General features: G+C 53.1%; 51 protein-coding genes and 4 pseudogenes (1 of these 55 running past the window's edge). 25 read left to right on the top strand and 30 right to left on the bottom strand.

The genetic code is table 11. The features are described from left to right. From EDC52_RS16660 to EDC52_RS16650, 3 genes are all read left to right on the top strand, one after another. On the top strand, nucleotides 1-1,059 hold the 3' portion of the coding sequence (locus EDC52_RS16660) for a hypothetical protein (protein ID WP_165911743.1). Its footprint begins 522 nt before the window's first position; only the last 1,059 of its 1,581 coding nucleotides appear in the window; its start codon lies beyond the left edge, outside the window; it ends in the stop codon at nucleotides 1,057-1,059. 741 nt (nucleotides 1,060-1,800) lie between these two features. Next, nucleotides 1,801-2,577, top strand: a complete 777-nt coding sequence (gene kduD / locus EDC52_RS16655; protein ID WP_131866917.1) for a 2-dehydro-3-deoxy-D-gluconate 5-dehydrogenase KduD — start codon at nucleotides 1,801-1,803, stop codon at nucleotides 2,575-2,577. Between the two features lie 56 nt (nucleotides 2,578-2,633). After that, a complete protein-coding gene (locus EDC52_RS16650; RefSeq protein WP_131866915.1) occupies nucleotides 2,634-3,272 on the top strand; it encodes an RpiB/LacA/LacB family sugar-phosphate isomerase in 639 nt (212 codons plus the stop codon). Nucleotides 3,273-3,418: 146 nt separating this feature from the next. Here the strand turns inward: EDC52_RS16650 and EDC52_RS16645 are convergent. After that, nucleotides 3,419-3,754: pseudogene (locus EDC52_RS16645) on the bottom strand (SDR family NAD(P)-dependent oxidoreductase); the annotation flags it as partial. Between the two features lie 276 nt (nucleotides 3,755-4,030). On the opposite strand from EDC52_RS16645, the gene EDC52_RS16640 reads away from it, so the two are divergent. Beyond that, nucleotides 4,031-4,216, top strand: coding sequence for a hypothetical protein (locus EDC52_RS16640; protein WP_131866913.1), 186 nt, complete (start codon nucleotides 4,031-4,033; stop codon nucleotides 4,214-4,216). A gap of 84 nt (nucleotides 4,217-4,300) precedes the next feature. Here EDC52_RS16640 and fucO read toward each other — a convergent pair whose 3' ends face one another. Beyond that, nucleotides 4,301-5,452 carry a lactaldehyde reductase gene (fucO, locus tag EDC52_RS16635; protein ID WP_131866911.1) on the bottom strand — a complete coding sequence of 384 codons (1,152 nt, stop codon included), beginning with the start codon at nucleotides 5,450-5,452 and terminating at the stop codon, nucleotides 4,301-4,303. A 418-nt stretch (nucleotides 5,453-5,870) separates the two neighbouring features. On the opposite strand from fucO, the gene treA reads away from it, so the two are divergent. Beyond that, nucleotides 5,871-7,535 carry an alpha,alpha-trehalase TreA gene (gene treA / locus EDC52_RS16630; RefSeq protein ID WP_131866909.1) on the top strand — a complete coding sequence of 555 codons (1,665 nt, stop codon included), beginning with the start codon at nucleotides 5,871-5,873 and terminating at the stop codon, nucleotides 7,533-7,535. Nucleotides 7,536-7,598: 63 nt separating this feature from the next. Here the strand turns inward: treA and EDC52_RS16625 are convergent, their stop codons facing one another. From EDC52_RS16625 to EDC52_RS16615, 3 genes are read right to left on the bottom strand one after another with little or no spacing between them, the layout of a single operon-like run. Continuing rightward, nucleotides 7,599-9,002, bottom strand: a complete 1,404-nt coding sequence (locus tag EDC52_RS16625; RefSeq protein ID WP_196237775.1) for an efflux transporter outer membrane subunit — start codon at nucleotides 9,000-9,002, stop codon at nucleotides 7,599-7,601. Nucleotides 9,003-9,007: 5 nt separating this feature from the next. Further along, nucleotides 9,008-10,114, bottom strand: a complete 1,107-nt coding sequence (locus tag EDC52_RS16620) for an HlyD family secretion protein (RefSeq protein WP_131866907.1) — start codon at nucleotides 10,112-10,114, stop codon at nucleotides 9,008-9,010. Then, on the bottom strand, nucleotides 10,111-11,802 hold the full coding sequence (locus EDC52_RS16615; RefSeq protein WP_131866905.1) for an MFS transporter: 1,692 nt from the start codon (nucleotides 11,800-11,802) through the stop codon (nucleotides 10,111-10,113). The genes EDC52_RS16620 and EDC52_RS16615 overlap by 4 nt, the downstream gene beginning before the upstream one ends. A 356-nt stretch (nucleotides 11,803-12,158) precedes the next feature. Here EDC52_RS16615 and EDC52_RS16610 point away from each other — a divergent pair, with 356 nt between their 5' ends. Genes EDC52_RS16610 through EDC52_RS16600 form a run of 3 tightly spaced genes read left to right on the top strand, consistent with a single transcriptional unit; the run spans nucleotide 12,159 to nucleotide 15,935 of the window. Then, a complete protein-coding gene (locus EDC52_RS16610) occupies nucleotides 12,159-14,309 on the top strand; it encodes a putative bifunctional diguanylate cyclase/phosphodiesterase (RefSeq protein WP_131866903.1) in 2,151 nt (716 codons plus the stop codon). 44 nt (nucleotides 14,310-14,353) lie between these two features. Continuing rightward, complete coding sequence (locus EDC52_RS16605; protein ID WP_131866901.1) at nucleotides 14,354-15,142, top strand: ABC transporter ATP-binding protein; 789 nt, start codon at nucleotides 14,354-14,356, stop codon at nucleotides 15,140-15,142. Then, the gene (locus tag EDC52_RS16600; protein WP_131866899.1) at nucleotides 15,126-15,935 is read left to right on the top strand and encodes an ABC transporter permease; all 810 of its coding nucleotides are present in this window, start codon (nucleotides 15,126-15,128) and stop codon (nucleotides 15,933-15,935) included. The genes EDC52_RS16605 and EDC52_RS16600 overlap by 17 nt, the downstream gene beginning before the upstream one ends. 188 nt (nucleotides 15,936-16,123) lie before the next feature. On the opposite strand, the gene EDC52_RS16595 is transcribed toward EDC52_RS16600, so the two are convergent. Then, nucleotides 16,124-18,544, bottom strand: coding sequence for a phosphoketolase family protein (locus EDC52_RS16595; protein WP_131866898.1), 2,421 nt, complete (start codon nucleotides 18,542-18,544; stop codon nucleotides 16,124-16,126). 83 nt (nucleotides 18,545-18,627) lie between these two features. Here EDC52_RS16595 and EDC52_RS16590 point away from each other — a divergent pair, with 83 nt between their 5' ends. The 4 genes from EDC52_RS16590 to EDC52_RS16575 all read left to right on the top strand — a co-directional run bounded on the left by EDC52_RS16590 (nucleotide 18,628) and on the right by EDC52_RS16575 (nucleotide 21,281). Next, nucleotides 18,628-18,855 (top strand): hypothetical protein, encoded by a 228-nt coding sequence (locus EDC52_RS16590; protein WP_131866896.1) that lies wholly within the window; start codon nucleotides 18,628-18,630, stop codon nucleotides 18,853-18,855. Between the two features lie 64 nt (nucleotides 18,856-18,919). After that, a complete protein-coding gene (locus tag EDC52_RS16585; protein ID WP_131866894.1) occupies nucleotides 18,920-19,954 on the top strand; it encodes an Rpn family recombination-promoting nuclease/putative transposase in 1,035 nt (344 codons plus the stop codon). 226 nt (nucleotides 19,955-20,180) lie between these two features. Beyond that, nucleotides 20,181-20,363, top strand: coding sequence for a hypothetical protein (locus tag EDC52_RS16580; protein WP_131866892.1), 183 nt, complete (start codon nucleotides 20,181-20,183; stop codon nucleotides 20,361-20,363). A 138-nt stretch (nucleotides 20,364-20,501) separates the two neighbouring features. Next, complete coding sequence (locus EDC52_RS16575; protein WP_131866890.1) at nucleotides 20,502-21,281, top strand: acetoin reductase; 780 nt, start codon at nucleotides 20,502-20,504, stop codon at nucleotides 21,279-21,281. Between the two features lie 54 nt (nucleotides 21,282-21,335). Here the strand turns inward: EDC52_RS16575 and hppD are convergent, their stop codons facing one another. The 7 genes from hppD to EDC52_RS16540 all read right to left on the bottom strand — a co-directional run bounded on the left by hppD (nucleotide 21,336) and on the right by EDC52_RS16540 (nucleotide 28,796). Beyond that, entirely contained in the window at nucleotides 21,336-22,496 is a 1,161-nt protein-coding gene (gene hppD, locus EDC52_RS16570; RefSeq protein WP_131866888.1) for a 4-hydroxyphenylpyruvate dioxygenase, read from the bottom strand. A gap of 84 nt (nucleotides 22,497-22,580) precedes the next feature. Next, on the bottom strand, nucleotides 22,581-23,351 hold the full coding sequence (locus tag EDC52_RS16565; RefSeq protein ID WP_131866886.1) for a DUF3750 domain-containing protein: 771 nt from the start codon (nucleotides 23,349-23,351) through the stop codon (nucleotides 22,581-22,583). 66 nt (nucleotides 23,352-23,417) lie between these two features. Then, nucleotides 23,418-23,924 carry a YgjP-like metallopeptidase domain-containing protein gene (locus EDC52_RS16560; RefSeq protein ID WP_131866884.1) on the bottom strand — a complete coding sequence of 169 codons (507 nt, stop codon included), beginning with the start codon at nucleotides 23,922-23,924 and terminating at the stop codon, nucleotides 23,418-23,420. Nucleotides 23,925-24,081: 157 nt separating this feature from the next. Beyond that, nucleotides 24,082-25,680 (bottom strand): rhodanese-like domain-containing protein, encoded by a 1,599-nt coding sequence (locus EDC52_RS16555; RefSeq protein WP_131866882.1) that lies wholly within the window; start codon nucleotides 25,678-25,680, stop codon nucleotides 24,082-24,084. A 79-nt stretch (nucleotides 25,681-25,759) separates the two neighbouring features. Continuing rightward, nucleotides 25,760-27,259, bottom strand: coding sequence for a tripartite tricarboxylate transporter permease (locus tag EDC52_RS16550; protein WP_131866880.1), 1,500 nt, complete (start codon nucleotides 27,257-27,259; stop codon nucleotides 25,760-25,762). Nucleotides 27,260-27,268: 9 nt separating this feature from the next. Then, complete coding sequence (locus EDC52_RS16545; RefSeq protein ID WP_131866878.1) at nucleotides 27,269-27,778, bottom strand: tripartite tricarboxylate transporter TctB family protein; 510 nt, start codon at nucleotides 27,776-27,778, stop codon at nucleotides 27,269-27,271. A gap of 37 nt (nucleotides 27,779-27,815) precedes the next feature. Beyond that, entirely contained in the window at nucleotides 27,816-28,796 is a 981-nt protein-coding gene (locus EDC52_RS16540) for a Bug family tripartite tricarboxylate transporter substrate binding protein (protein ID WP_131866876.1), read from the bottom strand. Nucleotides 28,797-29,032: 236 nt separating this feature from the next. Here EDC52_RS16540 and EDC52_RS16535 point away from each other — a divergent pair, with 236 nt between their 5' ends. The 3 genes from EDC52_RS16535 to EDC52_RS16525 are packed head-to-tail and all read left to right on the top strand — an operon-like array spanning nucleotide 29,033 to nucleotide 31,608. Continuing rightward, nucleotides 29,033-30,046: a taurine ABC transporter substrate-binding protein gene (locus EDC52_RS16535; RefSeq protein WP_131866874.1), complete on the top strand. Its 1,014-nt coding sequence runs from the start codon at nucleotides 29,033-29,035 to the stop codon at nucleotides 30,044-30,046. 6 nt (nucleotides 30,047-30,052) lie between these two features. Further along, a complete protein-coding gene (locus EDC52_RS16530) occupies nucleotides 30,053-30,826 on the top strand; it encodes an ABC transporter permease (protein ID WP_131866872.1) in 774 nt (257 codons plus the stop codon). After that, a complete protein-coding gene (locus EDC52_RS16525) occupies nucleotides 30,823-31,608 on the top strand; it encodes an ABC transporter ATP-binding protein (RefSeq protein ID WP_131866870.1) in 786 nt (261 codons plus the stop codon). The genes EDC52_RS16530 and EDC52_RS16525 overlap by 4 nt, the downstream gene beginning before the upstream one ends. 129 nt (nucleotides 31,609-31,737) lie before the next feature. On the opposite strand, the gene EDC52_RS16520 is transcribed toward EDC52_RS16525, so the two are convergent. The 8 genes from EDC52_RS16520 to EDC52_RS16485 form a co-directional block, all read right to left on the bottom strand. After that, on the bottom strand, nucleotides 31,738-32,397 hold the full coding sequence (locus EDC52_RS16520; protein WP_165911746.1) for a methionine ABC transporter permease: 660 nt from the start codon (nucleotides 32,395-32,397) through the stop codon (nucleotides 31,738-31,740). Then, complete coding sequence (locus tag EDC52_RS16515; protein WP_131866866.1) at nucleotides 32,394-33,185, bottom strand: methionine ABC transporter ATP-binding protein; 792 nt, start codon at nucleotides 33,183-33,185, stop codon at nucleotides 32,394-32,396. The genes EDC52_RS16520 and EDC52_RS16515 overlap by 4 nt, the downstream gene beginning before the upstream one ends. Beyond that, nucleotides 33,185-33,994 carry a MetQ/NlpA family ABC transporter substrate-binding protein gene (locus tag EDC52_RS16510; RefSeq protein WP_131866864.1) on the bottom strand — a complete coding sequence of 270 codons (810 nt, stop codon included), beginning with the start codon at nucleotides 33,992-33,994 and terminating at the stop codon, nucleotides 33,185-33,187. The genes EDC52_RS16515 and EDC52_RS16510 overlap by 1 nt, the downstream gene beginning before the upstream one ends. A 14-nt stretch (nucleotides 33,995-34,008) precedes the next feature. Next, entirely contained in the window at nucleotides 34,009-35,052 is a 1,044-nt protein-coding gene (locus EDC52_RS16505) for an isopenicillin N synthase family dioxygenase (protein ID WP_131866862.1), read from the bottom strand. 254 nt (nucleotides 35,053-35,306) lie between these two features. Next, complete coding sequence (locus EDC52_RS16500; RefSeq protein WP_131866860.1) at nucleotides 35,307-35,624, bottom strand: SNARE-associated domain-containing protein; 318 nt, start codon at nucleotides 35,622-35,624, stop codon at nucleotides 35,307-35,309. Between the two features lie 45 nt (nucleotides 35,625-35,669). Beyond that, entirely contained in the window at nucleotides 35,670-36,623 is a 954-nt protein-coding gene (locus EDC52_RS16495) for a 2-hydroxyacid dehydrogenase (protein ID WP_131866858.1), read from the bottom strand. A gap of 18 nt (nucleotides 36,624-36,641) precedes the next feature. Further along, nucleotides 36,642-36,821 (bottom strand): hypothetical protein, encoded by a 180-nt coding sequence (locus EDC52_RS16490; protein ID WP_131866856.1) that lies wholly within the window; start codon nucleotides 36,819-36,821, stop codon nucleotides 36,642-36,644. Between the two features lie 32 nt (nucleotides 36,822-36,853). Then, entirely contained in the window at nucleotides 36,854-38,191 is a 1,338-nt protein-coding gene (locus EDC52_RS16485; protein WP_407924228.1) for an MFS transporter, read from the bottom strand. A 526-nt stretch (nucleotides 38,192-38,717) separates the two neighbouring features. Between EDC52_RS16485 and EDC52_RS16480 the strand changes: the two genes are divergently transcribed. From EDC52_RS16480 to EDC52_RS16460, 5 genes are all read left to right on the top strand, one after another. Next, complete coding sequence (locus tag EDC52_RS16480; RefSeq protein ID WP_131867027.1) at nucleotides 38,718-40,199, top strand: sugar ABC transporter ATP-binding protein; 1,482 nt, start codon at nucleotides 38,718-38,720, stop codon at nucleotides 40,197-40,199. Nucleotides 40,200-40,273: 74 nt separating this feature from the next. Further along, nucleotides 40,274-41,194 carry an ABC transporter permease gene (locus EDC52_RS16475; RefSeq protein WP_131867025.1) on the top strand — a complete coding sequence of 307 codons (921 nt, stop codon included), beginning with the start codon at nucleotides 40,274-40,276 and terminating at the stop codon, nucleotides 41,192-41,194. A gap of 161 nt (nucleotides 41,195-41,355) precedes the next feature. After that, nucleotides 41,356-42,426: a sugar ABC transporter substrate-binding protein gene (locus EDC52_RS16470; protein ID WP_131866854.1), complete on the top strand. Its 1,071-nt coding sequence runs from the start codon at nucleotides 41,356-41,358 to the stop codon at nucleotides 42,424-42,426. Between the two features lie 10 nt (nucleotides 42,427-42,436). Then, the gene (locus tag EDC52_RS16465; protein ID WP_131866852.1) at nucleotides 42,437-43,687 is read left to right on the top strand and encodes an LVIVD repeat-containing protein; all 1,251 of its coding nucleotides are present in this window, start codon (nucleotides 42,437-42,439) and stop codon (nucleotides 43,685-43,687) included. A 258-nt stretch (nucleotides 43,688-43,945) separates the two neighbouring features. Then, a complete protein-coding gene (locus EDC52_RS16460; RefSeq protein ID WP_131866851.1) occupies nucleotides 43,946-44,350 on the top strand; it encodes a helix-turn-helix domain-containing protein in 405 nt (134 codons plus the stop codon). A gap of 423 nt (nucleotides 44,351-44,773) precedes the next feature. On the opposite strand, the gene EDC52_RS16455 is transcribed toward EDC52_RS16460, so the two are convergent. Both EDC52_RS16455 and EDC52_RS20465 read right to left on the bottom strand, forming a co-directional pair. Next, nucleotides 44,774-45,262 (bottom strand): RrF2 family transcriptional regulator, encoded by a 489-nt coding sequence (locus EDC52_RS16455; RefSeq protein WP_131866849.1) that lies wholly within the window; start codon nucleotides 45,260-45,262, stop codon nucleotides 44,774-44,776. A gap of 305 nt (nucleotides 45,263-45,567) precedes the next feature. Further along, nucleotides 45,568-45,693: pseudogene (locus tag EDC52_RS20465) on the bottom strand (LysR family transcriptional regulator); the annotation flags it as partial. 203 nt (nucleotides 45,694-45,896) lie between these two features. Here EDC52_RS20465 and EDC52_RS16440 point away from each other — a divergent pair. From EDC52_RS16440 to gntU, 3 genes and pseudogenes are all read left to right on the top strand, one after another. After that, nucleotides 45,897-46,226: pseudogene (locus EDC52_RS16440) on the top strand (MFS transporter); the annotation flags it as partial. Nucleotides 46,227-46,542: 316 nt separating this feature from the next. Continuing rightward, nucleotides 46,543-46,665 carry a hypothetical protein gene (locus EDC52_RS20290; RefSeq protein ID WP_268990392.1) on the top strand — a complete coding sequence of 41 codons (123 nt, stop codon included), beginning with the start codon at nucleotides 46,543-46,545 and terminating at the stop codon, nucleotides 46,663-46,665. Next, nucleotides 46,662-47,999, top strand: a complete 1,338-nt coding sequence (gntU, locus tag EDC52_RS16435) for a gluconate transporter (RefSeq protein ID WP_131866845.1) — start codon at nucleotides 46,662-46,664, stop codon at nucleotides 47,997-47,999. The genes EDC52_RS20290 and gntU overlap by 4 nt, the downstream gene beginning before the upstream one ends. A 15-nt stretch (nucleotides 48,000-48,014) precedes the next feature. Here the strand turns inward: gntU and EDC52_RS16430 are convergent, their stop codons facing one another. From EDC52_RS16430 to EDC52_RS16405, 6 genes are all read right to left on the bottom strand, one after another. Beyond that, a complete protein-coding gene (locus EDC52_RS16430) occupies nucleotides 48,015-48,701 on the bottom strand; it encodes a GntR family transcriptional regulator (RefSeq protein ID WP_131866843.1) in 687 nt (228 codons plus the stop codon). Nucleotides 48,702-48,828: 127 nt separating this feature from the next. Next, a complete protein-coding gene (locus EDC52_RS16425) occupies nucleotides 48,829-50,295 on the bottom strand; it encodes a mannitol dehydrogenase family protein (RefSeq protein WP_131866841.1) in 1,467 nt (488 codons plus the stop codon). An 86-nt stretch (nucleotides 50,296-50,381) separates the two neighbouring features. After that, on the bottom strand, nucleotides 50,382-51,668 hold the full coding sequence (locus EDC52_RS16420) for an MFS transporter (protein WP_131866839.1): 1,287 nt from the start codon (nucleotides 51,666-51,668) through the stop codon (nucleotides 50,382-50,384). A gap of 70 nt (nucleotides 51,669-51,738) precedes the next feature. Then, nucleotides 51,739-52,749: a Zn-dependent oxidoreductase gene (locus EDC52_RS16415; RefSeq protein WP_131866838.1), complete on the bottom strand. Its 1,011-nt coding sequence runs from the start codon at nucleotides 52,747-52,749 to the stop codon at nucleotides 51,739-51,741. A 467-nt stretch (nucleotides 52,750-53,216) separates the two neighbouring features. Beyond that, nucleotides 53,217-53,852, bottom strand: a complete 636-nt coding sequence (locus EDC52_RS16410) for an SDR family oxidoreductase (RefSeq protein WP_131866836.1) — start codon at nucleotides 53,850-53,852, stop codon at nucleotides 53,217-53,219. 165 nt (nucleotides 53,853-54,017) lie between these two features. Then, a complete protein-coding gene (locus EDC52_RS16405; RefSeq protein WP_131866834.1) occupies nucleotides 54,018-54,260 on the bottom strand; it encodes a DinI-like family protein in 243 nt (80 codons plus the stop codon). Nucleotides 54,261-55,279: 1,019 nt separating this feature from the next. Between EDC52_RS16405 and EDC52_RS16400 the strand changes: the two genes are divergently transcribed. Next, nucleotides 55,280-56,344: a mechanosensitive ion channel family protein gene (locus tag EDC52_RS16400; RefSeq protein WP_131866832.1), complete on the top strand. Its 1,065-nt coding sequence runs from the start codon at nucleotides 55,280-55,282 to the stop codon at nucleotides 56,342-56,344. A gap of 163 nt (nucleotides 56,345-56,507) precedes the next feature. Here EDC52_RS16400 and EDC52_RS20120 read toward each other — a convergent pair whose 3' ends face one another. Continuing rightward, on the bottom strand, nucleotides 56,508-56,639 hold the full coding sequence (locus tag EDC52_RS20120) for a hypothetical protein (RefSeq protein ID WP_230468080.1): 132 nt from the start codon (nucleotides 56,637-56,639) through the stop codon (nucleotides 56,508-56,510). 314 nt (nucleotides 56,640-56,953) lie between these two features. Here EDC52_RS20120 and EDC52_RS16390 point away from each other — a divergent pair. Next, nucleotides 56,954-57,671: pseudogene (locus tag EDC52_RS16390) on the top strand (transposase); the annotation flags it as partial.

The raw sequence follows: 57,671 nt of genomic DNA, 5'->3' as shown, positions 1-57,671 counted from the left end.
GACTATACCGATGACAGCTGGCCTCGGCGGCAATTGCCGACCACACTTGCCGAGCTGCCGCCGGACGTGCGGGCTTCGGTCAAAGCCACTGCAACCGATTATCGGCCGGGATTTGCCAACAATCCGGTTATCGGCGCTTTTGAGCAGCGCAAGGTCTGGATAGATATCGACTTATGGGGCATCGACTATGGCTGGACCCTGCTGCCCTGCCTGTTAATTGATGAAATCCAGGGCCGCCTCAGTTGGGTTCAGTCGGTTATAGGTGATGACCTTGAGGCGGTTACCGTGCGTATCAGCTGGGAATGGATAAACAATTGTCCACTTTCCGATTCGGTTAATGACATCAATCTGTTTGGCCTGGCGCTGATGCTCAGCAGTGAACGGCCCGTTAGCGCAGTCAGCCTGCTGGATGACTGGTTGTATGCTAAAGACATCAGGCCTTCAGGTTCACCGCAGCGCCAGGCAATACATCAGCTTTATTTCAGTAGCCATGACTGGATGTGCCGCACGCCGTATCTGCTGGGGCGAATGATGCATCAGCACAGCCAACTGCCCTCTGATATAAACAGTGCCCAGCGATTGCTCCATGCTGATAATCGCAGCGCCAACTGGACTCAGTCTTACCAACCGCTATTTCCGGCCTCTTCGCCCTCCAAGGGCCTGGAGCAGCGAGAACTGATCAGCATCGAGCAGCAACAGTCCGAATTTCTAGCCCGCCATCTGCAAAAACAGGCCAGGGATTTGCAGCAAAGCGGGATTCTGCCGCCTGAATTAGGCGCTACGCTGGTTGCCGCCTGGGAACGCGCTAACTGGTATACGCAGGTGTTCAGCCAGGTGAGGCAACTTATCAGCAATCACCTGTATAGTGGTCAATACGGCGATGAAGCTGGCCGCTTGCTCCTGTTGCAGGCTCAGCAGATCTCCAGCGCTTGCCGATGTGCCGAAAAGCTGGACAACTGGCTGATTCAGGCCCCCGATGCCCATCCGGATGCCTTGCGGATCATGATGGACCCGCAACGGCTTGAATCTCTGGCGTCTGACTGTCGATCAACAAAATAAGCACGTACCCCTCAGGCAGTTATACTAGACACTTGCTTCCAACTTTGAAAATGCATTTCAAATATGAAACCAGATATTATGAGAATAACCGGTGAAATCGAGAGCGTTGTCGCAGCTATGAAGTAGATATTGTGATGGAAGTCATGTGAATTGATTAGGCATTAGAGACATTCATCACATTTTGGACAGAATAGTTTGATCATGCTCACATTATTATGAGAATAAAATTTCAATGGCGGCACCGGGTTTTATCAAGCCGAGACGCAGCACTGCCGCTGGTTTTTGGTCACAAAATGTCAGCGGTTTTACTGGCGTAATCCCTTTTTAAACTACACTGATAGTGGCCGTTGTTATTTTAATGTTATTCACCGACAGGCGGTTTGATATTCTAAATCCTAAAACTATTTAATTTCAAATGATGTGCGCTCTCAGAAAGTGAATATGAGCTGGCATTGCGCCCAGCTGACGCGGCGCGTTTTAGCTGTCGGCGCTTATTCAGTTTCAGCCACGAACTTTCCAACGGCCTTGCATTTACCCCAGCCTCTCTGTCTTCCTGCCTCTTAGGTCTGCTTATCGTCATGAAATGCAGCTAAGCGTTTTTTATTCAGACGTGATCCGGGTAGGTTTTTTTAACGTCGGGATGGATTAGAATAATATTTAAAACGATATTTCATTATTATTGAATTATCAAACTGATTTAACTATAATGTAACAATTGTCTTTTGGACTGATGTTGGATCTATGGGATTGAAAAATAACGTGCTGGATTCGTTCGCCTTGACGGGCAAGGTTGCACTGATTACCGGCTGCAACACCGGGCTGGGGCAGGCTATCGCTGTCGGACTGGCAGAAGCAGGCTGCGATATCATTGGGGTCAACCGCAGTGAGCCCGAGCAGACTGCCCAGCAGGTTTCGGCCTTGGGACGAAAATTTGTCAGTATCCGCGCCGAGCTTGGTTCGGTAGCGGTCATCCCGGGCATCATCAGTCAGGCTGTCGCCGCCTGTGGCAAAATCGATATTTTAGTCAACAATGCCGGCATCATCCGGCGGACTGATGCCTTGGATTTTACCGAGCAGGACTGGGACGATGTGATGAACGTCAATATCAAGACGCTGTTTTTCATGTCCCAGGCAGTCGCCCGTGAGTTCATCCGTCAGGGTGAGGGCGGTAAAATCATTAATATCGCTTCCCTGCTGTCTTATCAGGGAGGGATAAGGGTGCCTTCTTATACCGCATCCAAAAGCGGCGTGCTGGGCGTGACACGGTTGCTGGCCAATGAATGGGCCGCTAAGGGTATCAATGTCAACGCCATTGCCCCAGGTTATATGGCCACCAATAATACAGACCAACTTCGCTCTGATGAACAACGCCATCAAGAGATCCTGGGGCGTATTCCAGCCGGCCGCTGGGGCGAACCCGATGATATGAAGGGACCGGCGGTATTTCTGGCAAGTCGGGCTTCTGACTATATCAATGGCTACACCATTGCGGTCGATGGCGGCTGGCTTGCCCGTTAGGCAATAGCCGAGCATCCTTCGCGTATACTGAACATCTATCATTACGGAGTAAAAACATGAAAATCGCGCTGATCAATGAAAACAGCCAAGCAGCAAAGAACGAGCTTATTGCCGCATCTCTGACCAAAATCGTTGAACCGATGGGCCACCAGGTGTTCAACTATGGCATGTATTCCGCTGACGACAGTCATTCACTGACCTATGTCCAGAACGGCATCCTGGCCGCTATTCTGCTTAACAGTGGCGCTGTCGACTACGTAGTGACCGGCTGCGGTACCGGTGCCGGTGCCATGCTTGCCTGCAACTCTTTCCCTGGCGTCATCTGCGGTTTGGTTATAGACCCTTCAGACGGCTACATGTTTGCACAGATCAATGATGGGAATGCCATTTCCTTACCTTTTGCCAAAGGCTTTGGCTGGGGCGCAGAGCTGAACCTGCAGTATATCTTTGAAAAACTTTTTGAAGCCGAAAGCGGCCAGGGCTACCCGAAAGACCGCGTAGTCCCTGAGCAGCGTAACAAGAAAATCCTCGATGCGGTTAAGGCTGTTTCTTATCGGGATTTGATTTCGATTCTGAAAGATTTGGATCAGGACTTGCTGAAAGGTGCGATCAGCGGCCCCAAATTCAAAGAATATTTCTCTGCTAACTGCCAGGACCAAGCCCTGGGCAGCTATATTGAAAGTCTGCAGGCCTGAAAACGGCATTGCTGACAGCATTAATACTAACATGGCGCCCTTGGGCGCCTTTTTTTGCCGATAAAGCGCGAATATGATCGTACCACTCCCTGGTGAATACTGCGCCGCCATACCGGTCTGCGGTCGCACCGCAGTTGATACAGATATCAGGCTTGGGGAGGCTGACCATTTGAAGCAGACAAACCGCCATCTACCGGAAGATTGACCCCGGTGATAAAACGGGCATCTTCGCTTGCCAGAAAGGCGATGACATCTGCAATATCTTCTGGTTCCCCGCCGCGACCCAGGGGGATCCGCTCCATAAATTTCCCCATCAGCTGGGTGTCCTCTTTCATATCGCCGGTCATTTCCGTGAAGGTCAGGGTAGGGCAGACCGCATTGACGCGCACCCCATCCCGTCCGTGATCCATGGCCAGGGAACGGGTAAAATTGGTGATAGTGCCCTTGGCGGCGTTATAGAAACTCATGCCCCAATCGCCTCCCCAAGGATGAAAAATCGCACCAAGCAAGCGGGAGGAATGAGGCTATAGGGTTGATCTGGGGAGTGTTTGTTCGCAGCTGAATATGTTAATAAACGTAAACAAAACAAAAAAATCTATGCTTAGAAAGAAAACATACTTCTCGTATTGGGGGTTTACGTTTATAACGATATTCTCAGTGTCACATAAGGGCGCTAAGGTCATTTACCAGGCAGGCCATCAATGCTGCTCTACTGAGGGCAGCTACACCCATATCGCTCGAACATTCAGGAGCTACAGATGATTATTGACAGTATCATGCGTCTGTTGTTTGTCCTTACCGACAGGCCAGCCGAAGGGCAAATTTCTGGCAGCGATGTTGAATCGTTGTACAGTACGGTGGAATGCGAGAATACCCCGGTTTACATCCCGTCCGAAGTCTGGCAGCGGGTCAGTGAACTCAGCCAGCGCTACGACTTGCGTTAACTCTTTCTGTCGGCCTGGCGAGCAACCGAGAATATAGCCAATATCCTCCGTTGCTCGCTGTCTTACTATTGCGCCTGCGGCGGCTTAAAAGATGGCGCTATACAGTGCTTCAATATCCTTCACTGACGCTTGACGCGGATTGCCGCCGGTACAGACATCGGCAAATGCGGCCTCAGCCAAGGCGGGAATATCCTGCTCTTTCACCCCGATCTGATGTAAAGTGGCCGGAATTCCCACTTCGCGGCAGAGCAGTTTGACAGCGTCGATTGCCGCCTGACGCGCTTCATTCAGTTCCATGGCGTGAGCGTCCTTCACCCCCATTGCCAGCGCAATATCCCTGAATTTTTCACCGGTGCACGATGCATTGAAGGCCATGATGAGCGGCAGTAACACTGCGTTGGCCACGCCATGGGGCGTATCATAAAATGCGCCCAGCGGGTGGGCCATGCCATGAACCAGTCCCAGCCCGACATTCGAGAACCCCATGCCCGCGATGTACTGACCCAGCGCCATGTCCTCGACGCCCTGGGGGTCGCCGTTGACCGATGCCCTGAGAGAGCGGGAAATGATTTCAATAGCCTTGAGATGAAACATATCGGTCAATTCCCAGGCGGCCCGAGTGGTGTAACCTTCAATAGCGTGGGTCAGGGCATCGATACCGGTTGCCGCTTTAAGCGATGAAGGCATGCTGCTCATCATATCGGGATCAATGATGGCGACCAGCGGGATATCGTGCGGATCGACGCAGACAAATTTGCGGCGATGCTCTTCATCAGTTATCACATAATTGATGGTTACTTCGGCTGCGGTACCGGCGGTGGTAGGGATTGCCAGGATCGGCAGGCATGGGTTGCGGGTGGGAGCAATGCCTTCCAGGCTTCTCACATCGGCATATTCAGGATTGGAGCTGATGATGCCGATGGCTTTGCTGGTATCCTGCGGCGAACCGCCGCCGATGGCGATCAGATAATCGGCAGCCGATGCTTTGCAGGCTTCCACACCGGCCTTGACCACAGAAATAGTCGGGTTTGGAACGACCTGGTCAAACAGCGTGAAATCAAGACCTGCCTGGCGGAGTAAATCAGTCACTTTCGTTGCCACCTCAAAGCGGATCAGGTCTTTGTCAGTGACGACCAGCGCTTTACGATATCCACGCGCCTTGACCTCGTCGATAATATGGGCAATAGCCCCCCTGCCAAAGTAGGAAGTCTGATTAAGAATCATTCTGTTCGCCATGATGTTAGCCTTATTCAATGTGGGATGATCATAATATTTTCACTGCTTGAAAAAGGTCACAACATTAAATATCTGCGTGATATCACAGTTATGTCTTATGCTTTGGCGATGAATAAAAGCCACTGTAAAAGCCGACACTAAATGTATTTTCGCTGTTATTTCTGATAATATATCCACCGTAATGTAATAAGGCAGTTAATGATATTTTACGATTAATTTACATGATTAAATCGAGCGTAATGCAACTGGCTGTGAAATATTTCCGATTTCTCTTAAACCCTCTCAAACGGGCATGCACTGGGATCCCTTTCGAAATATCGTCACCAAATATGACAAAGGTGCTCAAGGCAGGCTATCTATGGCTATAGTTATCAGTCGGGCGCATTTTTAACAGCGTATAGCAAAAGGAGAACAGCCTATGATTACACGCCCTTTCCGGTGGACCTGGAAAAGTTTTCTATCCCTCGGGATGGCGCTCACTGCCGCTTCTGGCCTGTCATATCCGCTGAAAAAAACGAAAAATAAAGCACAGAGCCATGGTTTTCAGGCACCGGATGAGCTTTTGGGACAACTGTATATTGATGTGCAAACCGCCAAACTTTTTGCTGATCAGAAAACCTTCGCCGATGCGGTTCCACGCCGGGAACCTGCACTTATCATCGCGGATTATCAGTTCAAGAAGCGGCGGAAGAACTTCAAATTGCGTCGTTTCGTCGACAAAAATTTTATTTTTCCAACAGACCGGGTGAAATACGTGCCCCCTGCCGGGCAGAGCCTGCGTGAGCACATTCATACTCTATGGCCGGTGCTGATGCGCAACACTTCTACGGTAAGGCCCTATGACTCGTTGCTGGCGCTGCCCCATGATTATGTGGTGCCGGGCGGCCGTTTTCGCGAAGCTTATTATTGGGATAGTTACTTCACCATGCTTGGACTGGCGGAAAGCGACAAGTGGGACGTCGTCCAGCAAATGACTGATAACTTTGCACACGAAATCGATCTCTATGGACTTATCCCCAACGGCAATCGCAGCTATTATCTGACGCGTTCCCAACCCCCATTTTTTGCGTTAATGGTGGACTTGCTAGCCTCAAGAGAGGGTGAGCAGGTATTTTTGAAATACCTGCCGCAAATCAAAAGGGAGTACGGCTACTGGATGAAGAACTCAGCCGGCCTTAAGCCGGGCGAGGCCAGTGACCGGGTGGTTTGTATGTCTGACGGCGCATTGCTTAATCGCTATTGGGATGATTACGATACGCCGCGCACTGAATCTTATCTGGACGACATCATCACCGCCGGTGAAGCCAGCCATCGCCCCGCTGCAAAAGTGTATCGCGACTTGCGCGCAGGAGCTGCGTCCGGCTGGGATTACAGCTCGCGCTGGTTTGACGATCCGATGGAACTGTCCTCCATACGCACCACCGAAATTCTGCCGGTTGACCTTAATGCGCTGATGTATCAGGTAGAACATATCCTGGCCAAAGTCAGCGTGCTGGCAGGCGATCAGCCGGCCGCCAGCGAGTACAGCCAGCTTGCCGAGCGGCGACGTAAAGCCGTGAACGACCACCTCTGGGATGAAGCGGCCGGCTATTACTCTGACTATGACTGGCAGCATGGCAAGCTGCGTGATCATCTGACGGCGGCAATGGTTTTCCCTCTCTATACCCAGATTGCCACCCCAGAACGCGCTGCGCGTATCAGCGAGGTGGTCCGGACGCACTTGCTCAAAGAGGGAGGCCTGATGACCACTCTCAATGTGTCCGGCCAGCAATGGGATGCGCCCAACGGTTGGGCTCCCCTGCAGTGGGTAGCGGTTGAGGGGTTTCGCAATTACGGCGACGAGACCCTTGCTCGGGATATCGCCCTGAGCTTCCTGGGCAATGTTCAGCGCCTGTTTGATAATCAGCATAAGCTGGTGGAAAAATACGTGGTGGATGGCAATGGGCTGGGCGGCGGCGGCGGCGGTGAATATCCTTTGCAGGATGGCTTCGGCTGGACCAACGGCGTCACGCTTAAGCTACTGGAGCGTTACAGCGATTTCCTGCCCAATCCGGTTGATCCTTCTCAGCCGCTGAAAAAGTAGCCTGTCTATACACCAGCGTCAGCCATGTCCCACCCTGTGAGTAGACGTCCAACAAGCGGCTTCTCAATTGCCGCTGGTGGTCGGTGGCGCCTGCCAGCCTCCGCCAAGCGATCGATAAAGGTCAATCTGGGCCAGCAGCAGGTTGTTTTTTAACTGGATGACATTCTGCTGAATGCTATAGAGCGATCGCTGTGCATCCAGTTCCTCCAGGTAAGAGGCATAACCATTAACATAACGATTATGGGCTATCCGCAGGGCGTCCTGCACCACCTCCTGCTGTTTCTCCAGTTCGGTAAGCTGCTCCTGCAGGCGCTGAATGGCATCGATACTGTTATTGACTTCGCCAAAGGCGGTGCGCACCACTTTTTCATAGTTATACAGCGCTTGATTTCGCCCGGCGGTAGAGATATCCACCTGTGCATTAAGACCCTGACGATTGAGGATCGGCGCCAGGATGCTGCCGCCGATGCTCCAGAGTCTGAGAGGATTGTCAATCAGGTTTTCCAGCGCCGAGTCCTGCAGGGTACCGGAAGCAGTCAGATTTAACGATGGCAGCAGACTGGCTCGGGATGCGCTGAGCGTAGCGTCCGCCGCGACCAGTTGACGTTCAGCCTGGACGATATCAGGGCGTCTACGCAATAGCTCTGAAGGCAACACCGATGGCAGTGGCAACGGCCTAAGCCGGTCTGCTGTCTTGCCGCGATAGAGGGCCTGTGGGTTAGTGCCCAACAGGATACTGAGCGCGTTTTCCTGTTCAGTTATCTGATGTTGCAACACCGGTATCTGCCCGCGTGCGGATTGATATTCCGCTTCGGACTGTACCCACTCCAGACGGGATGAATAACCGGTTTCAAACTGTCGCCGTGCCAACTTCAATGAATTGGCGCGCGATTCGAGCGTCGCGCGCGTCAGTTCTAACTGCTGAAACAGGGAATGAAGAGTCAGGTAACCCGACGCCACCGAGGAAGCAACGCTCAGTACCGCAGCGGCGGCGGCGGCTTGCTGAGCTTCAAGTGTGGCCCGGGCAGCAACGGCGCCATAACGCTGCCTGCCCCAGATATCGACGTCATAGCTGGACTGCAGGGTGCCTTGATACACTGTAGTATGAATTGGCTGGCCGGTCGCGGACGAAACCACCCGTGCGCGAGTGCCGTTGATCCCCGTCTCCAGGGTGGGCAGTCGGTCACCCTCAATGGCGCGCAAGCGGGCCTGATATTCGTACACCCGTGAGCGGGCGGTCAGGATATCGTCATTATTGCGTAGCGCTTGCTGAACCAGTGCGCTCAAGACCGGGTCATTGAAGCCCCGCCACCAGCCAGATTCGATTGCTGAGGCCGGGCCGACTTGCTGACGCCAGGCTGCCGGGATCATCAGGCGATCGGGTGCAATCGGTTCATCGGACTGATGACAGGCGGCCAGCAGCATAACCAAGACCAGGCCGCCGGCAGGTAAATATTGGGGAGGCATAGGCTTCACGGCTTTGATCCCACATCGCGACCATCACTGGCGGTATCGATACCGACCTCTACCGACATACCTGGGCGTAGGCGCTGATATTGCTGGCGATCGTCTTTTTCAATAGCGATACGAACCGGAATACGTTGGGAAATTTTGACAAAATTGCCGGTTGCATTATCCGCCGATATGGCACTGAATTCTGAGCCGGTCGCCGGTGATATACTCTCCACCACACCGTTGAAATGAGCATTATCCAGGGCATCGACGGTAAAGTTCGCTTGCTGGCCCAGACGAATTGCCGCCATTTGCGTTTCCTTCATATTGGCTATTACCCACATCTGGTCCGGCACCAGGGAGGTCAAATGGGTGCCGGCATTGACATAAGCTCCTTCCCTGACGGAAATCTGTCCCAGCTGGCCATCGCGAGGTGCAATGATTCTGGTGTTGGCCAAATCGATTTGTGCCAGCTCAAGCGCGGCCTGGGCATTGGCGACATCAGCCTGAAGCGAGGCCCGGTTGACCACGACCGTTTGGATATCCTGACGCGCCATTTGCAGCGAGGCCGTGGCTTGGGCAACATCAGCCTGTGCCTGGCTATAGCTCGCCCTGGCTGCATCACGCTCGCGCAGGGATAATGATCCGTCAGACACCAGATCTTCCACTCGTCTCAAATCAAGTCGGGCTTTTTCAGCCTGCGCCTTGGCATTGGTCACCGCTGCCTGGTTGCGCGCCAGCGCTGCCTCACTACTGAGTCGCTGCTGGATATTGTTGGCCAGGGCAGCTTTTTTCATCGCCAGTTGGGCTTCGGCTTGATGGACGCGCTGGCTGTAGATACGTTGGTCAATGGTCATCAGTACATCTCCCTGATGCACCGTAGCGAAATCCTGTACATTGACCTGGACGACATAGCCGTTCAGCTGAGGGCTGATGACCGTTACCTGGCCACGCACATAAGCATTATCGGTCGATTGAACCTGACGGGTGAAAGGAGGTAACTGCCAGGCATAAAGGATCACCAGAACGCCAACCACTGCAATGGCGACCGAAACCAAAATCGTCAGGATACGAATATTGCTGCTTTTTTCCTTCTCCGGCACCTGAGTGTTCCCTTGTTGACTCATTCACCCTCCGTCACGGTTGTCGCCTTTGTACTGCCTTCATTTTGTCGGACCTCTTTAGACACCTGCCGTTGCTGTTGTCTGGCCTGCATTCGCAAACGGAACAGCCGCCATAGAATCCATACCAGCGTCATCAAGGCGATAGCCGCAGTCAGCATGTATACATCATTATACGCTAAGGTATTGGCTTCACGGGTAGCCAGAGCCTGCAATTGGGCCATCCCCTGAGTGGCGGTGAGTGCGCTGTCGTTTAGTACGCCGGCATAGGCGGCGGAATAGCTGTTTACCCGCTCGGCCACCAGTGGGTTTTGCAATGTGAGTTGCTCAGTGAGCTGGCTGGAGTGGTATTTCTCCCGCACCACCTGGAAGGTGCCCAACAGGGCCGAGCCCAGTAGGCCGCCGAGGTTCTGGCTCATGCCGAACAGCACCGAGAAGCTGACCAGATTCCTGGGATCGGCAATCACGCCGCCGATACCGGCCAGCATTGCCGGCGTCAGAAAAAAGGCACCGCCGAAGCCCAGCAGAAACTGACTGAAGTAGAGGTTTTCCGGACGAGTCAAACTGTTTGACTGCGCATCCAGCAGCGAAGCGAAGATCATCAGCACCAGCGCTATGATGATCGGCTGGCTGAGCTTTTTCGGGTTAATGGTCAGCGCACTGCTGGCTAGACCTGCCAGCATCCCCAGCAAAATGGCTATCGACAGGCCGCGCAATTGATCATTGAGCAGGCCAATCTGCTGCAGGTAGGCTATTGCGCCAGTATTCTGTTCGGCGAGCACTATTCTTATCAGCAACATAATCAACCCGAGGCGCACGATGCTGCCGCTGCTCAGCCAGCGGGTATTGAGCAGGGGATTGGTGCGATGATGTTCAAATACGATGGCGGCGATAATCAGTGTCAGGGCGATAGCCAGGGAAATGCCAATCCATGGCGCTGAAAACCACCAGTCGATTCTGCCCAGTGATAAAACGCCGCAAACCAGCGCCATGCCCGGCGCCATCAGGATGAAGGTGATGAAGTCCTTTTTTTCGAACACCTTGTTTCGATCGCTAGGCGGTAGTTTGAGCAGCAGTACGCCGGCCAACGACAACAGTGCCAAGCCTAACTCAAACAGATAAAGACCGCGCCACTCTTCAAGCTCCAGCAATTCAGTCGAAAATAATCGCGCCAGTGGAATCGCTAACTGGGCGGTACCAATACCGATGGTTAGCGCCTTGAGCCGATGTCGGGCCGGAAATGCCTGAATTTGATAATAGATTGACAACGAACTGAGCGCCGCGCCGACCATACCGTGGGCTGCCCTGACAAACAGCGCCGAATTGAGATCGTTGACGAACAGGTGAAAAAAGGTCACCAGCACATACAGCACCAGAAAAGCTTCGGTAAAGACCCGCAGGCCATACTGCTGGCGAAATTTAACCAGCAGCAGGTTGATTGAGACATTGGTCATCATATAGACCGCGGGCAGCCAGGCAATTTCATTCGAATAGGCGCTAAACGATCCCTGCAGGTTGGTCAGGTTTGCCGTCACCAGTGCATTTCCCAACCCCCCGGTGATAGAGACCAGAATGCCTACCAGGCCATAAGCGATGCGTTTAGACGTCGGGTGATAAGGGGTTGATGGAGAACCTGGAATTACCGGTTTTTCATGGGGCAACCATTCCCGCGGTGCGTAGGGATCTGTTTTCATCTTGGCTGGCAGTGGTTCAAAACAAATGATCCATATGATCGATTACCCTACAAAATTAGCATGACATTAATTGAATTCACAGTCCCATGGCTGATGTCTGCCTCCCTTATCAGGCAGGCGCTTTGCTGCATTAGCCTGCAGTGTCGACTATAATGTGCTGATAATCCATCTATGATTTATCAGGCGGCAGGCAGCAGGCAGCAGGCAGCAGGCAGCAGGCAGCAGGCAGCAGGCAGCAGCATCCGCTATCGGTTAGCCAAAAAAAAGTTATATGATGGAGTCTTCGCTGCAAGCCTCGCGGCGCGATACCGATATCATCCTAATTTCCTAGCACCGTCCCTTATGAAGAGGCATCAATGAGCCCAAATTCTTCTGACATGGCCGAAACCAGACGTCTGGCAATTCTGGACGAATATGGCATCGACGCGCCATTGAATGAGGAGACGTTCAACCGGCTCATTAATCTCACGGCCAACATTTTCAATGTGCCGATCGTGTTAATATCTCTGGTTGAGTCAGAACGGCAGTTGTTTGCGGCCAGTTTGGGCACGGCTTCCTGTGAGACGTCCCGTGATATCTCATTTTGCGCTTATGCTATCAGGCAAGACGATATTATGGTCATTGCCGATACCCATGAAGATCCCCTGTTCAGAGATAACCCTTTGGTGACTGGCGACCCCCATATACGCTTTTATGCAGGTATTCCGCTACTGTCCCCCTCAGGCTATGCGCTGGGTACGCTGTGCATCATCGATCGCAAACCCCATTCCGGGCTGAGTGCTGCCGACAGACGCAATATGAAGGATCTGGCGGCGTTGGTAATGGATAAACTCGAAATGCGCCGGCTTGAGCTGGCACGGTCCGCCAGTCAGAATCGCTTTGAAAATATAGCGCAGACTTCGCCAGACGCGATTATCTGCAGCAACGAACAGGGCCTCGTCACTTTCTGGAATCAGGCTGCGCGGAAGATGCTCGGTTATACCAGCGAGGAAATCGTCGGATGTGATCTGAGCCTTATCCTGCCTGATGCCATTATTGATGAAATGCACCAAATGGCCGGTACGCGGGAAGAGCGTATCGAAGCGGGTACCATGGAGTTGATGGTGAAATCCAAGGATGGCCTTTTCCTGCCGGTGGAACTCTCTGGTTCTATGTGGGTGGAAAACCAGCAGGTCAGCTTTGGCGCCATCCTGCGCAATATCACCAGCCGCCGTCACAATGAAGAGAGACTGTTCAGACTGGCCCATATGGACCACCTGACCGGTCTTGCCAATCGTACATTGCTGTCAAACAGCCTGGAGCAAGTGCTGCGCGATGAAAAAGCCGCCACCATCATGCTGGTGGATCTTGATGGCTTCAAGGATGTCAACGATAGCCTTGGCCATGCCGGCGGCGATGCGGTGCTGGTCAGCGTGGCGGAAAGACTGAGGACCGGGGTACGCACCGGCGATATTGTCGCCCGGATGGGCGGAGACGAGTTCGCTCTGGTATTGCCCACCATGAATGATCCGCGCCGCGCCGCGGAAATCGCTGATGCGCTGATTGATAATATCGCTAAAATAACCTCGGTAGAAGGGCAGCAGATTTCCATTGGAGCCAGTATCGGTATTGTTCTCTACCCGCTGCATGGCATCACTATTCAGGAACTGTTGACCAGTGCGGACCTGGCGCTTTATCAAGCCAAGGCTGAAGGACGCAATTGCCGCCGCTTTTTTACCAGCGAGCTGCGGGCTCTTTCCCAGGCCAAACGCTCCTATCAGTCGCAGCTTGCCCGAGCTTATGCCGAGCAAGAATTCGAGCTTTATTATCAGCCGCAGGTCCGTCTGTCTGATAATGCCATCATCGGGGCCGAGGCGTTGCTGAGGTGGCATCACCCGGAGAAAGGGCTGCTCGGGCCTGGCGCCTTTCTGGCCGCGCTGGATTCGGGCCCTTGGGCGGAACGCGTGGGTGAATGGGTGATCCGCACCGCCTGTCGGCAGGCGGCCGCGTGGCGCAACGCAGGCGTCACTGATTTTCGCATCGGCGTGAACCTCTTCAGCGTGCAGTTTAAAACCGGAAATCTGGCTCACCAGGTTCACAGTATACTGGCGGAATGTGGTCTGGCGCCGGAGGCACTGGAGCTTGAGATCACCGAAAATATCATCTTGAGCTATGACGAGAATATGCTGCGCCCCTTGAATGAGTTGCGCGAGGAAGGCGTGGGTATTGCCTTTGATGACTATGGTACCGGTTATGCTTCGCTCAGCATGCTGAAAAACTATCCGGTAACCCGACTTAAAATTGATCAGACCTTTGTCAGGGCTATGTGTAACTCCCCCTCAGATGCCGCTATAGTGCGTGCTATTCTTTACCTTGGGGCCAGTTTCAAACTAGAGGTTATTGCCGAAGGTGTTGAAAGCATTGAACAGTATGAGAGCCTTAAACGCAAAGGCTGCAAGGAGGCTCAGGGCTTTTTGTTCGGCAAGCCCATGCCGGCCGATGAATTCGCGCTTTGTCTGGGATTGTAACGCAGTAGCCTGGCAAATTAAATCATGAGTCAATGAGGCTTGACATGGCATTACCCAAGTTATCCATTCAGAACGTCAGTCGCCAGTTTGGTGAGTTGACGGCATTGGCGCCGACCGATCTGACGGTTGATGACGGAGAATTTATTTGTGTGGTCGGCCCCTCAGGCTGCGGTAAAAGTACCTTGTTCAACCTGATCTCCGGGGTGCTTGCCCCGGACAGCGGTAAGATAATGATCGATGGCCAGGATATCACCGGCCGCAGTGGTCACGTGGGCTACATGCTGCAAAAAGATTTGCTGCTGCCATGGATGACGGTTATTGATAATATCGTGCTGGGTGCGGTGCTTACCGGTGGGGCGACCCGGGATCAGCGTGCCGCCGCGGTTGCTCTGGCCAAGCGTTACGGCATTGGTGAGTTTATTAACCATTATCCTTCAGCGCTGTCCGGCGGTATGCGTCAGCGCGTCGCCCTGATGCGTACTCTGGCGATGCAGCATGAGGTGATGCTGCTGGATGAGCCTTTCGGCGCCCTCGATTCCCAGACCCGCCTTTCAATGCAGCAGTGGTTGCTGACGGTATGGGCTGAACAGAAAAGAACGGTTATCTTTATCACCCATGATACTGATGAAGCGATATTGCTGGCCGATCGGGTAGTCGTAATGACGCCCCGACCCGGCCGCGTGCGCGAAATAATCAAGGTGGATATTCCGCGCCCAAGGCCTTTATCCTGTCTAACCAGCCCTGAGTTTATCAACATCAAACGCCAGATTCTCGACTTGGTCTATACCCATACAGACACACAGGAATCCCTGCTCAATGTCCTTCATTCGTAAGCTTCTGCTCCCTGTCGGCGGCCCGGTTGTGGCGCTGGCGATTATACTGCTCGTGTGGGATTTGGCGGTGAGGATTTATCAGATTCCTGCCTATGTCCTGCCATCCCCTCAGTTGACCTGGGCTCATGTGCTTTCTGATCTGCCGGTATTGTGGGAAGGATTTCGAATAACCTTCCTGACCTTCCTGTTGGGGTTTGTACTAGGGGCGATGGCAGGCTTTGTCTTTGCTGTGATAATGGATGCCACCCCGTGGGTGCGTGGTGTGCTTTACCCGATCCTTATCGCCAGCCAAGCGGTGCCGGTTATTGCCATTTCCGCCGCCCTGACCATCTGGCTGGGCTTCGGTCTGGCGCCCAAGCTGGTCATCGTTGCGCTGGTGGTTTTTTTCCCGGTAGTGGTTAATGTTCTGGACGGTCTTAACTCGGTTGATCGCGATATGCTCAATCTGGTGAAATCCATGGGCGGGTCCAGATTAAGTATATTTCGTCATGTAAAACTTCCCGCCACCTATACACCGCTGTTTTCGGCGCTTAAGCTTTCAGCCACGTTCAGCGTGACCGGTGCGGTCATCGGCGAATGGACCGCATCAACCAGCGGCGGGCTGGGTGCCTATCTGCTGCAGGCTAATTCACGACTGAATACCGCCGGTACCTTCTCGGCCATCGGTTTTCTGGCATTACTCGGCGTGCTTAGCTTCCTGCTGGTCATATTGTTGGAATATCTGATGACTCCCTGGCGTAATGGGTCTAAAGCCCGACGCTGGTCCCGCCACTACTGGCGCGACGGCAAATAATGTGCAGTCAGGTTACCTGAGGTGTTTGGCCAGTAGCTGCGTTTTGGCTACCTGTGCTGCCTTAGCGCAGCGATTCTCTAGACATTGCACAGCGAGTCGGCAAATTACGATTAATGCGCTGTGCCAAGGCCCTGAGATCCGGTTCAGAGCCCTGATGCAGTTTGGCGTGTAGTCCTTATCCAGACGCTTTATCCAGCAGTCTTTTGATTTATCGCCTGCCAGGTCCAGTCGCGGACCTCCGGCAGATCATCGCCAAATTCACGCACATGATGGTAGTGCTGCTCCAGTTTCTGTTCAAGCAATCTGGCCAGTTGGTCAGCTTTGGCATTCCCGCGCAGCTCCGTCACGTGATGAAGGGCAGCCAGGGCCAGATGGTACCGGTCTACCTGATTGAGCACCGTCATATCAAACGGGGTAGTTGTGGTGCCTTCTTCCATAAAACCATGCACGTGTAGGTTGGCGTGGTTACGCCGTTTGTACGTCAGCCGATGGATCAGTGCAGGGTAGCCGTGCCAGGCGAAAATAACCGGACGATCGGTCGTAAACAATTGATCGAATTCAGCGTTCTGGTAGCCATGTGGATGTTGGTCGCTGGACTGCAGCGCCATAATGTCGACCACGTTGACAACCCTGACGGTCAGTTCGGGAAGATGCTGACGCAGCAGCTCGACGGCGGCCAGCGTCTCCATGGTCGGCACGTCGCCTGCACAGGCCATCACCACATCAGGACCGTGCTCGCTGTCATGCTCATTCCCGGCCCACGGCCAGATGCCCATCCCTGCCTCGCAATGCGCTATCGCTTCTTCCATCGTCAGCCACTGTGGCTCGGGCTGTTTGCCGGCAATGATGACATTGATACGGTCATAGGTGTTGAGGCAATGATCACCTACCCACAGCAGGGTGTTGGCATCAGGCGGTAGATAAATGCGCACTACATCCGCTTTTTTGTTGGCTACCAGATCGACAAAACCGGGATCCTGATGGCTGTAACCGTTATGATCCTGCCGCCAGACATGAGAAGAAAGCAGATAGTTAAGGGAAGATATAGGCTGACGCCACGCCAGCTTGCGGCTCACCTTCAGCCATTTGGCATGCTGATTGAACATTGAATCTACAATATGTATAAAAGCTTCATAACAGGTAAATAGCCCGTGCCGACCGGTCAGCAGGTATCCCTCCAGCCAGCCCTGGCAGAGATGCTCGCTGAGAACCTCCATCACCCTCCCGCTGTGGGATAGTTGTTCATCGTAAGAGCGGATCTCCTGCATCGTTACCCGACTCGTGGCTTCGAACACCCGACTCAACCGGTTTGATGCGGTTTCATCCGGACCGAACAGGCGAAAGTGTGCCTGTTCTTCATTCAGCGTGAAAATATCCCGCAGATAGGCGGCCAGGACAGCGGTCGACTGCGCCTGAACTTCGCCGCGTCTGCAGATTTTAACCGCGTAATCGGCAATTGGCGGCAGGCGCAGCGGCTTTCGCAGCAGGCCGCCATTGGCATGAGGATTAGCCCCCATGCGCCTTTCTCCCTCCGGCGCCAGCCGGCGAAGCTCGTCTTTCAGGCAGCCAGAATCATCGAACAATTCCTCCGGCCGATAGCTGCGCAGCCATTGTTCCAGAATATGCCGATGGCCATCATCCTCACGGCATTCAGCAACCGGCACCTGATGGGAGCGCCAGAAGTTTTCCGTCATCTTGCCATCGACTTCCTTTGGCCCAGTCCAGCCTTTAGGACTGCGCAGAATGATAAGCGGCCACTGCGGGACGCCTGTCTGTGCTGTTTGCTCACGCGCCTGGCGCTGAATGTTATGTATATGATCGAATGCCTTATCGCAGGCGATAGCCATATCCTGATGCATTATCGCCGGGTCATCGCCCTCGACAAATAGTGGGAGGTAACCATATCCGCGAAATAGCTGTTCCAAATCCTCATCACTCGTGCGGGCCAGCAGCGTAGGATTGGCAATTTTATAACCGTTCAGATGCAGTATCGGCAGTACCGCACCGTCCCTGGCCGGGTTTATAAATTTAGTTGAATGCCAACTGGCAGCCAAGGGGCCGGTTTCGGCTTCACCGTCACCGATAACGCAGGCGGCGATAAGGTCAGGGTTGTCGAATACTGCGCCATAAGCATGTACCAGCCCATAGCCAAGTTCACCGCCCTCATTGATAGAGCCCGGCGTTTCTGGGGCGGCATGGCTTGGGATCCCTCCCGGAAATGAGAACTGACGAAAGAGTTTGCGCATGCCTTCGGCATCGTTGCCGATATCCGGGTAAATCTCGCTGTAGCTGCCTTCAAGCCAAGTATTGGCTACCATGCCCGGGCCGCCATGGCCTGGGCCGCAGATATAAATCAGGTTTAGATCACGGGCACGAATAATTCGATTGAGGTGGACATAGATAAAATTGAGTCCCGGCGTGGTGCCCCAGTGCCCCAGCAGGCGTGGCTTAATATGTTCAGGTTTAAGAGGTTCACGCAGCAGTGGGTTGTCGAGCAGGTAAATTTGGCCGACAGAGAGATAATTAGCCGCTCGCCAGTATCTGTCCGTCAATGAAAGAGTATTGGCGTCCGGAGGGCTAACGGCTGACGGGGTCTCAGGGTTATTCATATGATCACTCCATTAAAATTTTTCTAAGGAAATAAAACCGGGAGTCATCTTAGTTTAGTCGCATTTTCAGGCCCTGCGCCGCTATGCTGCTGCCAGAGCCTCAATCTGGTCACCCTGTCCAGAGTTTAAAAAGACCTGAAATGAATATGGAGGAGGGATTACAAAATAATGGGATGGACAATGCAATTTTAAATTTACTTAGCGTGCTTGGTTCAAGTGATCTTTACGCGAATTTCTTACTAAGGTTAAAAACATTAGATAAGCAATTAAATATTTCGTTTATTCTTGGCTTTATATTACGCATGCATTAAGAACTAAATCCCGATATAACTGCTGCATCGATTTGGTTTGGTTTTCAGCAACGGATAATCTATTATGTCACTGCATCAGCTTTCCCCTCATGATGCCCTATTCAAGCGTTTTATGAGCGATATTGATATTGCCCGGGACTTTCTGGATATCCATTTGCCAGAGAACGTTAAGGTGAATTGTAATCTGAACACATTAGCCATGACGTCAGGCTCATTTATTGATCGTGAACTGCGACAATACTGCAGCGATATGCTTTATTCGCTAAATACGGGTTCAGGCATTGGCTATATATATTGCCTGATTGAGCACCAGTCCAGCCCAGATAAGCTGATGGCATTCCGGCTTCACCGTTATAGCATTGCGGCCATGCACCGCCATTTAGAACAGGGTAATGATAAACTACCGTTGGTAATACCTCTACTATTCTATCACGGTAAAACCTCCCCTTATCCTTACAGTATGAACTGGCTAGACTGTTTTTATGACCCAACACTTGCCCAATCCATATATTCTAGAGATTATCCTTTAGTCGATATCACCACCGTACCCGATAAGGACATTCTCACACATCGAAGGGTCGCTTTGCTGGAGCTAGTACAAAAGCATATTCGTTCCCGGGATATGCTGGATATACGTATATCGATAGCAGACTTAGTGGACCGATGGAAATTACCCGCTGATCTTTTTCGCAGTCTCATGTACTATATATTTGAAAGAGGAAATACTTCAACTCCGGCGATACTTCTTAATGAGATCGCTAATAAGACGCAGGCACATCAGGAGGATTTAATGACAGTCGCGCAATATTTACGAAAACAAGGGTTCGAAATGGGTATTAAGCAAGGACATCAGGGGGGGTACAAACAGGGAATAGAAAAGGGAATGGAGCAGGGACTGGAACAAGGCATAGAACAAGGCATAGAACAAGGCATAGAACAAGGCATAGAACAAGGCATAGAACAAGGCATAGTAAAAGGTGAGCGGCAGGCTATGGTGAGAATCGCCATGCACTTGCTGGCTAAAGGCATAGATCATGCTACAGTGAGTTTGCTTACCGGCCTTCATGATAATGATATTCGTTCCCTTATCAAGAATTAAAACATCCTTATAGCAATGTATAAATAATTTCTATTTTAAATATTATAGTTTAATTTATGATTTTATATCACGGCTATTGTGATTCAGGTAATTTCTTGTGGAAGGGCTTACAGCAACACTTGGCAGAAGCAAATAAGTAGAATTGCCACGAATAATCATTCTATTGCCGTCACGAAAGGCTATGATGAACTCTGATGCTGCGATTTCTCAAGCTGAGGAGTAAAACATGTCCGAACATAAACCTGAAGACGTCACCCTTGATGAGGGATTGGCAAAAGTACTGGAGGCGGGAGAGCAGTTGAGCGAAGAGCATGTGGACGCTATGGCTGAGCAGGCTAAGGAAGCTGCTCGCAAGAATGAACAGGCTGTCCAGGCCAAGCATGAGCAGTTAGACAACTCGCGTAAATAGCTTTTCTCCCGCTTTTTTTTAACGGCTACCGTAACATTTTGCCATGATTTTTCGTACTTTTTTCCTGTAAAAACTTGGATTTAGATTTCATTAGGTGCATAACAGTAAACGCACTTACTAAGTCTACATGGAGGAAGTATGTCTCTAGCAGGTAAAGTTGCTTTAGTTACTGGCGCAGGTCAGGGTATCGGTCGTGCAATTGCTCTTCGTCTCGCTAAAGATGGAGCCGATCTTGCCTTAGTTGATGTCAAGAATGACAAGATTGCGGCAGTGGCCGAAGAAATCAAAGCACTGGGACGTAAAGTGGTGACGTTCAAAGCGGATATCAGCCAGCGGGAACAGGTATTCGCTGCGGTGGATTTTGCCGAAAAGGAGCTAGGCGGTTTCGATATTATTATTAACAACGCTGGCATTAGTCAGGTCAATTCGATCCTGAAGGTGACGCCCGAAGAAGTCGATCGCATTTTTAAAATCAACCTGCAGGGCACGCTTTGGGGCATCCAGGCCGCGGCGGAGAAATTTAAACAGCGCCAGCAAAAAGGGAAAATAGTCAATGCCTGTTCTATAGCTGGCCATGAAGGATTTGCTCTGCTGGGCATTTATTCCGCCACTAAATTTGCTGTGCGGGCGTTGACCCAGGCGGCGGCTAAAGAGCTGGCAAGCGCAGGTATCACCGTAAATGCTTATTGCCCGGGAGTGGTGGGTACCGATATGTGGGTGGACATTGATAAGCGAATGTCTGAAGAGACCGGCGCACCTCTAGGGGAAACCTACGATAAATATGTCGGTGGAATAGCGTTGGGCCGCGCCGAGACGCCCGACGATGTGGCATCTTTCGTTTCCTACCTGTCCGGACCGGATTCTGATTATATGACTGGTCAGGCACCGCTTATCGACGGTGGACTGGTATACCGATAGAGCTGAAAGGGACGCGCGGGCCATAATAGTAAAAGAGGATGCCCGCAGCGGGTCTCACCGCTCCGCGTCATCTGCGCGGGGCGATTCGGCCTTGTGCTCAACGCCACTGTTAGACTCATCGACCGTATGCTGCCGCTCAGGCTGGGTCTGAATCAGGCCACGCAGTATTTGATCTCGCTCGATGGAATCGAATAAAGCTTTGAAGTTGCCCTCACCAAAGCCATGCTCACCTCTGCGCTCAATAAATTCAAAAAAAACTGGCCCTATCAATGTATTGGAGAAAATCTGTAGCAGTAGCCTCTTAACACTGCCTTTTGTATCGCCATCAACTAAAATCCCGCGCGATTTGAGCACTTCAGGGGCCATTCCGTGTTCCGGTAAACGGCTTTCAAGCATCTGGTAGTAGCTTTCATTGGGGGCGGTCATCATAGGGATACCGGCAGCTCGCAGCTTGTCGAGTGACTGGACAAGAGAATCGGTCAGTAAAGCGATATGTTGAATGCCTTCACCGTTAAATTCTTTCAGATATTCATTTATCTGACCATTCCCACCATCCGCTTCTTCATTTAACGGAATATGAATTTTACCGTCTGGCGCGGTCATAGCTTTGGAACGTAATGCTGTGTAATTTCCATTTATGTTAAACGAGCGCAATTCACGAAAATTGAAAATACGTTGATAAAATCTGGCCCAATAGTCTATTCGCCCTTGATAAACATTGTGGGTAATATGATCAATTTGGCGGAAACCATAACCGGTCGGATGGTGCTCTACACCCTCCAGCCAGCGAAAGTTGATGTCGTAAAATTCAGTGTCGGCATTGATATCTTCGATAAAGTACAGCGTTGCGCCGCCGACCGCCCTAATGGCGGGCATTTTAACTTCCATTGGATGGGTAAGAACCTCTACCGGTTGAGCGCCTGCCTCCAACGCACGGCGATAGGCACGCAAAGCATTTTTGACTTTGAAAGCAAAGCCGCAAGGGCCTGGGCCATGTTCAGCATAAAAATAACTGCTATGGCTGCACTTATCGTTGTTAATGATGAAATTAATGTTCCCTTGACGGAATAAATCCATATCTTTTGAATTATGATGTGCAACATGGGTGAAGCCCAATCCACGGAACGTTGTGGCGAGTCCGATCGGATCATGCGTGACGAATTCAATAAATTCGAACCCGTCCAGCCCCAGCGGATTATCGAACGGTTGTGCCATAGTCTCTGACGCCCAATTAGCCGAATAGATAGTTTTGAATATATGAGTATGTCCATGATGAAATAAAAAACCATTGCTATCGGGTTAATTAGACTTGTCTGTTATGTTGCCCCCCAGGCGACCAATAAACGGCAGGCGCAATCCGGGGGATTTGATGTCTATCCCCAGATTAAATCCCAGAATATTGATTTCAACCCCTTCTTCTACACCCAGAGTCAATGCCAGCACCCCTAGGAATGAGACCTGCAGACCCTTACCTGAGGGAGGAACGCCCACCGGGTGCAATAATGAACGGTAATCCTTACCAATTGCATTAGCGGGCAGATCCAGCTTGAGTTCAGGCACTTCTTTTCCTATATGGGCAATAAAGGTGTTGCTGTTCGGACCAGGCCAGGCGCGATAACTGTGGGGATAAGGGTAACTTTTAATGGCATCTTTGATACGAGGTATCATGGCTGCGGCTTTGGCGCCATGATGTTCGACCAGCAGCCTGGGCTGGGCACCGAACCAGAAACCATCAGCAATCGCATAGTTATGACGAACGACCTCATCGCTGCCCCAACTGACCACCTCATAGCGGTGATAACGGGTTTCACCTGGCATTTTGAAGATGATCCAGGGGTGGACCGCTACCAGCCCGCGCCAGCCAAATGTTGGGGCGGCATATACCTGCACAATAGCGGTATCGGCAAACTTTCTTGGATCAGGCGCTAAACGGGCTGAATCACGACGGGCGTTGGACCAGTGCTGACCGGTCAGCGCCTCACCCTTTTTCATTGCCTGAGAGACGCTCTGGGCAAAGCACAGCAGCAGCACAATGATAAAGCCAAGGATCAGCCACTTTAGGGTCACCATAATTTTCTTCCAATTGGATTCTGTCGCACCGAGGAAATGAAACGAGTCCAAAGGCTGATGCCTGGGTTAAGGACATTCCTGTGCTGTCAGCGCTTTCTGAACGAGCCATAGTCGGGTATCAAATTCTAACTGATGATAGCGCGGCTCCATATGGCAGCAAAGTTGATAGAAGGCTTTATCATGTTGCTTCTCTTTCAAATGGGCCAGTTCATGCACCACGATCATGCGCAGAAAATCTTCAGGGCCGGCCTTGAATACGGTGGCAACGCGAATCTCAGCCTTGGCTTTAAGCTTGTTGCCCTGTATGCGGGATATCGCGGTGTGCAGCCCAAGGGCATGTTTCAATACCTGAATTTTTCCGTCCCAGGCGACTTTATTGATCGGCGGGGCATGACGAAGATAGCGATTCTTCAATTCCAGGGTGTACTGGTAAAGCGCCTTGTCACTGGTTACACCGTGGCTGTTAGGGTAACGCTGGGTCAGCAATTCCGCCAACCGCTGCTGTTCGATTAACCGCTGGACTTTAAGCAGGATATGTTCCGGGTATCCCTGCAGGTAAGTGAGAGGAGTCATACAGGCCTTGTCGGCAGTGGAATGAAAAACCCGCTTCTGTGAAGAACGCTCCGGGTGCGGGACGCTTTATGCGTGAAGGCCTGAAGGTGTTAACCTCCGAAGGCGGTAGCATCTTATGATGGCCACCAAGAGCATAGAGATGAAATGCCTGCGCTGTCTAGCTTTTTTGCGTCAGTCGACCGCTGATGGTCGCCCGTTCCTGCTCATCCATCTGAGCCAGCAACGCTTTTTCCCATGAAAGATAGTGGCGCGCTGCTTGGGCGTCACCATCATGCCGGCCTGCGGTAAAAAACAGAAAGTCGATTCGCTGCTCATCCTTTAGCGGGTTCCTGGGCGCAACCAGAGGCAGCCCGGCCTGCTGCCAGGCCTCCACTCCCCCCTCAAGGGCAGCGATGGTAATCGGCAATTCGTCCAGTTCACTGGCAGCAAGAGCGGCAATCGGCATAGAGTCGGCGACAAGTATGAGCTGTTGATACCGTTTTTGGAGCACGAGTTCGTTTACATGTTGCTGAATCAATGGACGGCGGCTCCATATGGCATCGGGCAATGTGCCGAGGTTAAATTCCTGACTGGCTCGCAAATCCACCACTAAAACCCGTTGCTGACGGACAAGCTCTGCCACGGTCTTAGCGCCGAGGGTGGCAATCAACGGGAGATTGAGCGTTATTGGTGCAGGCCAATTCTGGCTGCCGGCGGCACCCGTCACCGGCGTATCAAGCACCCAGGCTTGATAACCCATCAGCTGCAGCCAGCCGGCAATCACCCGGGCTCGGCCGTCATCTTCATCAAGCAGTATGATGCGACCCTGCCTGACGGCAATCCAGGCGTCGGTCGCCTGGATCAACTGCCCCCCCGGCGCGTGGCGCGCGCCGAGAAGCGTGCCGGCGCTAAATTCTTCCTCGGTCCTGATATCAAAAATATAGGTAGTTCGTTGGCGGTCATGAAGCCATGAGCTGGCTTGGCTAACTGAAACCGTTGGTACTGAGGGGGCAGCCTGATAACTGTCATTCCGGGCCGCTTGATAATCATGGTCAGACAGGGCGTGCGGAAAGGCATCCCGATTGCCGTTCATCAGCCGAAAGCCCGCCAGAAACCAGCCTTGAGTTCCATCCTCCAGGGCGTATATGGGATTAGGAATGCCCAGGTCAATAAGGGTCTGAGCACCGATAATGCTGCGGGTGCGACCGGCGCAGTGCACCACAATCGGTGTCTGCGAATCAGGTACCAGTTTACGCCAGCGCAGTACCAGCTCTCCATTAGGGCAGCCGACTGAGCCGGGTATCGACATTTTTTGATGTTCAGCAAGGGTGCGTCCATCCAGTAGCACCAGGGGGCGCTGCTGCTGCTGCCACTCCGACAATTGTGCAGCGCTGACATGTGGCGTATGGCGGCTTGATTCAACCTGTTCGCCAAAGGCTTTGGAGGGGACATTCACTCCGGCGAAAATGCCGTAGCCAGCGTCGATCCAGGCCTGGATGCCGCCTGATAACAGCGACACCCGGAGGTAGCCAGCTTCTGCCAGGCAATCAGCCGCGCGCGAAGCCGTCGCGTCATCATCACCATAGATAACTATCGGTACCTGCTGATTGGGCAGTAGCGCAGCCACATCCAGCTCCAGCCGACTAAACGGCAATGGGGTGGCCAGCAGCAAATGGCCAGCGCCAAATTGTCCGTCTTCCCGAATATCCAGCAGAGCGATTTCTGTCTGGGCGTGCAGGGCTGCTTTGAGCGCTCCGGCACTGATAAATCTACTCATATGACCTCACGGAATGCCAATCAATGCTTAGGCGCAAACACTCGCCGTTGCCAGATGTAAAGTGATATTTAACCGGGTCTCAAGGTTCGCGAAATGCATCTTCCCGGCCACGACGAATGGCGGGCATAGCGACCATCAGCAGCAAAAGTCCCGCCATGATAAGCAATGAAAGCGACAGCGGGCGAGTGACAAAAGTGCTGAACTCTCCGTGCGACAGCAGCAATGCCCGACGGAAATACTCTTCCATCATCGGGCCGAGCACAAAGCCCATCAGCAGCGGGGCGGGTTCACAATCGAGCTTTAACAGCACATAACCCAGCAAGCCAAAAGCCACCGCCTGCCAGACTTCGAATACCGAGTTCTGAACCGAATACACGCCAATACAGCAGAACACCAGAATGGCTGGATAAAGATAGTGATAGGGAACCCGCAGAAGACTGGCCCAGATACCTACCAGCGGCAGGTTCAGGACAACCAGCATCACATTGCCTATCCACATAGAGGCCAACAGCCCCCAAAACAGTGATGGATTATGGGTCATCACCTGAGGTCCGGGCTGAATATCATGAATCATCATCGCGCCTATCATCAGCGCCATAACGGCATTGGAAGGGATACCCAACGTCAGCAGTGGAATGAACGAGGTCTGGGCCGCGGCATTGTTTGCCGCTTCGGGTCCGGCGACACCTTCTATGGCCCCGTGACCGAATTCGGATCGGTGCCGGCTGATTTTCTTTTCCAGCGCATAGGCGGAAAAAGAGGCAAGCGTAGCACCGCCTCCCGGTAACAGACCTAACAGCGATCCCAGCAGAGTACCGCGATAAATGGCCGGGCGCATCCGCTTGAAATCATTCCGGTCCGGCCAGAGGGAAGAAATGCGGCTTACTTTGGCTGGACGCTTGCGTTGCTCAAGGTTACGGATGATTTCGGCAAAGCCAAAAATGCCCATCGCCAGTGCGACGAAACTCAGCCCGTCAGATAACTCCATCGATCCGAAAGTGAACCGCGCTACTCCGGAGTTGACATCGGTGCCGACCAGGCCCAGCAGCAGGCCCAGCACAATCATCGCCAGCGCTTTGGGCAGTGAACCAGACGCCAGGACAACTGCGCCGACCAATCCCAGTAACATCAGCGAAAAATATTCGGCCGGCCCGAACCGGAACGCCAGTTCGGTCAAGGGAATGGCAAAGGCCGCCAGGACAAGTGTGGCGACACAACCGGCAAAGAAAGATCCTATCGCCGAGGTCGCCAGCGCCACGCCCGCCCGGCCCTGTCGTGCCATCTGATGGCCATCCAAGGTCGTCACTACCGAAGCGGACTCGCCGGGAATGTTAAGCAGGATGGCAGTAGTTGAACCGCCATATTGAGCGCCATAGTAAATCCCGGCCAGCATGATAAGCGCCGCATCCGGCGGGAGAGCATAGGTCGCTGGCAGCAACATGGCAATGGCGGCGACCGGCCCCAGGCCGGGTAATACGCCGACCAGTGTGCCAAGCGTACAGCCAAGCAGACAGTACCCCAGATTCTGCCAGGTTACCGCCGCACTGAATCCCAGCAGTAAATGGTGATACAGTTCCATAGGTGGGCCTTAGAGGGTGATAAAGTGCGGCCAGACCGGAATGGTCAGTTCCAGCCCCCAGATAAACAGCGACAGGGTCAGGGCAATCAGCACTGCCGCATTGATAAGCGTGCCGGTTAACCGCCCCTGGCGACTGGCGCGGGAAGAGGTAAACACCAGAACCAGCAGAGATATCACTAATCCCGCCGGTTCAAGCAGCAGTGAGAACAGGGCACAACTGCCAAGAACTAGCACCAGCTTGCTCGGTTGCCAGTAAGGCAGTCGGGTCTGTTCGGCCGTCGGCGACAGTGAGGACAGCAGTACCACCAGGCCGAAAATCGCCAGCAGAATGCCCAGGCACAGTGGAAAAAAGCCGGGACCCATTCTGGCAGCGGCGCCGATATGATATTCGCCGGAAAGGACGGCAAAGCCTACCCCCGCCAGGGTAAACAGGCTGCCAGACCAGAAGTCCCGCTGATGTCGAATCCTCAGGTTTTGACCTGCGGCCGCAGAGGATGTGGAAATACTTTGATTGACCATCCGAACTCCAAATTGTCGCAGATGATGACAGATTGCTTTACTGGATGCTGATTCCAGCCTCGCTGATGATCTTGCCATAACGCTGATGATCTTCACTCAGGGTGGTGGCCAACTGCTCAGGCGTGCTGGCGGCGACGCCGTAACCCAGCGTCTCCAGGTGAGCCTTGACGTCGGGATCTTTCAGTACCGCCACCAAGTCCTGATTCAGTTTATTGACCACCGCTGCAGGAGTGCCTGCCGGCGCCAGATAGCCCTGCCAGCTTTCAACGCTGAAACCGGGCGCCCCTGACTCGGCCATGGTCGGTACTTCGGGCAGGGCGTCAGAGCGATAAGGGGTGGTCACCGCCAGCGCCTTTAATTGCCCGCTTTTAACATATTCGGTCACCGCCGCGAGAGTAATCAGCGTGGCATTGGTATGGCCCGCAATCACATCGACTGCAGCGGGGCCGCCGCCGGGATAGGGGATAAAGTTCACGCTACCGCCTGTCTGGCGATTTAGGATTTCATGGGCAATTTGGGCGATACCGCCGCTGGTGGGCAATCCCAGGCTGATGCTGCCGGGTTGGTTTTTGCTTACGGCAATGTACTGAGCGAAGGTGTCAATGCCCAGCTTAGGGTTAACCACCAAGATCTGCGGGTTCACTACTGCCTTGATCACTGGTTGGAAAGCCGTTGCCGAATCATAGGGTAATGTCTTTATCAACAGCGCGTTCAAGGTCAGCGCTTCGCCGGTCTGCAGCAGGGTATAACCGTCAGGTTTTGCTTTGGCAACCCGTGCGGCGCCAATGGTGCCACTGGCGCCAGGGACGTTTTCCACCACCACCGACTGGCCCCATTTAGCGCTCAGTTTATCGGCCAGAATGCGGGTCAGTTTATCGGCGCTGCCGCCGGCAGAAACGGGCACCACGATCTTTACCGGCTTCGTCGGAAAGTCTGCAGCCTGTGCCAGAAGAGGAGTAATGCCAAGTGTTACCAGCGGCAGTGAAAGGGTTAACATCAGGCGAGAAAACGAGAACATGGGGCAAAGCTCCGGCAGCAAACGTAAATGGATATTTCGTCACTGTACCGAGCGGCCCGTAAGCAAATAAACCATTAAAAAATACTATTATTAGCGATAAAAATGCTTAAAGCCGATTGCCATTGCAGGTCTTAGCTTATCAGTATAATGACTAACCGAGAGAAATAACTCCCCGTATAATAACCATCAGTTATACATCCATATAAATAATTTAATTATCGTTATAAGGAAAAAACATGTCGGCAATACGGGGTTTAACGTTGGCAGTATCCGCGCTACTTTTTACCGTTCATACCGTCTGGGCTGCTCCCCAGCTACCGCCTGAAGTCCGTGTGGCTTTTAGCGGTGGTTCTCAGGTGCTAGTGCTGGCGAAGGCGGACGGTTCGCTTGAAAAAGCGTTGGGTACACCGGTCAAATGGGTACAGTTTGCTTCCGGGGCGGACGCCCTGAGTTACTTCGCCAGTGATGCGATTGATATCGCCAACTTCGGATCCAGCCCGGCGGTAGCCGGTATTGTGCGTAAGTTGCCGGTAGAGATAATTGGCGTATCGGGGGTGATTGCCAGTTATGAGCGGCTTATTGGCAAAGACGGCATTGATAGCCTCAAAGGCCTCGAAGGTAAGCGTGTGGCCTATCCCCCCAATTCAACGGCTCAGTACGCGCTGGAAGCGGCAATAACCGTCCATAAACTTGATCGCAGCCAAATAAAGCTTATCCCGTTGCGCCCGGCGGAAATGGTTGCCGCCTGGAAACGCGGCGATATTGATGCCGGTTATGTCTGGGCACCTTTCGCCCAGGAACTCGAAGCGTCCGGCGGTCACCAGGTGTTTGCCACCAAAGAACTGCAGAAAGACGGTTACTTAATCTATAACAACTATGTCGTGCGCAAGGCCTTTGCCCAGCAATATCCGCAGGTTGTGACCGAATTCCTGCGAGTGCACCAGAAAAAAGTGGATGAATTTCGCCGGGACCCACAAAAAGCCGCTGCTACGGTGGCCCGCGAAGTGGGTGCTCCGGTGACGACAGCGACCAATACGCTGGGTGGGCTTGAGTATCCTTCGCTGAAAGAACAGGCCAGCCAGGCCTGGCTGGGTGACGGCAATGATACCGACAACAGTGGTATCGGCAAAGCCGCTGCCAAAACCGCCGCGTTCCTGTCTGATATTGGCGAAGTGCGTAAACGTGATATTCCAGCTTCCTGGAAAGAGGCTATCAATGCCGACTTTGCACGGCAGGCAGCGGAGCAATAATCGGTTATGCGTACTTTTTATCAGGTAATGATAAGCGCCACTTCGGTGGCGCTGTTTTTCGGGGTCTGGTTTGTTGCCGGTGAACGTCAATGGGTTGATCCGCTGCTGCTGCCCACGCTGGCGGAAATTGGTGAAACCACCGCCGAACTGATGCGCGATGGCTACCGCCAGGTTCCACTATGGGAGCATATCGCCGTCAGTCTTTCCCGGGCATTGGCTGCCTTCAGCGCGGCCATCATTACCGGCGTGCCGCTGGGATTGTTGATGGGACTTTCACCGCCGGTGGCGGCAGTACTCAACCCATTTGTACAGTTCCTGCGCCCGCTGCCTAAAATTGCGCTGATACCCTTGGCGGTAGTCTGGCTGGGTATCGGCGAGTCATCGAAGTTTTTTCTGATATTTATCGCTACCTTTTTGAGCGTGGTCGTGGGTGCAACAGCGGCGGTAGCGCGTATCGGCCGGACCAGAATCCGGGTAGCGCAAACCCTGGGGGCCACGCCCGGACAAATCTTCCTGCGTGTGGTGCTGCCGGATACTTTGCCGGAATTGTTCACCACCGTGCGCTTGTCTATTGGCGTCGGCTGGACCTCCCTGATTGCCGCAGAAATGGTTGCCGCCACCTCTGGACTGGGCTGGATGGTCATTAATGCCAGCTCCTATCTACGTACCGATATCGTCATGCTGGGGATTTTGCTGCTTGGCGGGATCGGCTATTTGCTCGACTTGTTATTGGTTGGATTACAAAAGGCCCTGGTTCCCTGGGCCGGGAGGGATGCATGAGTGGGCATATCAACGTCTCGGATGTGACGCTAAAATTCGCCGGTAAAACCGCTCCACTGACCGTGCTGGACCAGGTTTCGCTGACGCTTTCCCATGGAGAGTTCGTCGTGCTGCTAGGGCCGTCGGGCTGTGGTAAATCGACCATTCTCAATCTGGTGGCGGGCTTTGTTCCTCCCGACAGCGGCACGATTTCGTGTAATGACCGGCCAGTCTCCGGACCAGGGCCATCACGCGGCATGGTGTTTCAGCAGCCGACGCTATTTCCCTGGCTGACGGTACTGGATAATGTCACTTTCGGGCCGCGCATGGCGGGCGTACCAAGGCCTGAAGCGGCTCGAATGGCAAGGGAGTGGCTGGAAAGGGTAGGGTTGGCCGGATTTGAACAGCATTTTCCCTGGCAATTGTCTGGCGGTATGAAACAGCGAGTGGCTCTGGCACGCGCCTGGCTGCCCAATCCCGACATCCTGCTGATGGATGAGCCGTTTGGCGCGCTGGATGCCCAGACTCGTATAATGATGCAGGAGTTGCTGCGCGATGCCTGGCTCAGTACCGGTACCACAGTATTGTTTGTGACGCACGATGTTGAGGAAGCGCTTTTCCTGGCGGACAGAATATTAATAATGTCTGCGCGCCCGGGAAAAATTGTTGATGAAGTGGTGTTGCCCTTTGGCCAGAGCAGAGATATCGAAACCCTGGCCCAGTCACCAGGTTATGCAGACATCAAACAGCGGATTCTGCACCTGGTCAGAACAGAGGCAAAGAAATACATCAATCCGATCTAATCGCACAGTTCATTCCAGTAGCTGCAGCGAATGAGCCGGCGATAATGACCGTTTACTGCCCGGATGGACGCGGTCATCAAAGGCTCAATCTTCTTCATCATCACCTCCTTGGCTGAATGATAAATGCGGCTAGCGGCGATGCGCAAGGGCTCTTACCAAGGCATTGCCGGTAGACTGCACGCCCTGGACCATGACTATCAACACGACCACCGTAGCAACCATCACCTGATTGTTAAAGCGCTGGTAGCCGTAGCGAATGGCTAAGTCCCCCAAGCCGCCGCCGCCAATCACGCCGGCCATGGAGGAAAAACCGATAAGCATCACCATGGTGAGCGTAATGCCGGCCAGTATTGCCGGTAGCGCTTCCGGCAGCAGCACTTTACCGATGACATGCCGAACCGAGCCGCCCATGGAGACAATTGCCTCGATTCTGCCTGTATCGACTTCATCAAGTGCGGCCTCAACCACCCGGGCAAAAAACGGAAAGGCACCGATAGTAATGGGCACAATCGCGGCGGTACTGCCCAGGGTGGTACCGATAATAAGGCGTGTAAATGGAATAAGTGCCACCAGTAACACCACGAACGGCAGCGATCGTCCGATATTGACCAGCGTAGCCAACAAGGCATGCAGGCGGGGCAGCGGCAATATGCCGTCACGGCGGCTGATAAACAGCAGCGTACCCAGCGGCAAACCAATGATTACGGTAAACAGGGTGGCCAGCACCACCATGTACAGCGTTTCGAGCGTGGCATTGAGCATCAGCGGCCATAGGGTGTCCCAATTCATGCTACTTCGCACAAAAGCCTCCCTTCAATACCATGACGGCGCAGAAACGCCCGCTCCACTTCCTGATCAGGCAACAACGCCTGCCCAAGACGTGAAGCTGGATCGAGCAGCAGTGATGACAGCTTACCGCTTTCCATTAGGCGCCCGTTTTCGAGCAGGGCGGCATGACTGCATATCGCCTTTACCACCTCCAGCTCGTGGGTGATAAGCACGATAGTCAAGCCCAACTGGCTATGAATATTATCCAGCAGCGCCAACACTGAAGCGGTGGTTTCCGGATCAAGCGCACTGGTGGCTTCGTCGCACAGCAGGTATGCTGGCCGGGCAGCCAATGCGCGCGCAATGCCGACCCGCTGCTTCTGTCCGCCTGACAGTTGTGAAGGAAAGGCCCGAGATTTATCGCCGAGCCCCACCAGATCCAACAATTCCGCTACCCGGCCTGCACGCTCGCTTCGTCCGACACCGGCGATTTCCAGCGGTACCGCTACATTCTCCGCCACGTTTCGGGCGTGCAGCAGATTGAATTGCTGAAAAATCATGCCGGTGCGCTGGCGCTGGCGACGCAGATCCTGGGCATTAAGCGCCGTAATATCCCGCCCATCGATAATGATCCTGCCGCTGGTCGGCCGTTCCAGCAGATTAAGGCAGCGGATAAGCGAACTCTTGCCAGCCCCGCTGCGTCCCAGGATGCCGTAGACCGCGCCATCTTCGATGGTAAGGGATATCTCGTGCAGCGCCGGATGCGGATTGCCCGGATAGGTTTTTCCAAGCCGGTCAATCTGGATCATTATTTACCGCCCTGTACCGGAATCACTGCGCCCTGGTATTTTTCCTTGATAAAGGCCGCCACTTCAGGTGACTGCAGATCCTGGGCCAGTTTTTTGATCCGCGGATCATCAGCCAGTTTTTTGGATGTCACCAGGATATTGGCATAGGGGTTATGGTCGGCACTCTCCAGTCCAAGCGCATCTTTCGCCGGGTTCAGGTCGGCTTCCAAGGCATAATTGCCGTTAATGACCGCCAGATCCACATCGTCGAGCGAACGAGGCAGTTGGGGAGCTTCAATCTCGATAATCTTCAGCTTGCGTGGATTCTCGGCGATATCTTGCGGGGTAGCCTGGTGAGTTGCCGGGTCTTTAAAACCGTCTTTAAGTTTAATCAGTCCCTTGCTTTGCAACAGATACAGCGCACGACTCAAATTGGTCACGTTATTGGGTACCGCCACCTTGCCATTTTCCGGCAGGTCAGCGAGAGACTTATGCTTGGAGGAATAAATACCCAGAGGCTCGATGTGCACTGTTGCGGCAACGACGAAAGTTTGGCCGAGGGATTTTTCCTGGTCACGCAGATAAGGCACATGCTGGAAATAGTTTGCGTCCACATCGCCATGAGCCAGCAGTTCATTGGCGTTAACGCCGCTGGTCAGTTCGACTACATCCAGTTTCAGGCTAGGATCGAAGGTTTTAATGTAATTAAGGATCTCGGCATGGGGAACCGGATCAGCGGCAACGCGCAATGTATCAGCGGCCTGGGCAGAAAAAGCCATTGAAAGGGCAAACGCTACCCCTGCCAAACGGGAAACGGCATTCTTTATCATGGTCTGAATTCCTTTTAATTGACGGTAAGGGTCTCGGTCTGCCTTTGCAGAATATCGGGGTAATAGCGCTGCGCCACATCAGGATGTGAACGCAGGCGGCCTTTGAGATAATTCCATCCGACATCGCGCAGCAGCGGGTTTCGCGGATCACTTGCCGGCCCACGGGCCTGTGCCGCCAGTGCGGGTGGCAAATCATATACCGGCACCACGGCATCCAGCCGGGCCCCAAGGAAGAAAGCGATAGATAATCGTTCACGGCCGGCCGGCGGCGTTTCAACTCGATGTACCGTGGCGCGCAGGTAACCATTGGTCGCCAGCTCCAGCAGCTCACCGATATTCACCACAAATGTGCCCGGGATTGGAACGGCATCAATCCATTTGCCAGGTTCGGCTTCCACCTGCAGTCCTTTTTGGCGATCCTGCAGCAGGAAACTGAGAAAGCCTGAGTCCTTATGAGCGCCGACACCCTGAGTGCCCATCGTCGCATCCTGTCCTGGATAGCGTATAAGCTTGATATGTTCGTTTGGTCTGTCGCCATACAGGGTATCGAATGCGTGCACCGGCAGTGACAATGATTCGGCAAAGGCCCGCAGCAGGCGCAGCGACATGTTGGTCATTTCCTGCTGCCACAGAAGCAGCGCGGGCTTGAGTTCAGGCAAGGCTTCAGGCCATTGATTGGGTCCTTGCAGACGACTCCAGCCGGGGGATCCAGCGGTTTGAGGCAATGGCTGGCGCTCAGCGCCGAGATCAAACTGCTCTCGCCAGTCAGGCTGGCCGCGGGTTAATTCTGATGCGGCCCGGTTGTAACCGCGAAAATGGGGAGATTTGACCATTGCCACCGCCTGTTTTTGTTCATCAGGCAGGGCAAAGAAAGCATGCGAGAGATGGCTCACATGATCGAGTAACTGTGGGTCAATACCGTGGCCGGTCAGGTAAAAAAAACCGATATCGCGCGCCGCCAGGCGCAGTTCAGTCAGGAAAGCCTGGCGCTGTGCCGGGCCGCCTTCGAGGCGAGAAAGATCAAGCAAGGGTAATGATGTTTTGCCCGTGTCGCTCATGATGTGCTCCATTAACCATTTCAATTAAATGTCGAAGAAGAACAAAATGGGGTGCGCGACAACATCCGCGTTCAGACATAGCCGATTCCTTAGAGCAAATAAGATTGAAGTGACATAAAAGCTAGCACCCCTATAACATGTGCTCCCAATATCATTACGTTCTATCTTATTGCCGCTAATCTTAAGCAAAAAAGTAACCAAGTTTATGCCTTGCCCGGCATAGGCGCGCCGCCCCTTGGCGTTGCAGATAGGTATCAGTGCTTAGGCTGACTAAAATGCAATAGCAGACGCCGTATTAGCCAGATGATGGCCACTGTAGCAAGAGCGGGAAACAGATATTTGATATGTTGGTCCAGGCTATGGAGCAGTGGTTCAACCAGGCCGCCGACAAAATAGCCCAACAGCACGAACAGCAGCGTTCCGAGCATATTCAGACCAATTAATATTGACGGCGGTAGCCGGCTGGCGCCAATTCGCACCGGCCCTGTCAAACGAAAGCCATACATAAACCGTACGCCGATAATGAATGATTTTGGCTGCCGGGCCATCAGCAGACCGGCATCAAAATCCACCTTTAGACCGTAGTGAGTTCAACGTCGGATAGAAACCCTGGCTTATCATTTTGGCCTGGTCTCAGCGAGCACTGTTAATAATCCATCGCGCAGCAGTGCGGCCATACTCAGCCGGGTAGCAAGAGTAGCGCTCCCCAGGTGGGGCAGGGTAAATACGTTATCCAATGTTTTCCAGTCAGGATGAACAGCCGGCTCGCCGGCAAATACGTCCAATCCGGCCGCGGCGACCTTGCCGTTTTTTAGCGCTGCGAGCAGGGCCGGGTCATCCACCATGTCCCCTCGGGCAATATTGACTACCACCGCACCTGGCGGCAGCATCTGTAGAATGTCGCTGCTGATAATTCCCCGAGTGGCGGCTGAAGGTGGACAGGCAATACAGAAAAAGTCGCTCTGCGCTGCCAGTTCAGCCAGGGTGTGGTGATAATGGGCACCCTGTTCCTTAGCAGCGGGCAGTTGCCTACGGTTATGATAATGCAACTGCATGCCGAAGCCCCTTGCACGGCGGGCAATGGCCTGGCCGATGCGACCCATGCCGAAAATGCCCAGGCGCTGGCCCCATACATCCTTGCCCAGCAGCTGATCTGGCGCCCAGCCGGTCCATTGACCGCCTTTGACCAGCTTGAGGCCCTCCCAGGCGCGGCGAGCGGCGCCCAGCATCAGCAGTAGGGCAGTATCGGCGCAGGACTCGGTCAGAACATCGGGGGTGCTCAGGACCACCAGATTTCGTGCTTGCGCTGCCGCCAGGTCGATATGATCAGTGCCGACCGAATAGGTCGCCAGCGCTCTGAGCGATGAGGGTAGCGCTGCGATAGCCTTTTGGTCATAGCGATCGGATAAGGTAATGATCGCGGCTACTGCATCGGTCTGTTGCTGAAGCTGTCGCTGGTTTTCGGCGCTGTTGCTGCCTGCGCCGATGTGCAGGGTGAAATGCTCAGCCAGCAGTTCCCGTGCTTCAGGAAATAAAGGCGATGACATAAAAACGATCGGTTTTGACGACATAGCAAGTCCCGATAATTGTCAGAAGGGTCGGCGGCGGCTGGCTTTACCGGTGGTCAGCCGCAGCGCCGTTGCAGTGATAAGCATACCTGCCCAATCGGCAACCGGCAAACGACTGACCACCCGAGGGCGTCGGCGGATGCTGGCGGGCTTTTTAGCGTGAAATGCCCAGCAGCAGCATGCCGCCGTAGCCGGCTGCACTAATGTCTCACATGCTGATAATGATCAACGAATCAGATATTTTTGCTCTCCAGTGGCGATGGCTTGACAGTAAAATCGGATTTACGCAGCAGCAGGAAAAGGGCGGCCAGTACCGATACCGCGGTCAGCGCATAGAGCCCGCCTGTGGTGCTACCGGTTTTTTGTTCCAGGTAGCCGAACACCGTTGGCGCGAAAAACCCGCCCAAATTTCCGACCGAATTGATTAACGCCACGCCAGGGGCAACGATACTGGCCGGTAGAGAGCCCTGCGGCATCGGCCAGAAGAAGGTAGCGCTGGTTTTGGAACCGACGCAGGCGATGCACATGGCGATAAACCCGAACCAGGGATTACCCAGCGTTGCCAGAAAGGTGCCAGATGCCGCCACCAGGATGGCGACCGCGAGCACCTTATCCAGCATATGGCGATAATTATCGCTGACTTTGCCCACCAGATTGATGGCGATAATCGCGCAAAGCCACGGCACAGCGGTCAACAGGCCGGTACCAAATTCGCTGAAACCCTGGATACGTCGGATAATTTGCGGCAGCCAGAATACCAGGGTGTAGCCGGTCATGGTCATAGTAAAGAAAATGGCGCAATAAAATAGCATCTGCCGGTTGAATAACAGGCTCAATCTGGACGTGCTGGCAGTTAGACGGTTGCGCTGCAGGTCTTCTTCAGCCAGCACCGCCAATAGCGTGTCCGATTCTTGCCGAGTCAACCATTTGGCCTGAGCTGGTGACGATACCAGCACCAGTGAAGCAATAATACCGATGACAACAGAGGCGCCGCCTTCAAGAAACAGTACCCATTTCCAGCCCGGCAGTCCCATAAAATCGTGCAAGCCGAGTATGGCTCCGGTAATCGGACCGGAAAACAGGAATGCTGCTGCCGATGCGCTGAGGATCATCGCCGTTGCCCTGCCACGCCAGGCATTGGGTACCCACTGCCTGAAATAGTAAAGCACGCCAGGGAAGAACCCGGCCTCCGCCACGCCGAGCAGAAAGCGCATAATATAAAATTGCACTGGCGAGGTAATAAACCCGGTAAAGAACACGACCAGTCCCCAGGTAATCATAATCCGAGTCAGCCAAATGCGGGCGCCGTATTTGCCCAGCATCATATTACTGGGCACTTCAAATAACGCGTATCCTATAAAAAACAGGCCTGCGCCGAGGCCAAAGGCTGCTGCGCTTATTCCCGCATCGGTTGCCAACTCAGCTTTGATAAAGCCAATATTGGATCGATCGATCTGATTGACTATCAGCATAACGATCAGCATTGGAATAATTCTTGTAAAGAATTTCTTACAGGCACGTCTGATTATCAGATCCTGGTCAGACAGCATTGTTTCGCCGGGACTGCTCATGATTATCGGCCTCGTTATACAGGGGGAGAGGCGCTCAGTATTGCGTTGACCAGCCGGGCAAGAAACTGTGCAAACGCCTGTAAGATAAGAGGGAAGAATGGTGTTTATTGACTTGTTTGAGATTATATGTATATAAAACAGGTTGTTGAAAAATAGGCAATTGCACAGTGTTAAAAATATTGCTGGCTCTTGTTATTGAAAAGTTTGAATACGGATCACGAATTTTAATTCAAAGACTCAGTTGAACCTATTGATGTACCTAAATAGATGAAATTTTAAATAATAGTAATTTATCCCTATAACCATTTGCATCGCCCATTTCTACGTGCTCCGGCATCGATTACTGAGCACGGTATAACCTCTGGCAGGGTCAAGAACATTTTTATGTAGCTTATGCTTTTTAGGCTATTGCTAAACCCGGGCGTTTCATGAAAAATCAGGTAATTAACGTTTATGATGGCAACGTGCCATCATGTACCTCTGAGAGTCACCCCGGCCTATGACAACCTCTTCCTCCCGCCTGGAAATGCGAAATATTTCATTGTCTTTTGCAGGCTTTCAGGCGCTTTCTGACGTTGATTTCAGTTTGCAGGGCGGTTCAATTCACGCTCTGATTGGCGCCAATGGCGCCGGAAAATCCACGCTTATGGCGGTGTTGTCGGGCTCCCACCGTCATTATCAAGGCGACATCCTGATTGACTCTCGACCGGTCAGCATTCATTCCCCCCGCCAGGCCAAGCAATTGGGGATTCACCTGGTTCAGCAGGAAGTGGATGTGGCCCTGGTACCGACGCTTTCGGTGGGTGAAAACATTATGCTGGATTCGTTGGCGGAACAGGGACAGTGGTGCAACTGGCCCAAACTGTATCAGCGCGCTGAAGCCCTGCTGGCCCAGTTAAAGGTCAGCATTAACGTTCGCCAATCTATCGCCGGCTGCACCCTGGCTGAGAAGCAGCACATACTGTTGGCACGCGCCTTGTCGCACAACTGTCGTTTTCTGATCCTCGATGAACCGACCGCTCCGCTGGATAACGCTGAAAGTGAGCAGCTGTTTGCTGTGGTGCGCCGTCTCAAGGAGCAAGGTATCGGCGTGGTATTTATTTCTCATCGTATCCATGAAATTGCCGCTATCTGTGACCATCTGACGGTGCTGCGTGATGGCTGCCGGGTCAGCGATGGCCGAATGAATGGCCTGCGCAGCGATCACATCATTGAAAAAATGCTCGGCCACCGTCTGGACGATATATTTCCTCCTGCCCGTCCGCCTCACAGTGATGAGCTGTTGCTGGAGCTGGAAGGGCTGCATGACGACAGCCGACTTCATGATATTGCCCTTAGCCTGAAAAAAGGGGAAATCCTGGGCATTGCCGGACTGGCGGGAGCGGGCAAAACCGAGCTTTGCAAGGCGCTGTTCGGCGCTACGGCCTCCCAAATCAGCCGGGGCACGCTAAAGGGCAGACCTTGGCGACCGACTTCGCCCCATGACTCGGTCTGCCGCGGATTGGCGCTGGTGCCTGAGGAGCGCCGCAAAGAGGGCATTTTCGTCGAAGAAGCGATTCCGATGAACCTGAGCGTCAGCGCGGACAACAGCTTTTCTACCGCCGGTTTTTTCAGTCGCCGGCAGGAATGGCGTTGGGCGCGCGACATCGTTGGAAGGTTGGGCGTCAGAACATCGGGGCTGCAGCAAAAACTGAAGCGATTATCCGGCGGCAACCAACAGAAAATCGCCATCGGCAAATGGCTTCGGGGTGATGCGGATATCCTTATTTTCGATGAGCCGACCAAAGGTGTGGATATCAAAGCCAAGCAGGATCTGTTTGTGCTGATTGACCAACTGGCCAGGGAAGGCAAGGGGATTATTTACGCCTCGGGTGAACTGTCCGAGCTGGTCGGGCTGTGCGACAGGATCCTGGTGTTGTGGGATGGCCGGATCGTCGCCGATATCAGCGGACCCCAGGCAGACGAAGAAACCTTATTATTATATTCAACCGGAGGCGTACGTCCGTGAGTAATGCATCACCCAGCCGTGGCGGGGCACTGCCCCTGTATCATCATCTGTTCGAATTTTTGTACCGCTGGGGCATGCTGCTCACGGTAGTCGCGCTGATAGCGCTGTTTGGCGTGGCCAACGAAAATTTTCTCGATCCTTATAACATCATCAATATCCTTCGCTCGATTGCTATTGTCACGGTAATTGCTATCGGTGTATCGATATCGCTTTCGGTAGGCGGGTTCGATCTGTCGGTGGGATCGACCGCTTCGCTGGCGAATGCGCTGGTGATTTCCTTCTTGGTCTGGTACGGGATGGATACCATTCAGGCCATCGTACTGACGCTGGTTATCTGTACCCTGATCGGGCTGTTTAATGCTTTTCTGATCGTGGTGCTCAAGATACCCGACATGCTGGCAACGCTCGCCAGCCTGTTCGTCATCCAGGGTGTGGCGATGACCTACAGTTTTGGCGGCTCGATTACCCAGAACATGGTGCTGCCGAGCGGTGATATGGCCGAAGGCGTCATTCCGGCATTATTCTCCGCGCTGGGGCAGGTGCCGGTTATCGTTTTCATCATGCTGGTGGTCACCCTGGTTATTCAGCTTTATTTGTCACTGACCAAGCACGGCCGCAGAATGTACGCCATCGGCGGTAATCCTGAAGCCGCCAGGCTTGCCGGCATTGCGACCGCCCGCTACCGGGTGCTGGCCTATGTGATCTCTTCGCTACTGGCGGCGCTGGGCGGTATCCTGCTGGCATCACGCATCGGTTCGTCTCAGGTAAACGCCGGCGGAGGCTATCTGATGGATGCGGTCGCTGCGGCCTACATCGGTTTTTCCCTGGCCGGATCCGGTAAACCCAATGCGTTGGGAACGCTGGTAGGTGCGGTGCTGCTCGGCGTGTTGCAAAACGGCCTGGTGATGATGTCAGTGCCTTATTATGCCATGGACATCATCAAAGGATTGGTACTGGCGCTGGCCTTGGCTATGACATATATCCAAAAGCGCTGACGGAAAGGGTGAAACAGCTAATAAATGTCATAAGGGAACGCTTTCAATCATGACCCTGGTCTGGCTATTATGCTGCGTTGCCTTAAATAGACGTCCAGACATAAAGGCATCTAATTCAGTGTTCTTTTTGAGAGCGCATTCGCCACCAGACGGAGCAGTACATGAAAAAGATTTTTTCCCCTTTACTGGCCCTGAGCCTTCTTGCCAGCCTGCAAGCCGCCGCTGCTGCCCCCGCACCGGTACCGGCGGCGCTTGCCGGACACCATGGCCCGGTGCGTATCGCGGTTATCCGTAATCTGGGTTCGGACGATAACACGACTCAATTTGTCTCCGGAGTTGTTGAAGAAGGCAAAAAACTGGGCTTCAAAGTCAGTACTTTCCTGAGCAATGGCGATGACGCGCGGTTCCAGGACTTCGTCAATCAGGCCATCAGCCAGAAGTACGACGGCATCATTCTTTCTCAGGGGCGCGACCCGTATTCAACTGAACTGGTTAAGCGCATCACCGACAGCGGCATCGCGGTGTCGGTATTCGACACCGCCGTCAACGGCAGCCTGCCCGGCGTCACCGTGACTCAGCAGGATGACGCATCTCTGACTAATGAATCTTTGGCGCAGCTCATCAAGGATTTCGACGGCAAAGCCAACATCATCAAACTGTGGGTCGCTGGCTTCCCACCCATGGAACGTCGTCAGACCGCTTATAAAGAATTGCTTAAAACCCATCCCGGTATCCACGAGCTGGAGTCGATCGGTGCGGTATCTTCTGATGTGCAGGGCGATACCGCCAATAAGGTGGGCGCGGTGCTGGCCAAATACCCGAAAGGCAAAATCGATGCTATCTGGGGAACTTGGGATGCCTTCAGTCAGGGAGCCTATAAAGCGCTGAAAGAGAATGGCCGTACTGAGATAAAGCTTTACAGTATTGATATCTCCAACCAGGACCTGCAGTTGATGCGTGAAGCCGGCAGTCCGTGGAAAGTCAGTGTCGCGGTAGACCCTAAATTAATCGGCAAAATCAACCTGCGCCTGGTCGCCAATAAAATCGCCGGTGAAGCGACGCCGGCGACCTATGAATTTAAGGCCGCGGCAATTCCACAGGCGCTGCTTGCCAGCCAGCCCGGCGAAGTCAATATGGCGTCGCTGGCAAAAATTATTCCCGGCTGGGGCACGGCTGATGATTTTATCGCTCCCTGGTTCGCTACCCTGGAAACGCAGCACGCCAAGAAGTAAGGAACCCGGCATGGCATCTCCCGCATTACCCACTCCTGAATACAGCCGCAATATGCGGCTTATCGGCCATAGTGATCAGGGGGGCAAGCCAGATGGCGTCCAGATTATGGTGCATCGCGGCTTCGCCTATATCGGCCATATGGTGTCACAGGGCTTTTCTATCGTCGATGTACGCGACGTGAATAACCCCAAGGCGGCGGGATTCGTCGCCGCCCCTCCCGGTACCTGGAATGTTCATTTGCAGGCCCATGATGACCTGTTGCTGGTCGTCAACGCCCGGGATCTGTTTGCCGATGCCCGTTTTGCGGATGAGAAGATCTATTACACTCGTTCCGTATCTGACACGGTAAGGCCGGAAAAAACCGACCGCGGCTGGAGCGCCGGACTGCGTATTTATGATATATCCACGCCTGACAGACCGATCGAGATAAGCTTTCTGTCTCTGGAAGGGATTGGTATCCACCGCATCTGGTATGTGGGGGGACGCTGGGCCTATGTGTCAGCCCTGATTGATGGCTTCAGCGATTATATTTTCCTGACTATTGATCTTGCCGATCCCCTCAAGCCCGCCGTGGCCGGGCGTTATTGGCTGCCGGGCATGAACAGTGCCGCCGGCGAAACGCCTGAGTGGCCTGAGGGCAAGCGTTATGCCCTGCATCACGCCATTATCAGCGGTGATACTGCCTATGGAAGCTGGCGAGACGGCGGTCTGACACTGCTCGATGTCAGCGATCGCGCTCACCCAACGCTTATCAGCCACCGCAACTGGAGTCCTCCTTTTGGCGGCGGCACGCATACTGCGCTGCCGTTGCCGAGTCGTGATTTGCTGGTGGTGCTGGATGAGGCGGTGCTGGATAACCAGCAAGACGGTGAGAAGCTGATTTGGCTATTCGATATTCGCGATCCGTCCAATCCTGTCAGTATCGCCACTTTCCCCCAGCCCGTTGAGCGCGATTATGTGAGTAAAGGCGCCCATTTTGGTCCGCATAATCTGCATGAAAATCGTCCCGGTAGCTTCATCAGCGATACGCTGATTTTCGCCACCTATCAGAATGCCGGTGTGCGGGCCTATGACATCAGCAATCCCTATCGGCCAAAAGAAACCGGGGCTCTGGTGCCGGCGGCTCCGGCTGCCATGATGGATAAGCGTCCTGGTCGTCCGAGGGTCATCCAGTCATGTGATGTGTTCGTCGATGCTGAAGGTATTATTTACAGCACCGATTACAATGCGGGCCTGTCGATCATCGAATACCGTGGATAACCGTTCCAGCGGGCTGTCAATCGGCCCGTTTTACCACGATCGTTAAAAAAGCAGTTACCAGACATCAGGGAAATTGTACCTAAAATCACAGGCTTTAAAGTGCAACTATTACGCTTGCATTATCTGTTATAATATACTATCGTAACTAATGTGATTTACCGCGTGACTATTTTATTTGATGCGCATTGGCGATGTCGCACAGCGCGAGCCTGGCTACGGGCTGAATCGACTTTTAAACCCCCTGTCTGGAATCTTGCCATGACTTATTCTGGTTTTGTAAAAGAACTCATTGGATGGATTGATTCGCATCTCGAATCAAGGTTGGACCTGACCACGGTTGCCGAACGCGCCGGTTATTCAAAATGGTATCTGCAACGCATATTCAAGCATGAAACCGGCCTGGCGCTGGGCGAATATATCCGCAGCAAACGCCTGCAGCAATCGGCTGAACGTCTGGTTTACGGAGAGGATTCGATTCTGGAAGTGGCCATTTCACTTGGTTATGACTCACAGCAGTCGTTTACCCGTAGCTTTAAGCGTCAGTTCGGCAGTACCCCCTCTGCCTGGCGTCGGCAGAAGCGAATAAGCTGTCCCTCCGACGCGGGCTTGTCTCAGCACTATGGCCGCCCGGCTTACGGCCACGCTTGCCAGGCTAATGGCTGAGCATTCAAGCGCAGGCATTACCCTTCCTGCCAGGCCAAAGGCTGAGCATCCAAGTGCAGGCTTTACCCTTCCTGCCAGGCAAAGGCTGAGCATTCAAGCGCAGGCGTTACCCTTCCTGCCAGGCCAAAGGCTGAACTTGCCAGCCCGGCCTGTCCAAAACCATGAGGCAAAGGGCTAAACGTTCAAGCCTGGCCTCTTGCTCTCACGCCAGTCTACTCGTTGAGCATTGCTGTCCGTCTTGCTGTTAGTGCCGCCTGCCTGGCGTGAAATTTTCTGTCGGACCCACCGCTTCAGCTGAAAACGGGATGCGATAAGGATAATGATGCCGCTAACTGCAGCACCTCACTGATGCTGGTTTGATCATCATCGTAGTACTGCTGTAACGTTGAGACCGAGGTAGCAAAGACAGTCGTGCTGGCTGAGTCAGTTAGCATTTTTCTCTGCCGGTTGGCGGCAAGAGCGTATCTCTGGTTCCTCTGCCCCGCGTCGGTCGCCTCTTTCCAACTCAACCAGCGCATCTCCCACGGTGCGTCGGGCAAACACCTCCAGGCAAGCCTGTTCCGCTTCGTTGACCAGCGATTTGAAATACCAGCAGGTATTCGCGGTGACCAGGCAACGGGAAGGAACCTCCGGACGCAGTGCCCACAAGCGTTTGTCCTCGGTCACTGACAGATAAATTTCCAAAAGCGTAATGGCTTCGGCTGCACGTCCAAGGCGGATTGAACCTTGTCTGCCTAAGGTAGAGACAATAATCCCGTCATGAGTTAATGGCACCATCAACTTACGCACAAAACTCGGGTTGGCCTCAAGGCCGGCTGCCAGGATGGCGCTGGTCACGCGTTTACCTTGCCGTTGGGCATTGGCAATGCTGAATACCATATGTAGTGCAGTGGGGAAGCGTAAGTCGATCATTATCCTTTGGTCTCAATAGTCGAGAGTGAACCCAACACGCATATCATACAAAATGTGAGACCGCTCGGCTGCACATTTAAAGTGTTATATACGGGATAGGTCAACAATAAGGCGGTTTAAGCTCTTATTGATCATTCTGGGCTGTTGACAGCAGGGCAATGGGTCAGGACCAGCCGCACTTGCAGGATTAACCGCCCAGTGGCCGCTGAGCACCGGGCAGTTCTGGCATCGCTTCACGCATGATTGAGAGAAACAGTCTACGCCTGGCCGGGTAAAAGCGTGCCTGAGGATAAACCAGGTAAATCGGTAAAGGCAGGCCGTGCCAGCCGGGCGGCGGCGGCGGCGGCCGAAAGGCTGCCGGCCTCGACGATGCCTATAAAGGTCTGCATTAACTCAATGCGGTCAACGCCGGCGGTTATCGGTGTTTTCATGCAGATAACGTATAACAGCTTTACTCGGCTGGCTACTACCGAAGTCATTTGCGTCGTTAGAGAATGGGCGCACTAAATAGCCCAACAATGGATATAGCATCATGTCGCTGATACAGAAACAGCTTAAACCGTTTATACCGGAACAGCATAAACAGACCAAACAGGCTCAACCAAAGCCGGTGCTGTCAGGAGGAAGGATCTTGACGCTGGCTCCGCTGTCATTCGCCGCGATGTGCCTGACGGTATTGCTGCCCGGTCACTCTCAACTGATACTGCTGGTGGTTTGCGCGGTGGGGTTTGATTTAGGCGTCCAGGCAACATTAGTCGGTCATCAGACCATTATCTATGCTTTGCAGCCTGATGCCCGCAGCCGGCTGAATGCGCTGCTGTTTACCGGCATGTTTATCGGCATGGCGGCAGGAGCGGCACTGGGCAGTCGTTTACTGGAAAGCGGTGGCTGGATGGCGGTGGTGATTCTGGCAACAGTAACGGGGGCAGGCAGTTTGGTCATGCGCTGGCTGGGACGTCTTTAACTCTGATGCCGGCAGCAAAAGACCTAAACGGGGTGAACCCGCTGTTGCTGCCGATCAACTAGAAGAGCAAATTTTGCAACATCCCGTGTCTTCACATTGTGACCTCCCGACGTTTTAACTACATTTATTCGATGTATGTCACACTTTTTATGTGATTAGGCTCAGCTTTCTTGCCTTTCCTGATGCCTGGCAGGACAATTGTTACCGGTAACATTTTTTGCACGATTCGGTAATAACAATAACGCGCAACGCTAAAGCGCCTCCGCTTAGAGGCAATACCACGTGCTGCTGTTTCGATTTGCAAGGGAGTAATAAAGTGAACGAAATGAATCTGAACATTGGCCGCCGGACTGAGGCTTTAAACCGCATCCGCCGTCTGCCGGTAAAGTCCGGTACCGGTACTGGCGCACAGCCTGCCATGGTGGGTAGCTTGCTATGAGTACCCTAAGCTTAATCATCACCGCCATCGGTTCGGTAGTTATTCTGCTGTTTCTGGTAATGAAGGTGCGAATGCACGCGTTTGTCGCCCTGCTGGTGGTGTCAGTCGGCACCGGGATTTTTTCGGGCATGCCGCTTGAAAAAATCGCCGATACCATGCAGGCGGGGATGGGGGGAACCCTGGGGTTCCTGGCGATCGTCGTGGCACTGGGATCGATGTTTGGCAAAATTTTGCATGAAACCGGCGCGCTGGATCAAATTGCCGGCAAAATGCTCGGCTGCTTCGGACAGCGGCGCGCGGCACTGGCGCTGGGCATTGTAGGCCTTATCTGTGCGTTGCCGCTGTTTTTTGAAGTGGCGGTCATGTTGCTTATCGGCGTGGTATTTGCTGTGGCCCGCCGTACTGACGGCAACATGGTTAAATTACTGATACCTTTATTTGCCGGCGTTGCGGCGGCGGCCGCATTTTTGTTGCCGGGACCGACCCCGATGCTGCTGGCCTCCCAGATGCATGCCGATTATGGCTGGATGATCGCCATCGGCCTGGCGGCAGCCATTCCCGCCATGCTGTTGGCGGGTCCGCTATATGGCCGGTTTATCAGCCAATATGTTCATATTGCGCTGCCCGAAGAAACCAGCGAACCTGACCTGAAATCTCAGGGCTTGCCCTCGTTCGGGTTCAGTGTGGTACTGGTGCTTTTTCCGCTGCTGCTGGTGGGTCTTAAAACTATTGGCACACGATTTGTTGACCAGGGATCAGCGGCCTATAGCTGGATGGAACTGATAGGCCACCCTTTTGTGGCTATCCTGCTGGCTTGTCTGGTCGCGATTTACGGCCTGGCTTACCGTCAGGGCATGGACAAAGAAAAGGTCATGGCCATCTGTTCGGCGGCCCTTCAGCCGGCGGGCATCATCCTGCTGGTGACAGGAGCTGGTGGGGTATTCAAGCAAGTTCTGGTGGACTCGGGCGTCGGGCCGGCACTGGGCAATGCGCTTATCGACACCGGTATGCCGGTTGCGCTGGCCTGCTTTGCCCTGTCGGCGGCTATCCGCATCATTCAGGGATCAGCGACCGTCGCCTGTCTGACCACCGTCGGTCTGGTCATGCCGGTTATCGGTGAACTGGGGCTCAACGGCGCCCAACTGGCGGCGCTTTCGGTGTGTATCGGCGGGGGTTCCATCGTGTTCAGCCACGTCAATGATGCCGGTTTCTGGCTGTTCGGTAAATTGACCGGCGCCACAGAACTGCAGACGCTGAAAACCTGGACGGTGATGGAAACCATTCTCGGCACTACCGGGGCGCTGGTGGGTATGGCGGCTTACGCTCTGCTGTAAGGACACAACAGCGGATCAGTCTTCTTCAAACCAATCGTCATTGCGCTCGGCAATCGGCGTCAGGGAGAAGATCAGGGTTTGCAGATGTCGGCGGATGGCGCCTTCAGCCCCGTCGGCATCGCCGGCTTTGATTGCAGCCAGAATACGCTGATGCTCATTAATCAACTCTTCAGGCGGAGAGACCTCGGCCAGGGTCAGATAGCGCACCCGGTCCATGGTGGCCTTGATATTCTCCACCGTTTCCCATGCCAAAGTACAATCAATGCTCTGGGCTATCAGGCTGTGAAACTCATCATCAAGCTGCAGGAATCCCTGGCTGTCCTGCTGAGCGGCGGCCAGTTTCTGCATTTCAATATTATGGTCAAGGCGCATCAGAAACTGCGGGGTGATTTCGTTCGCTGCCCGGCGCACCACCGCTGATTCCACCGCTTCACGTATAAAACGTCCATCCGCCACCCGGCGGGCGGAAATCTTGCGCACATAAGTGCCCCGCTGAGGGCGTATTTCAACCAGTCCGGCTTCGGACAGCTTGATAAAAGCTTCGCGTACCGGCTGGCGGGAAACAGTAAAGCGCACTGAAATTTCCTTTTCCGACAGCAGCGCGCCGGGCGGGATTTCACAGGTCACAATCTCTCGCCGCAGAAAGCGATAGATCTGCTGGTTTACCGGTTCACTGGCGGTAATGGTATAGGCGATCGCCATGGTGAAGCACCGTATTAGCTGTAATGGGGTAAATGAAGATAATTAGTTGATAAGTCTAGCGACTGGACGGTTAAATCACCAGCGCTATTTGTCCTGCTCTCGGGGGATGGAGAGCAGGACGCGGTTATCAGAGGGGCTTGACGGCAGCACTGACGGCTGCCTTGGCGCCCTGATCGGTGAGGGCAGCATAAGCGGTAGAAACCGGCTCGACAAAGCGCGGGTTGTGGGCAAGCTGCGTTCCGAAAACCGCCTCAATTGACAGCAGAGCGTCAATGCGTTCACCGCCGTCTGCGGTTTGAGCTACGCGCTGGGCCAGCAGATCTTTAAGCGGATCGCTGATATCGATCGGTTTGCCTTGCTCGTCAATACCGCCGACGTAGCGCATCCAGCCGGCCACACCCAGCGCCAGCATAGGAAAATCGCTGCCATTGTTGAGGTGCCAGCGGATACTGTCCAGCCAGCGCTGGGGCAGCTTCTGCGTACCGTCCATGGCGATCTGCCAAGTCCGGTGTTTAAGCGCCGGATTGCGATAGCGCTGGATGAGCGCATCGGCATAGGCTTCCAGGTCGATATCGGTGGTCCTGAGCGTCGGGGCCTGCTCAGCCAGCATCAAATGCCGGGCTGCGCGCACAAAATTATCGTCCTGCATACAATCGCTGATATGGTCGTAGCCGGCCAGGTAGCCCAGATAGGCCAGCAGCGAATGACTGCCGTTGAGCATGCGCAGCTTCATCTCCTCATAGGGCAGCACGTCGCTCACCAGTTCGGCGCCGACCCGTTCCCATTGCGGCCGGCCGCTGACGAAATTATCCTCGATTACCCATTGGAAAAAAGGCTCGCAGGCCACACCGGCCGGGTCTGCCATACCCAGCTGTTCAGTCAGTTGAGCCAGGGTTTCACTGGTCACTGCCGGCACGATGCGGTCAACCATAGTGGAAGGAAAACTGAGATGGGCGGCAATCCATGTCGCCAGTTCCTCATCTTGCTCGGCAGCCAATTGCAGGATCACATTGCGGGTCACATGACCATTCTCGGGCATATTATCGCAGGACATCACGCTGAACGGCGGCAGACCGCGCTCACGCCGCCGCTTGATAGCCGCCAGTATCACTCCCGGCAGCGAGCGTGGCGTTTCGGGATGGCGAATATCATGCTGGATCATCTCATGGCCGGTGTTCAACTGCCCGCTGGCCGGATGGTGGCAATACCCTTTCTCGGTTACCGTTATCGAGACAATGGCAATGTCGGGGTCACTCAATGCGTCCAGCACCGCCTCCAGCCCATCGATACTCACATGCAGCGCCTGGGTAGCTACGCCGACTACCCTGGTATGCCAGCCGTCGGCCGCCATTTCCGAGACTGACCACAGATGGTCCTGCTGCTTGATATCGGCGATTTGCTGCTCACCGCCAACCAGATTGATTTCAACGTATCCCCAATCGCTGGCGTGTTCCGATGCCAGGCGATCGGCCGCAACGGCCTGATGAGCGCGGTGAAAGGCGCCAAAGCCGATATGGGCGATACGGGTTTTCAACCGGCTGCGGTCATAGGTCGGCCTCACCACGTTGCTCGGAAGTTTGTTAAGTAACAACATTACTTACCTCATATAGCGTGTCCGCCGTCAGGCGGACTGGAAATTAAGATATCAAGTAAAAACCATCACTGATGTTCTGACCGGCATCAAGCCACTTTGATGGGGTCGGCGTGATTTTTCGGCGATTTGATAACCAGCAGAACCAGCACCGCACCTAACGCGGCGACGACACCCGCCAGGATAAAGGCACTGTCGAACTTGCCGGTATACTTGACGATAAAACCGGTGACTACCGGGCCAATGATGCCGGAGACACTGCCAATCAAATGAACAAAGCCGCTGGTGGCGCCAATGCGGCTTTTATGAACCACATCCTGAATGATGGCCCAGTAAATGGCGCCGGTAATGTATAAAAAGAAGATTGATACCGACATCAGCGCGACCGCAGGCACCACGCTTTTCACCATACCGGCGAACGCCACACAGATGGCTGCAGCCAGCAACGACACCACCAGCACGATTTTGCGCGAAAGCAGCAGCTTGCCCGTGATGTTGAAAATCCTGTCGGATATGTATCCACCCAGCGCCAGACCGACGAAACCGACAATCCAGGGGATAACTGTGGTCAGGCTCATCTCCTTGATGTTCAAGTTATGGGCCTGGACCAGATAGGCCGGAAACCAGCTGAGGAAGAAAAACAGAATGTAGTTGTAACAGAAGAACGCAAAGGCGGTTACCAGGATAATCGGCTGACGCAGGTAGTAGCCGAGCCCATGGGCCGCATTGGAAATCTCTTCTTCTTCAGAATGCGTTTCCTGCTTGAGTTGGTTGACCAACAGACGCTCTTCTTCACTGACGCGTTTGCTGCGCAGTGGATTATCAGCGGCAATAAAGAACCAGGCCACCATCCAAACCATGCCGACGACGCAGATAATCATAAACGCCGGACGCCAGCCGAAGGCGATGGCCAGATAGCCGACTATCGGGCCGGCAACGGCACCGCCGAGCGGCGAACCTGCACTAAGCAACCCCATGGCGGTAGCTGCCTGTTTCTTGGGAAACCAGCCGTTAATCATTTTATTCGCTGAAGCGGAAATCGGCCCTTCGGCCATACCAAACAGCACCCGCAGGATAAGCATCGACCAGAAGCCGGTCGCCAATGCAGTAAATCCGCAAAACAGTGACCAGAGTCCTACTGCCAGCCCCAGCACCAAGGTGGGACCGTATTTGTCTACCGCCAGGCCACCGATAAAGTTGAACAGTGCGTAGCCAAAGAAAAAGCTGCCGAAAATCATGCCGAACTGTTCGGGATTGATCAGCAGATCTTTCTCGATCATCGGCAACGTAATGGATAAAGCCACCCGATCAAGGTAATTGATCATGAAAACAAGAAATAACAGAAAAACGATAGTCCAACGAAGATGTCGAATCATAGGTACTCCGGCTATCACAATACCGATTAGTGTAGGGAACAGAGGCGGCGCTACCGTCTGTATAAAAAGGTCATTCCATGCTGAGGATCACTTTGCAGCAGGTATGCGGATCTTTTTCGAACAGCGTCATAGCTTGTTCTACCTCGGCCAGCGGGAAGTAATGGGTGACCAGCTTTTCAGGCGCGATTTTTCCGTGCGTCATCCAGTCGATAACCGCCGGGAAACGCTTGCTGTTCAGCCGGGAGGTAAACAGCGAGATCTCTTTGCTGGTCATGCTCTGCTGGGTGATAGTGCAGGCATCGGCGGAGAAACCCAGTAGGCCAATGCGCGCGGCGGGTGAGGCCAGTGCTATTGCCTCAGGCAGGATTGACGGGTGACAGGCCGCGTCAATGATAAGCGTCGGTTTTTCGCCCTGCAGTTGTTCAGCCAAGGCAACTTGGCTGTTATTCAGCACCACATCAGCACCCGAATCGGTCGCCATTAGCAAGCGTTCATCAATCCTGTCTGCCACGATAATACGTTTAACGCCATAAACCCCTTTAAGCACCTGCAATGCGGTCAGGCCCATCGGACCGGCGCCATAAATCAATGCCACATCCTGCGGAGTGGGTTTAACGAATGCGGTAATATTGGCGGCTATGGTAAAGGGCTCGATCAAACTTGCCAGCTTATCCGGGATGGTCTCCGGCAGTTGATAGGCATTGCCCGCCGGAACACAGGCATATTCACTGAATCCGCCGTCTCGGTGGACGCCGATGACCTGTAGTTCACTGCAGACATTCGGCCGGCCCACCGAGCAGGGATAACAGTGGCCGCAGCTGACCACTGGATCGACAGCGACTCTCTCACCCAGTCTTGCCGTAGCGACTGACTCGCCGGTCTTGTCGATCACGCCAAAAAACTCATGGCCGATAACGCGAGGATAGCGGGCAAACGGATTATGCCCGTGCCAGATGTGGACATCCGAACCGCAAATGCTGGCATAACGAATTTTGACCCTGACCTCACCGAGGCCAGGTTCAGGCAGGGCACGTTCTTCAATCACCAACTCACCCGGTTTTTTTATTACTACACTTTTCACTGTCTGTTTCCTCACCAATTCCACAGGTTGCCATCTTCAAGACGGACTGCCGATAGCTGGCAGCTATTGAGCGTGTCTTCGCAAACATGGTGTGCCACTGCTATCAGCAATAATGTTCAATGCCACTATGTCTCGCCCCGGCCAGGCGATATAAGCTCAACGTTTTGGCTTTTTTTATCGCTTAGCTGTCCGTATAAACGCTGACTTGCTGCGCTGCCATACAAGAATTAACGGCCGATATCATAAAAGGTAACGTCCGAGTTACTACCATACAAGTATGAATATCAAAATAAGCGATATTGGTCACATTATTTTCGCGAAGGAGAAAAGTGTTTAATTGAGTTAACTATATGAAAATATTAAAATAAATAGAAAGGGAGTCTTGAGGGCCTTGAAATGACTTTGTTTAGCCCAAGCAGTCTTATTCCTGCCGGGCTGGATAATCACACCGCGATAACAAGCGGGGATTATGGCTTGACGGCCATAGTCAGCCCGGGGTCAATCACAGCGTAAATCTGACCATAGGCGGCTTCATCATCCACTAGTTGCGTAATGTGATCAGCCACATCCTCACGAGTGATCACTCCGTGGGCTTGACCCTGAACCCTGATACTCTGCCCGGTTGCCGCTCCATCTCTAAGCCCGCCGGGGCGAAGAATACACCCGTTCAACCGGCTGGACTGCAGCCAGCTTTCGGCGAGGGATTTTTCACGTACCGCCTGCCCGAACACCTGGCGCGCACGCGCAGACAACGAAGGCCAGCTGTCGCCGCAGCCGATAGATGTCACCAGCAGCATATGCCTCAGGTCGCACTGCTCGGCGGTATCAATAATCAGTCGGTTGCCGGTGTAGTCAGCTTCGGCGCTGCCCAGGGTGGAGATAATGCGGGCGTGTGGACCGGCAGCCAGGCAGGCGGTCCTGACGCTTTGTGGGTCAAGAGCGTCGCCAGCGATCACCGTGAGGCCTAAATTACGCAGTTCTTCTGCCTGGCGGCTATTACGCACCAAGGCGATCATCGGACGCTCCTGCTGCAGGCCTTTCTTGACCAATGCCCGACCGACGCCGCTTGCGCCGCCGAAAATAAGCCATGGAAAAAGTTTCATTAACGATGCTCCTTCATCTTCAGGTGAGTTTTGCAAGGTAGGCAAGAGCGGTATCCGGCATCGGGAGGCCAGCAGACAGAGAATATGGGTTAACCGTCTGCCCTGGCCAAAGTAGCGTGCTGCCGGGTTCTCCGGGGCAGGGGGGCAGCAAGGCACAACGCCGCATCACTCCTCCGGCGTCAGCCATTCAGCCGCATCATCGAACATTTCCTCGACGATACGCGCCAGTATGGCCTTATCGCTTTTGCTGGCATCAGTGTCCAGGCCATTACGCTGCATCGGCTTGACCTTTACCTCGGCATCAGCAAATACCCGCTGCACCCGTTTGGTCAGTTCGGCTTCGATTCGGCTGGAGGCATCCCTTACCATACCTACATTTCTCTTATCATAAATCAGTGTAACTTGCATATTATTCCCTTAGTAAAATACTGTGTAAATATACAGCAACCATGGGAGGGGGTGCAATGCTTCATTACTTGAGAGGAGTTAATTATCGGAAGTTTGATAGTAAACGCAATGGCTTAATGGCAATTGAACAGTACCAGGCGGTGATCTGGCGGAGGCGGTTATCGACGGGGCGCGTTGTCGAGGCCATGTCGTGATGGGGCCATTTGCGGTGGATGATGCCTAATAGTAAGCACAGCTATGTTAAATTCGAGTCAACGGAAATCCGTAATAGGTTGATATGAGGATAACATCACATCTGAGGCGGCCAAATTTAGTGTGCCATTACCGTCCGTCAGGTCACCGGTCAGGGCCAGTACGTCTGGCGACGCCTGATTAAGCCATGATAGCACCCGCTCAAAGCGCTGCAGATGATTGTTCTCAGGTGCGGCATGGCTATCGTGCCATCAACATGAACACCTCACAAGAACCAGGTCCGGGCAGTGGCTTCCAGACCGGTTACGAACGCTTTCCGGCATGTAGAACCATGGCGCGAGCTTCCGTATCACAGCGCCTGCCGCAACAATTTTCGGTTTACCGCGCAGGTATAGTTCATACTAAAAGCTGTCATTGCTGTATTGAAGCGACTGGCGCAACCTGTCTACCTACACCGTATTGCCCACGGTTGCGGCCACTGACTGCTGACATTTTTGGCCAACTGCGCACGTAAATGACCGGCGTTTTCCCCAGGAGCAACGCCCGGTATGGGCAGATGACACCGGTGCGGTTTAAGCGCGGACATCCTGCTGGTTGGCTGAGTAAAGTAAACTTCATAATAAATTACAGTGGGTTGCGTCGATGCCGGTCAAAAAATATCGGCTTCTGTTCGAGGTTTTTTTGTGTTAAGAAAGTCAGGTAAACATATTTTTTATGAACTGATGTGCGTTAACATTAATCTGCAGATAACCGAGCAGACAACGGTTAATGAATTTTTATTACTGATCTGACAACTAAAGGTTGTTGATTGAATATAAGGGAAAAAAATGCCAATGATATTCGGTGAGTTATCTGGTGCTCCATCATGGGTGCCTGCTGTATTGCTCGTCACGCTCTCATTCGCATTGGGTTTTCTGGCCCGATTTATACTTCTCCGGTTCATCCGCTACTGGCAGAGTCGTGACAGAAAGCTATTCAAATCACTAGAAAAGCATCTTCGTGGATCAATGTTTCTTTTCATTCCCTTACTGTTAATAAATGTAGGGGCTAATTATATTAACATTCACCCGGGCTCAGTTGCTTTTATTACAACAACCGTTAATATATTTATTGTTTTATCATTTTGCTCCGTTTTGATTCGATTGACTAATGTCGCGCAGGATATGCTTTTTATACACTATGACATTAATCTTTCAAATAATCTTCGTGCCCGTAAAATTCGCACTCAGATAATGTATGTTAAAAAGGTCGCTATCGTACTACTCGTGTCATTCTGTCTTTGTCTGATTCTACTCAGTTTCCCTGGCGTTCGAAAATTCGGCACTACAATCCTGGCCGGTGCTGGGGTTGCCGGAATAATAATCGGGTTTGCCCTTCAGAAGTCGCTTGTCAACCTGTTTGCCGGAATTCAGATAGCCTTTACGCAACCTATAAAAATTGATGATGCGGTGGTCGTTGAAAATGAATGGGGCTGGATTGAGGAGATAAACCTGACTTATGTTGTTGTGCGTATCTGGGACCTGCGTCGACTGGTCCTGCCTATTACATACTTTACAGAAAATGCCTTCCAGAACTGGACGCGTAATAATGCACAAATTTTAGGCTCGGTTTTTCTTTACCTTGATTATTCCATGCCATTAGATCCTCTTCGTAAGCATTTTGAAAAAGTGCTCAGTGAAACTAAACTCTGGGATCAACAGACTCAGGTGCTCCAGGTTACCGATACTAATGATAAAACCATGACGATCAGATTATTGATGACTGCACAGAATTCCCCCATTGCCTGGGATTTACGCTGCCACGTGCGGGAAAAAATGATTGAGTTTATTCAGCAAAATTATCCGCAGAGCCTTCCTCACCTGAGAGCAACACTGACTGATTCCGGTGTTTGATCGTCCGAGAGGTCAGTAGTTAAGCGCTCTCATTTTTTGTGGAGATATACAGTGGAACGTACAGATACTGTAAGCGTGCTGCATAAGCGTCAGGATAACTGTGCTTCCGCTGTTCTGTCTTAGCCGACAGTCGGATTGAGCAACGGCTGATGGCTAAAAATAATTATACAAAACGGATTTGCAGTTTTTTCCCTACCGCAGCGGCATATTTTTTCAGCGTGTTATAAGACGGTCCTTGGGTACCGGAGGCTAAACCGCTTTCCAACCGTGTAATCGCCGTTGCTTTGGTCCCCATTCGCTCAGCGACTTGCGTTTAGGTGAGGCCGGCTTTTTTGCGTGCGGCCAACAGCTCATCAAGCAGGGCGAATTACCCGTCCAGCTTTTCATATTCAGCCTTGAATTCCGGTTGCTCCATCCAATCAGAGACCATTTCGGCATGGGTTTTGGTTGGCGGTATGCGTTTAGCGTTCATTTTTTACCTCTCTCAATCTGGTCTGCACCAGCGTGCGCGCTTTGATATCCGTGATGCTGATATTGTAGTCCCCCCTGAATTTAGTCTTACCGCGTAATGGAGTTCTCTGGTTGAAATACAACCAACGGAGGCTCATCATGAAGAAAGCGCGTTTCACTGAAACTCAGATCCTGCGGGTTCTGAAAGAAGTTGAAGGTGGTCGGCATGTGAAGGATGTGTGCCGCGAAAACGGTGTGTCGGAGGCCAGCTATTACAACTGGAAATCTAAATACGGCGGCATGGAGTCCTCTGATATCAAACGAATGAAAGAGCTGGAAGAAGAGAATCGCCGATTAAAGCAGATGTACGCATCCCTGAGCTTAGATCATGAAATTAATGAGGATGTTGTGTCAAAAAAACTTTAACGGTGCCTGAGAAGCGTGAACTGGTGCATTATGTTATGACGGAACATCAGGCCAGCGAACGACGCGGGTGCCGGATTATCGGTATCAGTCGAAGCCTGTTGCATTATTGCCCGAACACAGCACGGGACCTGCCTGTGGTCGAGGCACTACAAAAACTGGCGCATCGGTATCCGGCCTATGGTTTTGGACTTATGTTCAATAAGTTACGCCAGGCAGGATTACAGTGGAATGCAAAACGAGTTTACCGGATCTATCGATTGTTAAAACTCAACTTTCGGCGTAAAGGAAAAAAACGCTTACCCAACAGGTACCCACAGCCGTTGGTTATTCCACATAAAATGAACCACTGTTGGTCAGTCGATTTTATGAGTGATGCCTTGGGCGACGGGCGACGATTCAGGTTATTTAACGTAGTTGATGATTTTAACCGGGAAGCACTGGCGATTGAAGT

Origin of the sequence: Biostraticola tofi (genome assembly GCF_004343195.1) — a bacterium.
Taxonomy (GTDB): domain Bacteria; phylum Pseudomonadota; class Gammaproteobacteria; order Enterobacterales; family Enterobacteriaceae; genus Biostraticola; species Biostraticola tofi.
The sequence above is the reverse complement of the archived record's forward strand: the minus strand, read 5'-3'. Positions and strand labels throughout refer to the sequence as shown.

Coding starts and splice junctions, on each gene's coding strand:
- EDC52_RS16540 (WP_131866876.1), bottom strand. CDS start 28,796: ATGTTCTCGTTTTCTCGCCTGATGTTAACCCTTTCACTGCCGCTGGTA.
- EDC52_RS16410 (WP_131866836.1), bottom strand. CDS start 53,852: ATGAAACTTTTTCCATGGCTTATTTTCGGCGGCGCAAGCGGCGTCGGT.
- EDC52_RS16425 (WP_131866841.1), bottom strand. CDS start 50,295: ATGTTGTTACTTAACAAACTTCCGAGCAACGTGGTGAGGCCGACCTAT.
- EDC52_RS16405 (WP_131866834.1), bottom strand. CDS start 54,260: ATGCAAGTTACACTGATTTATGATAAGAGAAATGTAGGTATGGTAAGG.
- EDC52_RS16605 (WP_131866901.1), top strand. CDS start 14,354: ATGGCATTACCCAAGTTATCCATTCAGAACGTCAGTCGCCAGTTTGGT.
- EDC52_RS16620 (WP_131866907.1), bottom strand. CDS start 10,114: ATGAGTCAACAAGGGAACACTCAGGTGCCGGAGAAGGAAAAAAGCAGC.
- EDC52_RS16535 (WP_131866874.1), top strand. CDS start 29,033: ATGTCGGCAATACGGGGTTTAACGTTGGCAGTATCCGCGCTACTTTTT.
- EDC52_RS16505 (WP_131866862.1), bottom strand. CDS start 35,052: ATGAGCGACACGGGCAAAACATCATTACCCTTGCTTGATCTTTCTCGC.
- EDC52_RS16475 (WP_131867025.1), top strand. CDS start 40,274: ATGCTGCTCACGGTAGTCGCGCTGATAGCGCTGTTTGGCGTGGCCAAC.
- EDC52_RS16530 (WP_131866872.1), top strand. CDS start 30,053: ATGCGTACTTTTTATCAGGTAATGATAAGCGCCACTTCGGTGGCGCTG.
- EDC52_RS16555 (WP_131866882.1), bottom strand. CDS start 25,680: ATGAGTAGATTTATCAGTGCCGGAGCGCTCAAAGCAGCCCTGCACGCC.
- EDC52_RS16470 (WP_131866854.1), top strand. CDS start 41,356: ATGAAAAAGATTTTTTCCCCTTTACTGGCCCTGAGCCTTCTTGCCAGC.
- EDC52_RS16465 (WP_131866852.1), top strand. CDS start 42,437: ATGGCATCTCCCGCATTACCCACTCCTGAATACAGCCGCAATATGCGG.
- EDC52_RS16580 (WP_131866892.1), top strand. CDS start 20,181: ATGTCCGAACATAAACCTGAAGACGTCACCCTTGATGAGGGATTGGCA.
- treA (WP_131866909.1), top strand. CDS start 5,871: ATGATTACACGCCCTTTCCGGTGGACCTGGAAAAGTTTTCTATCCCTC.
- EDC52_RS16615 (WP_131866905.1), bottom strand. CDS start 11,802: ATGAAAACAGATCCCTACGCACCGCGGGAATGGTTGCCCCATGAAAAA.
- EDC52_RS16650 (WP_131866915.1), top strand. CDS start 2,634: ATGAAAATCGCGCTGATCAATGAAAACAGCCAAGCAGCAAAGAACGAG.
- EDC52_RS16585 (WP_131866894.1), top strand. CDS start 18,920: ATGTCACTGCATCAGCTTTCCCCTCATGATGCCCTATTCAAGCGTTTT.
- EDC52_RS16550 (WP_131866880.1), bottom strand. CDS start 27,259: ATGGAACTGTATCACCATTTACTGCTGGGATTCAGTGCGGCGGTAACC.
- EDC52_RS16455 (WP_131866849.1), bottom strand. CDS start 45,262: ATGATCGACTTACGCTTCCCCACTGCACTACATATGGTATTCAGCATT.
- EDC52_RS16625 (WP_196237775.1), bottom strand. CDS start 9,002: ATGCCTCCCCAATATTTACCTGCCGGCGGCCTGGTCTTGGTTATGCTG.
- EDC52_RS16560 (WP_131866884.1), bottom strand. CDS start 23,924: ATGACTCCTCTCACTTACCTGCAGGGATACCCGGAACATATCCTGCTT.
- EDC52_RS16480 (WP_131867027.1), top strand. CDS start 38,718: ATGCGAAATATTTCATTGTCTTTTGCAGGCTTTCAGGCGCTTTCTGAC.
- EDC52_RS16520 (WP_165911746.1), bottom strand. CDS start 32,397: ATGAATTGGGACACCCTATGGCCGCTGATGCTCAATGCCACGCTCGAA.
- EDC52_RS16610 (WP_131866903.1), top strand. CDS start 12,159: ATGAGCCCAAATTCTTCTGACATGGCCGAAACCAGACGTCTGGCAATT.
- EDC52_RS16420 (WP_131866839.1), bottom strand. CDS start 51,668: ATGATTCGACATCTTCGTTGGACTATCGTTTTTCTGTTATTTCTTGTT.
- EDC52_RS16400 (WP_131866832.1), top strand. CDS start 55,280: ATGCCAATGATATTCGGTGAGTTATCTGGTGCTCCATCATGGGTGCCT.
- EDC52_RS16545 (WP_131866878.1), bottom strand. CDS start 27,778: ATGGTCAATCAAAGTATTTCCACATCCTCTGCGGCCGCAGGTCAAAAC.
- EDC52_RS16565 (WP_131866886.1), bottom strand. CDS start 23,351: ATGGTGACCCTAAAGTGGCTGATCCTTGGCTTTATCATTGTGCTGCTG.
- EDC52_RS16600 (WP_131866899.1), top strand. CDS start 15,126: ATGTCCTTCATTCGTAAGCTTCTGCTCCCTGTCGGCGGCCCGGTTGTG.
- EDC52_RS16430 (WP_131866843.1), bottom strand. CDS start 48,701: ATGGCGATCGCCTATACCATTACCGCCAGTGAACCGGTAAACCAGCAG.
- EDC52_RS16595 (WP_131866898.1), bottom strand. CDS start 18,544: ATGAATAACCCTGAGACCCCGTCAGCCGTTAGCCCTCCGGACGCCAAT.
- hppD (WP_131866888.1), bottom strand. CDS start 22,496: ATGGCACAACCGTTCGATAATCCGCTGGGGCTGGACGGGTTCGAATTT.
- EDC52_RS16515 (WP_131866866.1), bottom strand. CDS start 33,185: ATGATCCAGATTGACCGGCTTGGAAAAACCTATCCGGGCAATCCGCAT.
- EDC52_RS16485 (WP_407924228.1), bottom strand. CDS start 38,191: ATGAGCAGTCCCGGCGAAACAATGCTGTCTGACCAGGATCTGATAATC.
- EDC52_RS16525 (WP_131866870.1), top strand. CDS start 30,823: ATGAGTGGGCATATCAACGTCTCGGATGTGACGCTAAAATTCGCCGGT.
- EDC52_RS16590 (WP_131866896.1), top strand. CDS start 18,628: ATGCTGCTGCCAGAGCCTCAATCTGGTCACCCTGTCCAGAGTTTAAAA.
- EDC52_RS20120 (WP_230468080.1), bottom strand. CDS start 56,639: ATGGGGACCAAAGCAACGGCGATTACACGGTTGGAAAGCGGTTTAGCC.
- EDC52_RS16510 (WP_131866864.1), bottom strand. CDS start 33,994: ATGATAAAGAATGCCGTTTCCCGTTTGGCAGGGGTAGCGTTTGCCCTT.
- EDC52_RS16460 (WP_131866851.1), top strand. CDS start 43,946: ATGACTTATTCTGGTTTTGTAAAAGAACTCATTGGATGGATTGATTCG.
- gntU (WP_131866845.1), top strand. CDS start 46,662: ATGAGTACCCTAAGCTTAATCATCACCGCCATCGGTTCGGTAGTTATT.
- fucO (WP_131866911.1), bottom strand. CDS start 5,452: ATGGCGAACAGAATGATTCTTAATCAGACTTCCTACTTTGGCAGGGGG.
- EDC52_RS16640 (WP_131866913.1), top strand. CDS start 4,031: ATGATTATTGACAGTATCATGCGTCTGTTGTTTGTCCTTACCGACAGG.
- EDC52_RS16575 (WP_131866890.1), top strand. CDS start 20,502: ATGTCTCTAGCAGGTAAAGTTGCTTTAGTTACTGGCGCAGGTCAGGGT.
- kduD (WP_131866917.1), top strand. CDS start 1,801: ATGGGATTGAAAAATAACGTGCTGGATTCGTTCGCCTTGACGGGCAAG.
- EDC52_RS16495 (WP_131866858.1), bottom strand. CDS start 36,623: ATGTCGTCAAAACCGATCGTTTTTATGTCATCGCCTTTATTTCCTGAA.